Source organism: Geodermatophilus pulveris (assembly GCF_900188375.1).
GTDB lineage: Bacteria > Actinomycetota > Actinomycetes > Mycobacteriales > Geodermatophilaceae > Geodermatophilus > Geodermatophilus pulveris.
Window position 1 is genome coordinate 1 of record NZ_FZOO01000005.1, and the last position, 56,833, is coordinate 56,833.

The 56,833-nt window shown below is 75.7% G+C and carries 54 protein-coding genes, 1 pseudogene and 1 riboswitch (1 of these 56 cut by a window edge); of the genes and pseudogenes, 36 read left to right on the plus strand and 19 right to left on the minus strand.

Annotated features, from left to right (window positions below; translation table 11 throughout):
- Positions 1-269: 269 nt before the first annotated feature.
- Positions 270-893 carry an alpha-ketoglutarate-dependent dioxygenase AlkB gene (locus CHB98_RS11435; RefSeq protein WP_089305744.1) on the minus strand — a complete coding sequence of 208 codons (624 nt, stop codon included), beginning with the start codon at positions 891-893 and terminating at the stop codon, positions 270-272.
- A gap of 39 nt (positions 894-932) precedes the next feature.
- The gene (locus tag CHB98_RS11440; RefSeq protein WP_089305745.1) at positions 933-3,152 is read right to left on the minus strand and encodes a RecQ family ATP-dependent DNA helicase; all 2,220 of its coding nucleotides are present in this window, start codon (positions 3,150-3,152) and stop codon (positions 933-935) included.
- Between the two features lie 80 nt (positions 3,153-3,232).
- Here CHB98_RS11440 and CHB98_RS11445 point away from each other — a divergent pair, with 80 nt between their 5' ends.
- The 4 genes from CHB98_RS11445 to CHB98_RS22730 all read left to right on the plus strand — a co-directional run bounded on the left by CHB98_RS11445 (position 3,233) and on the right by CHB98_RS22730 (position 7,615).
- On the plus strand, positions 3,233-4,051 hold the full coding sequence (locus CHB98_RS11445) for a PHP domain-containing protein (RefSeq protein WP_245821092.1): 819 nt from the start codon (positions 3,233-3,235) through the stop codon (positions 4,049-4,051).
- A 40-nt stretch (positions 4,052-4,091) separates the two neighbouring features.
- A complete protein-coding gene (locus tag CHB98_RS11450; protein ID WP_089305746.1) occupies positions 4,092-5,120 on the plus strand; it encodes a carbamate kinase in 1,029 nt (342 codons plus the stop codon).
- A gap of 14 nt (positions 5,121-5,134) precedes the next feature.
- The gene (gene bar, locus CHB98_RS11455) at positions 5,135-6,238 is read left to right on the plus strand and encodes a barbiturase (RefSeq protein ID WP_089305747.1); all 1,104 of its coding nucleotides are present in this window, start codon (positions 5,135-5,137) and stop codon (positions 6,236-6,238) included.
- Positions 6,239-6,364: 126 nt separating this feature from the next.
- Positions 6,365-7,615 (plus strand): Cache 3/Cache 2 fusion domain-containing protein, encoded by a 1,251-nt coding sequence (locus tag CHB98_RS22730; protein ID WP_089305748.1) that lies wholly within the window; start codon positions 6,365-6,367, stop codon positions 7,613-7,615.
- Positions 7,616-7,628: 13 nt separating this feature from the next.
- Here the strand turns inward: CHB98_RS22730 and CHB98_RS11465 are convergent, their stop codons facing one another.
- Positions 7,629-8,147, minus strand: coding sequence for a GbsR/MarR family transcriptional regulator (locus CHB98_RS11465; protein ID WP_218822337.1), 519 nt, complete (start codon positions 8,145-8,147; stop codon positions 7,629-7,631).
- 74 nt (positions 8,148-8,221) lie between these two features.
- On the opposite strand from CHB98_RS11465, the gene CHB98_RS11470 reads away from it, so the two are divergent.
- Positions 8,222-9,142, plus strand: coding sequence for an ABC transporter ATP-binding protein (locus CHB98_RS11470; protein WP_089305749.1), 921 nt, complete (start codon positions 8,222-8,224; stop codon positions 9,140-9,142).
- Entirely contained in the window at positions 9,139-10,731 is a 1,593-nt protein-coding gene (locus CHB98_RS11475; RefSeq protein ID WP_218822338.1) for an ABC transporter permease, read from the plus strand. Before CHB98_RS11470 ends, CHB98_RS11475 begins: the two co-directional genes overlap by 4 nt.
- Before the next feature lie 6 nt (positions 10,732-10,737).
- Here the strand turns inward: CHB98_RS11475 and CHB98_RS11480 are convergent, their stop codons facing one another.
- Positions 10,738-11,025 (minus strand): Dabb family protein, encoded by a 288-nt coding sequence (locus CHB98_RS11480; protein ID WP_089305750.1) that lies wholly within the window; start codon positions 11,023-11,025, stop codon positions 10,738-10,740.
- Between the two features lie 74 nt (positions 11,026-11,099).
- Between CHB98_RS11480 and CHB98_RS11485 the strand changes: the two genes are divergently transcribed.
- Entirely contained in the window at positions 11,100-11,369 is a 270-nt protein-coding gene (locus CHB98_RS11485) for a bestrophin family protein (protein WP_281251864.1), read from the plus strand.
- 178 nt (positions 11,370-11,547) lie between these two features.
- The gene (locus tag CHB98_RS11490; RefSeq protein ID WP_089305752.1) at positions 11,548-13,452 is read left to right on the plus strand and encodes a hypothetical protein; all 1,905 of its coding nucleotides are present in this window, start codon (positions 11,548-11,550) and stop codon (positions 13,450-13,452) included.
- A 29-nt stretch (positions 13,453-13,481) separates the two neighbouring features.
- On the opposite strand, the gene CHB98_RS11495 is transcribed toward CHB98_RS11490, so the two are convergent.
- From CHB98_RS11495 to CHB98_RS22895, 3 genes are read right to left on the minus strand one after another with little or no spacing between them, the layout of a single operon-like run.
- On the minus strand, positions 13,482-14,885 hold the full coding sequence (locus CHB98_RS11495) for a YlbE family protein (RefSeq protein WP_089305753.1): 1,404 nt from the start codon (positions 14,883-14,885) through the stop codon (positions 13,482-13,484).
- Positions 14,882-16,492: an AllF/FdrA family protein gene (locus CHB98_RS11500; RefSeq protein WP_342744026.1), complete on the minus strand. Its 1,611-nt coding sequence runs from the start codon at positions 16,490-16,492 to the stop codon at positions 14,882-14,884. The genes CHB98_RS11495 and CHB98_RS11500 overlap by 4 nt, the downstream gene beginning before the upstream one ends.
- Positions 16,395-16,781, minus strand: coding sequence for a methyl-accepting chemotaxis protein (locus tag CHB98_RS22895; protein WP_143425073.1), 387 nt, complete (start codon positions 16,779-16,781; stop codon positions 16,395-16,397). Before CHB98_RS22895 ends, CHB98_RS11500 begins: the two co-directional genes overlap by 98 nt.
- 86 nt (positions 16,782-16,867) lie before the next feature.
- On the opposite strand from CHB98_RS22895, the gene CHB98_RS11510 reads away from it, so the two are divergent.
- From CHB98_RS11510 to CHB98_RS11530, 5 genes are read left to right on the plus strand one after another with little or no spacing between them, the layout of a single operon-like run.
- Positions 16,868-18,382, plus strand: coding sequence for a uracil-xanthine permease family protein (locus tag CHB98_RS11510; RefSeq protein WP_089305754.1), 1,515 nt, complete (start codon positions 16,868-16,870; stop codon positions 18,380-18,382).
- Positions 18,379-19,257, plus strand: a complete 879-nt coding sequence (locus CHB98_RS11515) for an FAD binding domain-containing protein (protein ID WP_089305755.1) — start codon at positions 18,379-18,381, stop codon at positions 19,255-19,257. The genes CHB98_RS11510 and CHB98_RS11515 overlap by 4 nt, the downstream gene beginning before the upstream one ends.
- On the plus strand, positions 19,254-19,778 hold the full coding sequence (locus CHB98_RS11520; RefSeq protein WP_089305756.1) for a (2Fe-2S)-binding protein: 525 nt from the start codon (positions 19,254-19,256) through the stop codon (positions 19,776-19,778). Before CHB98_RS11515 ends, CHB98_RS11520 begins: the two co-directional genes overlap by 4 nt.
- Positions 19,775-22,189 carry an aerobic carbon-monoxide dehydrogenase large subunit gene (cutA, locus tag CHB98_RS11525; protein ID WP_089305757.1) on the plus strand — a complete coding sequence of 805 codons (2,415 nt, stop codon included), beginning with the start codon at positions 19,775-19,777 and terminating at the stop codon, positions 22,187-22,189. Before CHB98_RS11520 ends, cutA begins: the two co-directional genes overlap by 4 nt.
- On the plus strand, positions 22,186-22,842 hold the full coding sequence (locus CHB98_RS11530) for an SRPBCC family protein (protein WP_089305758.1): 657 nt from the start codon (positions 22,186-22,188) through the stop codon (positions 22,840-22,842). Before cutA ends, CHB98_RS11530 begins: the two co-directional genes overlap by 4 nt.
- Before the next feature lie 38 nt (positions 22,843-22,880).
- Here CHB98_RS11530 and CHB98_RS11535 read toward each other — a convergent pair whose 3' ends face one another.
- The 5 genes from CHB98_RS11535 to CHB98_RS11555 all read right to left on the minus strand — a co-directional run bounded on the left by CHB98_RS11535 (position 22,881) and on the right by CHB98_RS11555 (position 27,956).
- Positions 22,881-25,094: a DUF6351 family protein gene (locus tag CHB98_RS11535; protein WP_089305759.1), complete on the minus strand. Its 2,214-nt coding sequence runs from the start codon at positions 25,092-25,094 to the stop codon at positions 22,881-22,883.
- Between the two features lie 119 nt (positions 25,095-25,213).
- The gene (locus tag CHB98_RS11540) at positions 25,214-26,143 is read right to left on the minus strand and encodes an oxidoreductase (protein ID WP_089305760.1); all 930 of its coding nucleotides are present in this window, start codon (positions 26,141-26,143) and stop codon (positions 25,214-25,216) included.
- Positions 26,144-26,155: 12 nt separating this feature from the next.
- On the minus strand, positions 26,156-26,542 hold the full coding sequence (locus CHB98_RS11545) for a type II toxin-antitoxin system VapC family toxin (protein WP_089305761.1): 387 nt from the start codon (positions 26,540-26,542) through the stop codon (positions 26,156-26,158).
- Positions 26,535-26,753, minus strand: a complete 219-nt coding sequence (locus tag CHB98_RS11550) for a type II toxin-antitoxin system CcdA family antitoxin (RefSeq protein WP_218822340.1) — start codon at positions 26,751-26,753, stop codon at positions 26,535-26,537. Before CHB98_RS11550 ends, CHB98_RS11545 begins: the two co-directional genes overlap by 8 nt.
- Before the next feature lie 87 nt (positions 26,754-26,840).
- The gene (locus tag CHB98_RS11555; protein WP_089305763.1) at positions 26,841-27,956 is read right to left on the minus strand and encodes a serine hydrolase domain-containing protein; all 1,116 of its coding nucleotides are present in this window, start codon (positions 27,954-27,956) and stop codon (positions 26,841-26,843) included.
- A 133-nt stretch (positions 27,957-28,089) separates the two neighbouring features.
- Between CHB98_RS11555 and CHB98_RS11560 the strand changes: the two genes are divergently transcribed.
- Both CHB98_RS11560 and CHB98_RS11565 read left to right on the plus strand, forming a co-directional pair.
- Positions 28,090-28,791 (plus strand): CHRD domain-containing protein, encoded by a 702-nt coding sequence (locus CHB98_RS11560; RefSeq protein ID WP_089305764.1) that lies wholly within the window; start codon positions 28,090-28,092, stop codon positions 28,789-28,791.
- Between the two features lie 107 nt (positions 28,792-28,898).
- A complete protein-coding gene (locus CHB98_RS11565) occupies positions 28,899-29,393 on the plus strand; it encodes a class F sortase (RefSeq protein ID WP_245821094.1) in 495 nt (164 codons plus the stop codon).
- A 13-nt stretch (positions 29,394-29,406) separates the two neighbouring features.
- On the opposite strand, the gene CHB98_RS11570 is transcribed toward CHB98_RS11565, so the two are convergent.
- From CHB98_RS11570 to CHB98_RS11580, 3 genes are all read right to left on the minus strand, one after another.
- Complete coding sequence (locus CHB98_RS11570; protein WP_245821095.1) at positions 29,407-30,495, minus strand: alkene reductase; 1,089 nt, start codon at positions 30,493-30,495, stop codon at positions 29,407-29,409.
- A 108-nt stretch (positions 30,496-30,603) separates the two neighbouring features.
- Positions 30,604-31,254 (minus strand): LuxR C-terminal-related transcriptional regulator, encoded by a 651-nt coding sequence (locus CHB98_RS11575; RefSeq protein ID WP_245821096.1) that lies wholly within the window; start codon positions 31,252-31,254, stop codon positions 30,604-30,606.
- Positions 31,255-31,555: 301 nt separating this feature from the next.
- A complete protein-coding gene (locus CHB98_RS11580) occupies positions 31,556-32,221 on the minus strand; it encodes a LuxR C-terminal-related transcriptional regulator (RefSeq protein ID WP_245821097.1) in 666 nt (221 codons plus the stop codon).
- A gap of 446 nt (positions 32,222-32,667) precedes the next feature.
- Between CHB98_RS11580 and CHB98_RS11585 the strand changes: the two genes are divergently transcribed.
- From CHB98_RS11585 to CHB98_RS11660, 16 genes are all read left to right on the plus strand, one after another.
- A complete protein-coding gene (locus tag CHB98_RS11585) occupies positions 32,668-32,994 on the plus strand; it encodes a TcmI family type II polyketide cyclase (RefSeq protein ID WP_089305769.1) in 327 nt (108 codons plus the stop codon).
- A gap of 28 nt (positions 32,995-33,022) precedes the next feature.
- A complete protein-coding gene (locus tag CHB98_RS11590) occupies positions 33,023-34,732 on the plus strand; it encodes an acetyl-CoA carboxylase carboxyltransferase subunit alpha (RefSeq protein ID WP_089305770.1) in 1,710 nt (569 codons plus the stop codon).
- Positions 34,729-35,250: an acetyl-CoA carboxylase biotin carboxyl carrier protein gene (gene accB, locus CHB98_RS11595; protein ID WP_245821098.1), complete on the plus strand. Its 522-nt coding sequence runs from the start codon at positions 34,729-34,731 to the stop codon at positions 35,248-35,250. The genes CHB98_RS11590 and accB overlap by 4 nt, the downstream gene beginning before the upstream one ends.
- Positions 35,247-36,767 carry an acetyl-CoA carboxylase biotin carboxylase subunit gene (locus CHB98_RS11600; protein WP_245821099.1) on the plus strand — a complete coding sequence of 507 codons (1,521 nt, stop codon included), beginning with the start codon at positions 35,247-35,249 and terminating at the stop codon, positions 36,765-36,767. Before accB ends, CHB98_RS11600 begins: the two co-directional genes overlap by 4 nt.
- Complete coding sequence (locus CHB98_RS11605; RefSeq protein WP_089305771.1) at positions 36,764-36,991, plus strand: acyl carrier protein; 228 nt, start codon at positions 36,764-36,766, stop codon at positions 36,989-36,991. The genes CHB98_RS11600 and CHB98_RS11605 overlap by 4 nt, the downstream gene beginning before the upstream one ends.
- A gap of 11 nt (positions 36,992-37,002) precedes the next feature.
- Positions 37,003-37,500: an SRPBCC family protein gene (locus CHB98_RS11610; protein WP_089305772.1), complete on the plus strand. Its 498-nt coding sequence runs from the start codon at positions 37,003-37,005 to the stop codon at positions 37,498-37,500.
- Positions 37,497-38,462, plus strand: a complete 966-nt coding sequence (locus CHB98_RS11615; protein ID WP_089305773.1) for an ACP S-malonyltransferase — start codon at positions 37,497-37,499, stop codon at positions 38,460-38,462. The genes CHB98_RS11610 and CHB98_RS11615 overlap by 4 nt, the downstream gene beginning before the upstream one ends.
- The gene (locus tag CHB98_RS11620) at positions 38,459-38,893 is read left to right on the plus strand and encodes a cupin domain-containing protein (RefSeq protein ID WP_089305774.1); all 435 of its coding nucleotides are present in this window, start codon (positions 38,459-38,461) and stop codon (positions 38,891-38,893) included. Before CHB98_RS11615 ends, CHB98_RS11620 begins: the two co-directional genes overlap by 4 nt.
- Positions 38,890-40,185 carry a beta-ketoacyl-[acyl-carrier-protein] synthase family protein gene (locus CHB98_RS11625; RefSeq protein ID WP_089305775.1) on the plus strand — a complete coding sequence of 432 codons (1,296 nt, stop codon included), beginning with the start codon at positions 38,890-38,892 and terminating at the stop codon, positions 40,183-40,185. The genes CHB98_RS11620 and CHB98_RS11625 overlap by 4 nt, the downstream gene beginning before the upstream one ends.
- Complete coding sequence (locus CHB98_RS11630; protein ID WP_089305776.1) at positions 40,182-41,525, plus strand: beta-ketoacyl synthase N-terminal-like domain-containing protein; 1,344 nt, start codon at positions 40,182-40,184, stop codon at positions 41,523-41,525. Before CHB98_RS11625 ends, CHB98_RS11630 begins: the two co-directional genes overlap by 4 nt.
- Positions 41,522-41,863: an antibiotic biosynthesis monooxygenase family protein gene (locus CHB98_RS11635; protein ID WP_245821100.1), complete on the plus strand. Its 342-nt coding sequence runs from the start codon at positions 41,522-41,524 to the stop codon at positions 41,861-41,863. Before CHB98_RS11630 ends, CHB98_RS11635 begins: the two co-directional genes overlap by 4 nt.
- Complete coding sequence (locus tag CHB98_RS22735) at positions 41,860-44,688, plus strand: FAD-dependent monooxygenase (protein ID WP_281251859.1); 2,829 nt, start codon at positions 41,860-41,862, stop codon at positions 44,686-44,688. Before CHB98_RS11635 ends, CHB98_RS22735 begins: the two co-directional genes overlap by 4 nt.
- Positions 44,689-44,716: 28 nt before the next feature.
- Positions 44,717-45,970 carry a cytochrome P450 family protein gene (locus CHB98_RS11645; protein ID WP_089305777.1) on the plus strand — a complete coding sequence of 418 codons (1,254 nt, stop codon included), beginning with the start codon at positions 44,717-44,719 and terminating at the stop codon, positions 45,968-45,970.
- 37 nt (positions 45,971-46,007) lie between these two features.
- Positions 46,008-46,718 carry a TcmI family type II polyketide cyclase gene (locus tag CHB98_RS11650; RefSeq protein ID WP_089305778.1) on the plus strand — a complete coding sequence of 237 codons (711 nt, stop codon included), beginning with the start codon at positions 46,008-46,010 and terminating at the stop codon, positions 46,716-46,718.
- The gene (locus CHB98_RS11655) at positions 46,715-47,146 is read left to right on the plus strand and encodes a VOC family protein (RefSeq protein ID WP_089305779.1); all 432 of its coding nucleotides are present in this window, start codon (positions 46,715-46,717) and stop codon (positions 47,144-47,146) included. The genes CHB98_RS11650 and CHB98_RS11655 overlap by 4 nt, the downstream gene beginning before the upstream one ends.
- A 469-nt stretch (positions 47,147-47,615) precedes the next feature.
- Positions 47,616-47,760: riboswitch (cyclic di-AMP (ydaO/yuaA leader) on the plus strand.
- A 264-nt stretch (positions 47,761-48,024) separates the two neighbouring features.
- Positions 48,025-48,597, plus strand: coding sequence for an aggregation-promoting factor C-terminal-like domain-containing protein (locus tag CHB98_RS11660; RefSeq protein WP_089305780.1), 573 nt, complete (start codon positions 48,025-48,027; stop codon positions 48,595-48,597).
- Positions 48,598-48,656: 59 nt separating this feature from the next.
- Here the strand turns inward: CHB98_RS11660 and CHB98_RS11665 are convergent.
- Together CHB98_RS11665 and CHB98_RS11670 are read right to left on the minus strand one after the other, a co-directional pair.
- Positions 48,657-49,223, minus strand: a pseudogene (locus CHB98_RS11665) (peroxiredoxin family protein); the annotation flags it as partial.
- A 142-nt stretch (positions 49,224-49,365) separates the two neighbouring features.
- Positions 49,366-50,355: an LLM class flavin-dependent oxidoreductase gene (locus tag CHB98_RS11670; RefSeq protein WP_089305782.1), complete on the minus strand. Its 990-nt coding sequence runs from the start codon at positions 50,353-50,355 to the stop codon at positions 49,366-49,368.
- 132 nt (positions 50,356-50,487) lie between these two features.
- Between CHB98_RS11670 and CHB98_RS11675 the strand changes: the two genes are divergently transcribed.
- Positions 50,488-51,705 (plus strand): sensor domain-containing phosphodiesterase, encoded by a 1,218-nt coding sequence (locus tag CHB98_RS11675; protein WP_089305783.1) that lies wholly within the window; start codon positions 50,488-50,490, stop codon positions 51,703-51,705.
- On the opposite strand, the gene CHB98_RS11680 is transcribed toward CHB98_RS11675, so the two are convergent.
- On the minus strand, positions 51,654-53,495 hold the full coding sequence (locus CHB98_RS11680; RefSeq protein ID WP_089305784.1) for an ABC transporter ATP-binding protein: 1,842 nt from the start codon (positions 53,493-53,495) through the stop codon (positions 51,654-51,656). The two genes, CHB98_RS11675 and CHB98_RS11680, sit on opposite strands and share 52 nt — an antisense overlap.
- A gap of 62 nt (positions 53,496-53,557) precedes the next feature.
- On the opposite strand from CHB98_RS11680, the gene CHB98_RS11685 reads away from it, so the two are divergent.
- From CHB98_RS11685 to CHB98_RS21630, 4 genes are all read left to right on the plus strand, one after another.
- Positions 53,558-53,974 (plus strand): MarR family winged helix-turn-helix transcriptional regulator, encoded by a 417-nt coding sequence (locus CHB98_RS11685; RefSeq protein ID WP_089305785.1) that lies wholly within the window; start codon positions 53,558-53,560, stop codon positions 53,972-53,974.
- 138 nt (positions 53,975-54,112) lie between these two features.
- The gene (locus CHB98_RS11690; protein WP_179224433.1) at positions 54,113-54,544 is read left to right on the plus strand and encodes a DUF1707 SHOCT-like domain-containing protein; all 432 of its coding nucleotides are present in this window, start codon (positions 54,113-54,115) and stop codon (positions 54,542-54,544) included.
- A gap of 1 nt (position 54,545) precedes the next feature.
- Entirely contained in the window at positions 54,546-55,631 is a 1,086-nt protein-coding gene (locus CHB98_RS11695; protein WP_089305787.1) for a DNA glycosylase AlkZ-like family protein, read from the plus strand.
- Between the two features lie 9 nt (positions 55,632-55,640).
- Positions 55,641-55,799, plus strand: a complete 159-nt coding sequence (locus CHB98_RS21630; protein WP_179224435.1) for a hypothetical protein — start codon at positions 55,641-55,643, stop codon at positions 55,797-55,799.
- A 172-nt stretch (positions 55,800-55,971) separates the two neighbouring features.
- Here the strand turns inward: CHB98_RS21630 and CHB98_RS11700 are convergent, their stop codons facing one another.
- Positions 55,972-56,833, minus strand: the end of a protein-coding gene (locus tag CHB98_RS11700; protein WP_089305788.1) for a gamma-glutamyltransferase family protein. It continues 950 nt past the right edge of the window; 862 of the gene's 1,812 nt are visible here — the last part of the coding sequence; its start codon lies beyond the right edge, outside the window; it ends in the stop codon at positions 55,972-55,974.

Genomic DNA, 56,833 nt, shown 5'->3' on the forward strand with positions numbered 1-56,833 from the left:
CGCTCTCGATCAATCAACCAAAGGAACCCACAAAGGGGTCAAATACTTGGCACTGACTTTCGGCACGCTGTTGAGTTCTCAAAGAGCGGACGCGCTCGTACCCCGGCCTTTCGGCCTTCGTTCGAGGCGGTGTCCCCACTGTACACCGGGCTCCGCAGCAGTCGGACCTCGGGGGTTCGACCGGCGGTGGACCGGGCTGGCCGCCCGCCCCGTTCTCGCTCGGTGCAGAGAGCACCGTACACCCCCCACGGGCCCCTCTGCAGGGGGTCTCAGGCCACGCCGCGGGGACGGAACTGCACGCTGACCCGCGGGCCGACGGGGCGGGCCGTCTTCGGGATGCAGTGCTCCCACGTGCGCTGGCAGGAGCCGCCCATGACGACGAGGTCCCCGTGGCCCAGCGGGAAGCGCAGGCTCTCCCCGCCACCGACCTGACGCAGCAGCAGGGGGCGCGGCGACCCGAAGGACACGATGGCCACCACGGTGTCGGCGCTGCGGCCGCGGCCGAGCCGGTCGCCGTGCCAGGCCACGCTGTCCCGGCCGTCGCGGTACAGGCACATGCCGGCGCTGACGAACGGCTCGCCGAGTTCCGGGCCGTAGTGCGCGTCGAGCGCCTCGCGCGCCCGGGTGAGCAGCGGGTGCGGCAGCGGTTCGCCCGCGCCGTACCACCGCAGCAGCCGCGGGACGGCGACCTCGCGCTCGTACATCTGCCGCCGGTCGGCCCGCCAGCCGATGTCCCCGAGCAGCACCTCGAGCACCTGGTCGGAGCCGGCGACCCAGCCGGGCAGGTGGTCGACCCAGGCGCCGCGGCCCAGCCGGTGCCGGGTGACCGCGAGGGGACCCAGCGCCGCCTCCTCGGCGACGTCCCACATGGAGGGCTGGTGTGCGAGCGGCATGGCCGGAGGCTACGCCTGGTCGAACGTGTGTACGAGACCCTAGGCGGTGAGGGCGAGCGCGAAGGGCAGCACCCGGGAGGCGCCGGCCAGCCGGAGCTCGCGGCCGGCGACGGTCATCGTCCAGCGGGAGTCGGCGAGGTCGTCGACGAGCAGCACCGGCACCGGCCCGAGCTCGGTCAGCCGCCCCCGGAGCTCCGGCCCGACGACGACGCGCTGCCACACCCCCGCCAGCCGGAAGGCGCTGTTCCCGCCGGGCTGGCCGGTCGGCCCACCATGGGCCAGGGACAGCTCGCCCAGGTAGGGCAGCCGTCCGAGCCCGGCCAGCCCCTGCGCCAGACCGGTGACCAGCCGGGGACGCCGACGCGAGGGGACGGCGACCACCGCGGCGGGCCGCTCGGCCCAGTCCCAGGCGCCGAGCACCCGCGCGCAGGCCCGCAGCAGCTCCTCGTCCGGCGGGACGTCGGAGGGCGCCCGGCGGACGGGCACCTCGAAGGCGGCGTCCGGGTCCTCCTCCAGCCCCGGTGCCTCCAGGTCGACCACGCCGCCCACGCCGTCGTCCCCGAGCAGGGTGCGCAGCCGCTGGCCCCAGCCGAGGTCGGTGAGCCGGGCGACGGCGCGACCGGGGTCGAGCTGCTCGCCGGCAGCGATCTTGCCCTTGACCTCGACGCCGAGCCGGTCGGCGCCGGTCGGCCACTGGGCCCGCGGGGCGAGCTCCACGCCGGGGCGGTCGAGCGCGGCCGAGGCCGCCGCGGCGGCGCCCTCGGGGACGTCGCCGGAGTACCAGGGGCCGGCGCAGACGTCGCAGCGGCCGCAGGGTGCGGCGGTCGGGTCGTCGAGGGCCTCCTGCAGGAAGGCCATCCGGCACCGGGCCTCCTCGACCGGCCGGGCGTAGGCGATCATCGCCCGCTGCTCGGCCTCGCGGGTCTGCGTCACCCGGGCGTACCGGTCGGCGTCGTAGACCCACGGCCGGCCGGTGGAGCGCCAGCCGCCCTGCACCCGCTCGACCGCGCCGTCGACGGCCAGCACCTTGAGCAGCAGCTCCAGCCGGGAGCGGCGGACGTCGGCGACCGTCTCCAGCCGGGCCACCGACCAGGCGCGGCCGTCGGCCATCGCGGCGAGGACGGCGGCGGCGTGGTCCTCCCGCGGCATGGAGGAGGTGGCGAACCACTGCCAGATGGCGAGGTCCTCCGGGCCGGGCAGCAGCAGCACGTCGGCGTGCGCGACGGCGCGCCCGGCGCGGCCGACCTGCTGGTAGTAGCTGACCGGCGAGGACGGCGCCCCGAGGTGGACGACGAAGCCGAGGTCGGGCTTGTCGAACCCCATGCCCAGGGCGGAGGTCGCGACCAGCGCCTTGACCCGGTTGTCCCGCAGCGCCTCCTCGGCGTCCTTGCGATCGGCGTCGTCGAGCCGGCCGGTGTAGGCGCGCACCTCGTGGCCGGCGTCCCGCAGCAGGGACGCCGTCTCCTCGGCCGCCGCGACGGTGAGCGTGTAGACGATGCCGCTGCCCGGCAGGTCGCCGACGTGGGCCGCCAGCCAGGCCAGCCGGGCCCGGTCGGTGGGCAGCCGCAGCACCCCCAGGCGCAGCGAGTCGCGGGCCAGGGGCCCGCGCACCGTCGTCACCCCCACGCCGCCCGCACCGAGCTGCTCGGCGACGTCGGCGACCACCCGCTCGTTGGCGGTCGCGGTGGTGGCCAGCACCGGCGTGCCGGCCGGCAGGGTGCCGAGCAGGTCGCGGATGCGGCGGTAGTCGGGGCGGAAGTCGTGGCCCCAGTCGGAGACGCAGTGCGCCTCGTCGACGACGAGCAGGCCGCAGCGGGCCACCAGCCCGGGCAGCTGCTCCTCGCGGAAGCGCGGGTTGGTCAGCCGCTCCGGGGAGACCAGCAGGACGTCGACCTCGTCGGCGGCCAGCGCCGCGGCCACGTCGTCCCACTCGGTCGCGTTCGCGCTGGAGATCTCCACGGCGCGGATGCCGGCGCGGGCGGCGGCGGCCACCTGGTCGCGCATCAGCGCGAGCAGCGGGCTGACCAGCAGCGTGGGGCCGGCGCCCCGGCGGCGCAGCAGCGCGGTGGAGACGAAGTAGACCGCCGACTTGCCCCACCCGGTGCGCTGCACGACCAGCGCCCGCTCGGCGCGCTCGACCAGCGCCGCGACGGCGACGTCCTGGCCCTCCCGGAACACCGCGTCCGGCCGGCCGGTCAGCTCGCGGAGGACCCCGAGGGCCTCGGCGGCGACGTCGGCGGACGGGGCGGCGGTCGTCATGGCCCCGACACTAGGCAGCCCGGGAGACAGGACCGGTCGGCGCGCGCATGCTGGGGACGATGCGGGAGGATCCACAGGCGATGCGACCACCGGACAACCACGTGCACACCAGGTGGTCCTGGGACACGTCCGACTCCTCCACGATGCAGCGCGCGTGCGAGCGGGCGGTGGCCCGGGGCCTGCCCGCCATCGCCTTCACCGAGCACCTGGACTTCACGACCTGGACGCCGGAGGACCGCGCCACGGCCGACGGGCTGGTCGACCGGCACGCCTCCCGGCACCTGCCCATCGACGTCGACGGCTACTTCGCCGAGCTGGAGGAGTGCCGCGGGCGCTTCCCGGAGCTGCGGATCTGGTCCGGGGTGGAGACCGGCGAGCCGCACCTGTTCGCCGCCAGCGTCGCCGCGCACCTGCGCGACTCCCCCGTCGACCGGGTGCTCGGCTCGCTGCACTCGCTGAGCCAGGACGGCCGGCTCTACGGCGTGGGCCGGTTGCTCTACCCCGACCCCGACACGACGATGCGCCGCTACCTGGCCGAGGTCGTCGACATGGTGGAGGGCAGTGACGTCTTCGAGGTGCTCGCGCACGTCGACTTCCCGCGCCGCTACTGGCCCGGCGGCAGCGACCGGTACGCGGAGAAGGACTACGAGGAGGAGTACCGGGCGGTGTTCCGCGCGCTCGCCGGCACCGGCCGGGCGCTGGAGGTGAACACGACCAGCCCGCTGGCCTCGGTCGACCAGGTCCGCTGGTTCCACGAGGAGGGCGGCCAGGCGGTCAGCTTCGGCAGCGACGCCCACCAGCCGGCCGTCGTCGGCCAGCACTTCGACCTCGCGGTGGACGTCGTCGAGGCGGCCGGGTTCCGGCCCGGGCGGGACGCCTTCGACTTCTGGCGCCGCTGAGGGCCCCGGCGCCGAGGGACCACCGGCTACGGTCGGCCCGGTGATCTCCGGCCGCGTCGTGATCGCCCTCGGGGGCAACGCGATGACCGGCCCGGACGGCTCGGCCACCCCCGGCGCGCAGCGCGACGCCATCGCCGTGGCCTGCCGGCACGTCGCGGCCGTCGTGGCCACCGGCGCGCAGGTGGTGCTCACCCACGGCAACGGGCCGCAGGTGGGCAACCTGCTGGTGAAGAACGAGCTGGCCGCCCACGAGGTCCCGCCCGTGCCGCTGGACTGGTGCGTGGCCCAGACGCAGGCGACGATCGGCTTCACCGTGGCCGACGAGCTCGACGCCGCGCTGGCCGCCCGCGGGCTGCCGCAGCGCACCGCCGCCCTGGTCACCCGCACCCTGGTGGACGCCGACGACCCGCACTTCGCCGAGCCGTCCAAGCCGATCGGCCGCCACCTGCCGCGGGAGGCGGCCGAGCGGTCCATGGCCCACGGCCAGGTGTGGGAGGACCGCGGCGAGCGCGGCTGGCGGCGGGTCGTCGCCTCGCCCGAACCGCGTGGCGTCGTCGACGTGCCGGCGGTGCACGCGCTGCTGGCGGCCGGGTTCGTCGTCGTCTGCGCCGGCGGGGGCGGCGTCCCGGTGGTGGACGACGGCCCTGTCCCCGGGGGACGGGCGCTGCGCGGCGTCGAGGCCGTCGTCGACAAGGACCTCACCGCCGCGCTGCTGGCCCGCGAGCTGCACGCCGGCACGCTGGTGATCGCCACCGCCGTGCCGAACGTGGTGCTCGGCTTCGGGACGCCGGCCGCCCGGCCGCTGGGCCGGGTCACCCCGGCCGAGCTGCGGGTGCACGCCGCGGCCGGGGAGTTCGCCCGCGGCTCGATGGGCCCCAAGGTGGAGGCCGCGCTCCGCTTCGTCGAGTCGTCCGGGCCCGGCCACCCCGCGCGGGCCGTCGTCACGTCCCTCGAGCACATCGCCGACGCCGTCACCCGGGACGACGTCGGCACCGTCCTGCAGAAGGACCCTGCTGCCCCCCACCGCTCGCAGCCTCGCGGCGGGCACCTGCAGCAGGGCCACTCGTGAGAGAAGAGGAACCAGTGCCCGCACCGATCGAGGTCCGCAAGATCCCGCTGCACAACGTCAGCGACGCCTCCGAGCTGGCGAGGCTCGTCGACGACGGCGTCATGGCCGCCGACCGGGTCGTCGCCGTCATCGGCAAGACCGAGGGCAACGGCGGGGTCAACGACTACACGCGGATCATCGCCGACCGGGCCTTCCGCGAGGTGCTGCTCGAGTTGGGCACGCGGTCCAAGGAGGAGGTCGGGGAGATCCCGATCGTGTGGTCCGGTGGCACGGACGGCGTCATCAGCCCGCACGCGACGGTCTTCGCCACGCTCCCCGAGGACGCCGTCGAGCCGACCGACGAGCCGCGGCTGACCGTCGGCCACGCGATGAGCGACGTCGTCCTGCCCGAGGACATCGGCCGCCTCGCCATGGTGGAGAAGGTCGCCGCGGGCGTGCGCCGGGCGATGCAGCAGGCCGGCATCACCGACCCGGCCGACGTGCACTACGTGCAGACCAAGACGCCGCTGCTGACCATCGAGACCATCCGTGACGCGAAGAGCCGCGGCCGGGACACCTACTACGACGAGCCGCACGGCTCGATGGACCTGTCCAACGGGACGACGGCGCTCGGCGTCGCGGTGGGCCTCGGCGAGATCGAGATGCCGCGGCAGGAGCAGGTGATGCGCGACCTGTCGCTCTACAGTGCGGTCGCGTCCTGCTCGTCGGGCGTGGAGCTGGACCGGGCGCAGATCGTCGTCGTCGGCAACGCCCGCGGGCACGGCGGGGCCTACCGGATCGGCCACTCGGTGATGCGGGACGCCCTCGACCAGGACGGCATCTGGGCCGCCATCCGCGACGCCGGCCTCGACCTGCCGGAGCGCCCGCACCCCAGCGACCTCGGCGACCGGCTGCTCAACGTCTTCCTCAAGTGCGAGGCCGACCCGACCGGCTACGTGCGCGGCCGGCGCAACGCGATGCTCGACGACTCCGACGTCTCGTGGCACCGGCAGATCAAGGCGACGGTGGGCGGGGTGGCCGCCTCGGTGACCGGCGACCCGGCGGTGTTCGTGTCGGTGGCCGCGGTGCACCAGGGGCCGTCGGGGGGTGGGCCGGTGGCGGCCATCGTGCGCGCGTGACCACTGCCGGTCGCCACGGCGGGTGCGGCGCGCCTCACGCCGGGTGACCGGCGGCGACCTACCGTGAGCGCGCACCGCCGAGTCCGCGGCCGGTGCCCACCCACCGGGTCGGCCGAGGAGGCACGCATGCGCAGGTCGTCCGTCCAGGAGGCCGTCGTGCCCGGGCCCCGGCCGGCGCCGCGGCCGGCTCCCCGACCGACCGGGAGCCCGGCGCGCCGGCGGCTCGGCCGCGAGGGCGGGGCCGAGGACGCCGCGCAGCGGGCCGGGGTGCTCGCCCAGGCCAGCCGGGAGGTCTCCGAGACCTCGCAGCAGGCCGCGGAGTCCCTCACGGAGCTCCGGTCCGCGATCGGCGACATCGCGGAGTGCACGACGCGCGCCTCGACCGTCGCCGCGGAGGCCGTCCGCGACGCGCAGGCCGTGGACGAGCGGATCGCCGCGCTGCAGGGGGCGACCGAGGCGATCAGCGAGATCGTCCGGCTGCTGGCGGCCATCAGCCAGCAGAGCCGGTTCCTGGCGCTCAACGCCTACGTCGAGGCCGCCCGCGCCGGGGAGGTCGGCCGCGGCTTCGCCGTGGTCGCCGACGAGGTCAAGCAGCTCGCCGAGCGCACCGCCCGGGCCGCCGGCGACATCGGCGCCCAGGTCGAGGCGGTGCACCGGGAGACCCGCTCGGCGGTCGACGTGGTCTCGCGGATCAGCACGACGCTGGGCTCCATCGCCGCGGCGCAGGACACCGTGGCGGCGGCCGTGGAGCAGCAGCGGGCGGCCACCGACCGCGTCGTCGACAGCGTGGAGCGGGCCGCCGGGGGGTCGGCGCGGATCAGCGAGGCGGTCGCCGCCCTGGCCCAGGAGCAGCGCGAGACCTACGTCCGGCGGGCACTCGCCGTCGCCGGGGACCTGCTGGAGGAGGCCGGCGGGGTGGCCCTCGGCGAGGGCCGCCGCCGGGTGACCGTCCGCGACCAGGTCACCGGCGCCGCGCGCGAGGTCGACCTGCCCGACCTGCTGCTCGGCGGCGTGCCGGTGACCCGGGACGACGACCCGCGCCGGCCCGCACCGCTGGTCGACGAGGTGGTCGAGCTGGTGGGGGGCAGCTGCACGCTGTTCCAGCGGCTGGACGGCGACGGCGGCATGGTGCGCGCGGCCACCACCGTGCGCACCGCGCAGGGACGGCGCAACGTGGGCACCGCCATCCCGCCGCGCAGCCCCGACGGCAGCCCCAACCCGGTGCTGGCCGCCGTCCTGGCCGGGCGGACCTACACCGGCCAGGCGACCGTCGCCGACCGCCCGTTCTTCACCGCCTACGAGGGCCTGCACTCCCCCGACGGCGAGCTGGTCGGGATGCTCTACGTCGGGCTGCCGCTGGACGCGCTGCCCGGCTGAGGCCCCGCTGGCATCAGCCGGTCGACGCGGGCCGGCGCCCGGCCGCCAGCCGGTCGCGCTCGGCCGGCCAGCGGCGGACCGCCCCGTCGATCTCCGCCCGCAGGAACGCCATGAAGTCGCGGGTCTCGGCCAGCCGGCGACCCCCCGGCCGGTCGAGGCCGAGGAGGTCCACGCCCCCGGTCACCGCGTCCTCGAAGCGCTGCAGCGTGGCGAGCTCAGCGGCCATGAAGCGCGACCACAGGTCGCGGTCGTCGAGCACGTAGAGGTCGCTGCGCGTGCCCGGTTCCCGCTCGCGGACCAGCAGGCCGAACTGGACGAGCTGGCGCACCGCGCCGCTGATCGCGGCCGGGCTGACGTCCAGGCCGCGGGCGAGCTCACCGGCGGTGTACCGGTCGGCGTCGTCGGCCAGCGCGTAGGCGAACACCCGTGCCGGCATCGGCGCCATCCCCGCCTCGCGGAGCACCAGGGCGAAGCGCTCCACGAAGCGCAGCAGGGCCATCCGGTCGTCGTCCCCGGCCGCCGCGGTGCCCACCGCCCCACGGTATCCGACTGATCGGGGTATCAACACACTTCACACATGTGTGAAGGATCTGTAGGCTGTCCGCCGTGACCACAGCGATCTCGGTGTCGGGTCTCGTCAAGGGCTTCGGGAGCGTCCACGCCCTCGACGGCCTGGACCTGGAGGTGGCGACCGGGGAGGTGCACGGCTTCCTCGGCCCCAACGGCGCGGGCAAGTCCACGGCCATCCGGGTGCTGCTCGGGCTGCTGCGCGCCGACTCCGGGCGGGTCCGGCTGCTGGGCGGTGACCCCTGGGCGGACGCGGTGGCGCTGCACCGCCGGTTGGCCTACGTCCCGGGTGACGTGACGCTGTGGCCGCAGGTCACCGGCGGCGAGGCCATCGACCTGCTCGGCAGGCTGCAGGGCGGGCTGGACCCCGCCCGCCGGGCCGAGCTGCTCGAGCGCTTCGACCTCGACCCCCGGAAGAGGGCCCGCACCTACTCGAAGGGCAACCGGCAGAAGGTCGCGCTGGTGGCCGCCCTGGCCTCCGACGTGGAGCTGTACGTGCTCGACGAGCCGACCTCCGGGCTCGACCCGCTGATGGAGGCGACGTTCCAGGACGAGGTGCGGCGGCTGCGCGCCGAGGGCCGCACCGTGCTGCTGTCCAGCCACGTCCTGGCCGAGGTCGAGGCGCTGTGCGACCGGGTCAGCATCGTCCGGCACGGCCGCGCCGTGCAGAGCGGCAGCCTGACCGAACTGCGCCACCTCACCCGGACCTCCATGGTCGTCGAGACAGCCCGCCCGGTCAGTGGGTTGGCCGGGCTCCCCGGCGTCCACGACCTGTCGGTGGACGGCGGGCGGGTGCGCCTCGACGTCGACGGCGACGCCCTGGACGCCGTCGTCCGGCACCTGGCCGGGGCCGGCGTCCGGTCGCTGACCAGCACGCCGCCCACGCTGGAGGAGCTGTTCCTGCGGCACTACGGCGAGGACCTGCACGAGGAGCAGACCCCTGCGGCGGTGCGGTCGTGACCGGCCGCCTGCCGTCAGTGACCGGGACCGGCACGCTGCTGCGGTTCGCGCTGCGCTGCGACCGGGTCCGGTTGCCGGTCTGGGTCGCGGCCGGCGCGCTGCTCGTGACCGTCCAGTCGGTGTCGAGCCAGGCGCTGTACGACACCCCCGCGGACCTCGCCGCCTACGCGGCCTCGGTCGGCAGCAACGCCGCGGCCGTCGCACTGGCCGGGCCGCCGGTGGGCCTGGACACCGTGGCCGGGGCGGTGGCGTTCGAGATCTCGTCGTTCGTGGTCGTGGTGGCAGCGCTGATGGCGGTGTCCACGATCGGCCGACACACCCGTGCCGACGAGGAGGCCGGCCGCACGGAGCTGGTCCGTGCCACCCGGGTGGGCCGGCACGCTCCCCTGCTGACGGCCGTGCTCACCGCTGCGATCGCCTGCACCGCCACCGCGGTGGCCATCGGGGCCGCGGCCACCGCCACCGGGCTGCCGGCCGGCGGCTCGTTCCTGCTCGGCGCCTCCGTCGGCGCCGCCGGCCTGGTGTTCGCCGGCGTGACGGCACTCGCCGCACAGGTGACCGGCTCGCCCCGCGCCACCCAGGGCGTCGCCGGCGCGGCCGTCGCCGCCGCCGTCGTGCTGCGGGCGGTCGGGGACGTCGAGGGCAACGGGCTGGTGTGGGCCTCGCCCATCGGCTGGGCCCAGGCCACCCACCCGTACTCCGGCGACCGGTGGTGGCCGCTGCTGCTGTGCCTGGCCGCGACCGGCGCCCTCGCCGCCCTGGCCGGGGCACTCCTGGACCGCCGCGACCTGGGCGCCGGCCTGGTCGCCCCCCGGCCGGGACCGCCGGCCGCCTCCCGCGCGCTGACCTCGCCGCTCGGCCTCGCCCTGCGGCTGCAGCGCGGCGCACTGGCGGCCTGGACGGTCGGGCTGACGCTGCTCGGCCTGGTCTACGGGAGCCTGGCCGGGTCGGTGGAGACGCTGTTCGTGGACCCCCAGGCGCGCGCGTTGCTGCCGGACGCCGCCAGCCTGACCGACGCCTTCCTCGCCACCACGCTGGCCACCACGGCTCTCCTCGCCGCCGCCTACGCGGTGTCGGCGGTGCTGCGCGCCCGCACCGAGGAGTCCGAGGGGCGCGCCGAGCCGGTGCTGGCCGCCGCGGTCGGCCGGCCGGCCTGGCTGGGCGGCCACGCCACCGTCGCGCTGGCCGGCCCGGCCGTGGTGCTGCTGGCCTCGGGCGCGGCCACCGGCGCCGTCCGGGCCGTCGCGACCGGTGACGGCGGCGAGTTCGGCCGGCTCCTCGCCGCGGCGCTGACCCACCTGCCCGCCGTGTGGGTGGTGGCGGCGGTGGCCCTGGCGCTGTTCGGGCTGGTGCCGCGGGCCGCCGTCCTGGCCTGGGCCGCGGTCGGCTACGTCGCCGTGACCACGCTGTTCGCCGGCCCCTCCGGCTGGCCGGCCTGGGTCGACGACGCCTCGCCGTTCGCCTGGACCCCGGCGGTGCCGATCGAGGCGTGGCGGGCCACCCCGCTGGTCGCGCTGTCCGTCGTCGCCGCGGGCCTGCTCGCCGTGGGCCTCGCCGGGTTCCGCCGGCGCGACCTGGTCACCGGCTGACCGGCCTCACACCGGGAACTGGACCCGCGCGATCTCCTCGCACACGGGGTCGAACAACTCCCGCCGGATGCGGTTGTGCTCGGCCTCGGCGTCGTAGGCCCGGTAGGCCTCGGCGTCGACGAAGTCGCTGGTGATGGCGAAGCTCCAGGCGCCGGCGCGCAGGCCGGCGTCCAGGCCGACCCGCACGTCGACCAGCCCCTCGACGGGCAGGGCGACGATGGCGTCGAGCGCCTCCTGGACCCGGGCGGGGTCGGTGCCCGGGCGCACCCGGCCGACGACGACGTTGCGGATCACCGGGACAGTGTGCCGCCCCCGGGTGCGGGGGGCACCGGCAACCGGCCGTTCCGTGCACCCGCGTCGGGCGGCTGCTGGCCGAGGCCGCCCAGGTGTTCGGCGTCATCCTGCCCTTCGCCGTGGTCAACGACCTGGGCTGGGCCGCGCCGATCGGCTCGGGGCTGGTCGGGCTGATGTCCCTGCCGGCGGTGCAGATCGGCGACGACCTGGCCGAGCCGTTCGCCGACGCCGTCCACGACGTCCCGGTGACCGCGCTGTCGCGCACCATCGAGGTCGACCTGGTGGAGGTCATCGGGGCCGAGCCGCCCAGCGCGGTGCGCCCGGTCGACCGCGTGCTCTGGTAGCCGTCCCGGCCGCTCAGCGCGAGTGGCGCCGGACGGCCGGCGGTCGCGTGTGATGGGGTTGGCACTCTCCGTGACGGCGCTCGCCCCTGCACGCTGGCGGCCTCGGGTGGCATCACCGCCGGCACCACGGGGGTCCCACAGGTCGTACCGTGCCGGCCGCACCATCCGTGGAGGCGTCATGGACGACGGATCCGAGGGCCGGGCGGCGAGCAACGGCTCGGCCACGACTCGCACCACGACAGCGCCCGCCGCCGATCCGCCGGAGCTGGAGTGGGCGGCCGACCCGATCAAGCTGGCGCTGGACGGGAGCGCGCTGGCGCGAGGAGGCCGCGTCCCGGAGCCGTTCTGCATCGAGGTCGGCCGACGCCTGCTCCTGGCCCAACTCGAGTTCAGCCGCTGGGTGCTGCGCCGGGTGGAGACGGTCTCCTTCGGCGAGGGCCGCAGCGTGCTGCGCCGGACGACGATCGAGCTGCGCGTGCCGGACGAGGCTCCGGTGTTCGTCATCGAGCAGCCCGACGGGAAGACGGAGAGCTGTTGGCTGGTCCCGCTGACGGTGATGAAGCGCCGGACCCTGGTCGACTTCCACCTCGCGAAGGAGGACGGGACCCCGATCACCCCGCTGGGCCTGCGGTTGAACCAGCAACTGGACGAGTCGATGCTGCTCGCGGCCGCCGCGACGCTGGACCCCCCCGGCGAGGAGGTCCGTCAGTTCGCCGAGCAGGTCGTGGCCGGCGACCGCGAGGTCGTCGAGGCGGCGATCAGGCGCTACGAGGAGGCGCGGTGGGGCAGACAACTGGCGAGGCTGCGCCACCACGCGCTGTTCGTGATGACCCTCGACCGGCTGCGGTACAACTTCACCCAGTACGTGTTGCTCCCGCAGGGCAGCGGTCGGCACCGGCTGCTCAGCATGTCCTTCGTCGAGCCCGTCGCCTGGCGGTACCAGCACCCCGCCCTCACCAGGGAGAGCGACGGCCGGTGGCTCTACGAGCCGATGAAGCCGGCCCCGTGGAACCTCGGGCACCTGGCCTCCGAGCTGGGGCTGGTGCCGACCCGCGTCCGGCTGCAGATCCCCGCCGCCGAGCACGCGGCCAGCTACCACCTCGAGGTCGAGGCTCCCCCCGGCGTGCGCATCGTCGCCGCGACCCTCCTCGCCGGCCGTCCGCACGAGCCGGAGCACGAGGACGGCCGGCAGAGGTTCACCCTCGACTCGCAGCGCGGGGACTCGCTCACCGTCGGCCTGCACGGGGTGGAGGTGCCGCAGAACTCGCTGTGCCGGGCCCACCTGGAACTCCGCGTGCAACGCATGGGGTGGCTCACCACGCTGCTCAGCGTCACGGTCGCCGTCATGCTGGTGCTCGGCACGCTGGCCGGGCACGTGCTCTGGCAGGAGGCCCCTGACCCGGACCAGGACACCAACGCGGTCGTCCTGCTGATCGCCACCTCCGCGGCGGCGGCGGCGTTCCTCTCCCAGCGCGACTTCACCGGGGTCGCGGCCCGGCTGATCGTCGGCATGCGGGCCGTGGGCGCCGCCTCCATGGCGCTCCCGGTCGTGGCCGCCGGGGTCCTCACCTACGAGGACGTCACCCGCCCCGAGGCGCTGCAGCTGCTGCAGCTGCCCGAGCCCGCGTCGACCTCCACGAAGGCGTTCATCTCGTTCCTCGCCCTCGCCTCCGCGGCACTGTGCGCCCTGGTCGCCGTCACCTGGTTCCGCACCCGCGGCGCCGAGAAGGACGTGGTCACCTCGCCGTGGGACCAGTCCCGGCAGGCCCGGCCCGATCGGGACGAGGAGGCGCGCGTCAAGGAGCTCAGCTACGGGGAGGCGCTGAAGGAGTACGGCTTCCGGGAACCGGCCGTCGGGGTGCGCTCCTCGGAGGGCTGGCACCACGTCTACCGGTGGCTGGACCCGGACTTCGAGCAGGCCAGCGAGGACCTGGGGCAACCGTCGGACGACCGCGGGATCGTCCGCCGGTACCCGTGCGTGCACCAGTCGGGCTGCCCGCGCGTGGGGACCGACGCCTGCGCGGCCCGGGTGCGCGCCCGGCAGCCGGACCCCGAGGCCACCGCGGCGCCGGGCCGGGACTGAGCCCGGGGCTCCCCCGCCGCGCCGGACGGTCAACCGGCCGCGCGGGCCTCCTGCGCGAGCGCGGCCAGCGCGGCGTCGAAGCACTCCCGCGGCGGCTGCACCAGGCCGGCGCCCACCTGGCCGGTCCCGGCCACCCGGCCGGCCATGCCGGTGTTGATCTGCGGCAGCCAGCCGGTGCGCGCGACGGCGAGCACGTCGATGCCGGTCGGCGCGCCGCGGAAGCCGAGGACGGGCACCTGCATGGCCGGGTTCTCGGCCAGCGTCAGCTGGTACATCCGCTCGGTGGTGGCCAGCGCGTCGGGCACGGTGCCGCCGACGAACCGGACGATCGCCGGTGCCGCGGCCATGCAGAAGCCGCCGACGCCGTAGGTCTCCATGATCGCGGAGTCGCCGATGTCGGGGTTGGCGTCGTCGGGGCCGTAGTCGCCGAGGAACAGCCCGACCGGGGTGTTGGCCGGGCCGGTGAACCAGCGGTCGCCGGTGCCCGCAGTGCGGATGCCGAACTCGGTCCCGTTGCGGGACATCACGGTGACCATCGTCGAGCCGGGCACCTGCCCGGCGGCGTCCAGGGCGAGCTTCGCCGTCGGCATGCCGAGGTTGAGGAAGAAGTGCTCGTTGCCGCCGATGAACCGCAGCACCGCCGCGATCTCGGACGACGGCGCGTCCACCTCCACGACCGCCGGGGACAGCTCGCGCAGCGTCATCAGCGAGCCGGCGCGGTTGCGGTTGTGCCCCTCGTCGCCCATCTGCAGCATCTGCGCGAGCACCGCCTTGACGTCCAGCGGCTCGGGCATCGACCGCACGGCGGCCTGCAGCACCGGCCCCAGGACGTCGCGCATCCAGCGCAGCCGGTCGAGCACGTCGGCGCCGAAGGCACCCATCCGCAGCACCTTGCCCAGGCCCTCGTTGAGGTTGCAGAACGCCTGCCCGCCGGTGACCGGGTCCTGCAGGCACCACAGCCACATGGACGGCGAGGTCACCCCCGCCATCGGGCCGACCGTGCGGTGGTGGTGGCACGGGTCGAGGGCGACCCCGCCCGCGGCCAGCAGCCGCTCGGCCTCCTCGACGGTCGACGCCCAGCCCTCGAACAGGCAGGCGCCGACCAGGGCGCCGCGCAGCGGGCCGGACGCGTCGTCCCACCCGATCGGCGGGCCGGCGTGCAGCAGGGTCCGGTCGGGCAGCCCGAGCACCTCGCGCGCCGGGCGGACGTCGACCAGGTGCGACCCGGCGGCCATCACCCGCTCCACGGCGGTGCGGTTGGCGGCGGCCCGGCGCCGGTCGAGGGCGAGCGCGGCGAGGTCGGCGGGGTCCGCCGACGGCGGCGGGCGCCAGTCGACGTCGTGCACGTCGGCGCCCTGGGCGCGCAGCGCGGCGGAGAAGACGTCGACACCGGCGGCGACGACCGCCGGCGTCCCGGAGAGCAGGTCCCTCACCGCGCGGCTCCCAGCAGGTCCAGCGCGTGCCGGGTGGCCCGCGCGTTGGAGGCGTGCACCGCGGCGCCGGCCGCGGCGAGCGCGTCGGCCTGGCGTGACCAGCCCTGCGGGTCGGCCTCGGTGCCGACCAGCGCGACGACGGCGGGCAGGCCGGCCGCGCGCAGCGCCGGGGCGAGCGTCGCGGCCGGATCGGGGTCGGCGCCGTGGCCGAGGACGACGTCCAGGAGCACCACCGCGGGCTCCCCGGACGCCACGACCCGGGCCAGGGCCTCCAGCCGCAGCGTGGGGTCGATCATCGGGTGCGCCCGGCCCACGGTGAGCGCGTCGTCGCCGAAGTCGACCACCACGTGTCCCGGGGCGGACAGGTCCGTGCCGAGGTCGAGCTCCGGGCGCAGCGGGGTGTTGGAGCGGACGTCGCCGAGCAGGGGCGCGGCCAGCAGCATCGCCTCGTCGGCGAGGGTGCCGCCGGCGTAGAGGCCCTTGAGGACGGCGCCGGGCGAGGCCGGGCGGGTCGTGCCCCGGGACGGCCACGGCGGCACCGCGACGCCCAGGTCGGCGAGCAGCGCCTCGACGGCGGCGGTGAGGTCGGGGGTGTCCGGGGACAGCGCCGCCGACCGGACGGGCACCGACAGCCGGCCGGCGGCCTCGGCCACCCGGGCCGCGACCGCCGGCGCCGGCGGCTTGGACACCAGCAGCACGTGCTCGGTGGCCGGGTCGGCGTCCAGCAGGGCCAGCGCGTCGAGGGTGGCCAGCCCGCCGACGGCCTCGGACAGGTCCCGGCCGCCGACGCCGAGCAGGTGCGAGACGCCGACGCCGGCCGCGTCGAGCAGGCAGGACACCTGCTGGGCGCCGGTGCCGGACGCCGCGACCACCCCGACCGGGCCGCGCCGGACCACGTTGGCGAAGCCGAGCGCGAGGCCGGCGACGATCGCCGTCCCGCAGTCCGGGCCCATGACCAGCACCCCGGCCTCGTGCGCGGCCCGCTTGAGCGCCACCTCGTGCTCGACGGGCACGCCGTCGGAGAAGACCAGCACGCTGCGGCCGGCGGCGACCGCGTCGGCCGCCTCGGCGACCGCGTACGGCCCGGGGACGCTCACCACGGCCAGCACCGGTCCGCCGTCGAGGGCGTCGAGGCCGGTGCCGACCGTGCGCGGCGGCACGGCCTGCGCGGGGCCGGCGGTGCGCCCGCGGGCGGCCAGCGCGGTGTCGACGGCGGCGACCGCGGCGGCCAGCGCGGCGTCGTCCGCGGCGGCGACCGCGACGAGCAGCTGGTCGGGCGAGGCGCCGCCGTCCGGGGCCAGGCCCATGCCGGCGGCCAGCTCCAGGTTCAGCGGCGTGGCCATGGCGACGAGCACCGCGGTGACCCCGTCCCGGGCGGCGACCTCCCGGCTGACCTGCATCAACCGGACGGAGTCGGCGTACACGCCGCCGCGCAGGGAGACGTGCCGGACGCCGGTCGTGGTCACCCGGCCGACCGTACCGGCGCGGCCGGGCCCGGCGCCCGGGCGCTCACCGGGCCTGGCGGACTCCACGGCGGAGGTGCTGCCGTCGATGGTGACGGTCATGCCCGAGGAGCTGCCGGCCGCCTCCACCACGGTGCGGTCCATCTCCGCGGTGGTCGCGGTCTGCTCCTCCACCCACTGGGTACAGTCGGCCTGGACGGCGTGATCGGCCCGGAGGTCTCCGTGGTGGCCCGGGCGGTCTCCTGGCGAGCTCCTCGACCTCGTCGGCGACGACGGCGGAGCCCTCGCCCGCCTCACCGGCGCGGGCGGCCCCGATGGTGGCGTCGAGCGCCAGCAGGTCGGTCCGCTCGGCGATCGCCGTGGTCGTCCCGACCACGCTGGGGGTCTGCAGCGAGGCTCCACCGGCTCCCGCGCCGCGACGACGACTTAGCACTGAGGTACTTCCGTCCCGTCTCCCGGGCGTGCCACATTGGCGCGCCTGGGGCGGGCACGGCCCCCGGGGCGGTCGAGGAGGCGGGCATGGCGTTCGGCTGGAAGCTCTACGGGGACGGCAGGACCCCGCCGCTGGGCGAGGCGGTGGCCCCCGACGAGCGGCTGTCCTGGCCGCGGACGGCCGGCATCGGCGCCCAGCACGTCGTCGCCATGTTCGGCGCCACGTTCGTCTTCCCGATCATCATGGGGCTGGACGCCAACCTCGCGATCATGATGAGCGGCGTCGCGACGGTCATCTTCCTGCTCGTCGTCAAGAACCGGGTGCCGAGCTACCTGGGCACCAGCGCGGCGTTCGTCGGCGGCGTGGCGGCCATCCGCGCCAACGGCGGCGACTCCGGCGACGTCGTCGGCGCCCTCCTGGTCGCCGGCGTGGTGCTGGCGCTGGTCGGCCTGCTCATCCACGTCGCCGGCCTCGGCGTCATCAACACGGTGCTCCCGCCCGCCGTCACCGGCGCGGTGGTCATGCTCATCGGCTTCAACCTGGCCCCGGTGGCGGCCACCACGTACTGGCCGCAGGACCAGTGGGTGGCCCTGGCCACGATGACCTTCGTCATCGTCGCCTCGCTGGCCCTGCGGGGCTTCCTCGCCCGCATCTCCATCCTGCTCGGGCTGGTCTTCGGGTACCTGCTGTCGGTCCTCCTCGACGTGGGCGCCGGGCCGATCACCTCGCCGGGCCCGACGGGCGAGGTGTCCACCCGCGACCGGATCAGCTTCGACTCCGTCGCCGCCGCGGACTGGTTCGGCCTGCCCACCTTCACCACCCCGTCGTTCTCCCTGAACTACAGCCTGCTGGTCATCCCGGCCGTCATCGCCCTGGTCGCGGAGAACGTCGGCCACGTCAAGGCGGTCGCGGAGATGACCAAGCGCGACCTGGACCCGGTGATGGGCCGCGCCGTGATGGCCGACGGCGTGGCCACCGTCGTCGCCACGTCGGTCGGCGGGTCCCCCACCACCACCTACGCCGAGAACATCGGGGTCATGGCCGCGACCCGCGTCTACTCGACGGCGGCCTACTACGTGGCGGCGGTCGTCGCGATCCTGCTCGGGCTCATCCCCAAGTTCGGCGCCCTGATCAACATCGTGCCGGGCGGGGTGCTCGGCGGGATCACCGTCGTCCTCTACGGGATGATCGGCCTGCTCGGCGCCAAGATCTGGAAGGAGAACCGGGTCGACTTCGCCAACCCCATCAACCTGGTGCCGCTGGCCGCCGGGATCATCATCGGGATCGGCAACGTCACCCTGGTCTTCAGCGACGAGTACGTGCTCAACGGCATCGCGCTCGGGTCGATCGTCGCCGTGCTGGCCTGGCACCTGGCCCGGGCGCTGGCCCCGGCGGACATGAAGGCGGCGCTGCTGCGCGAGGGCCCGCACCCCGCGGCGGGCACCACCTTCGGCCATGACCACGGGGATGCGGCCCACGGGGATGCGGCCCACGGGGATGCGGCGCACGGCGAGGCGGCCGACCCGTCGTCGGTCGACGAGGTGGGCCGCCCGGGTGTCACCGGCGGGCGGACGCCGGGAGAGGGCACGCTGCCCCGGTGAAGCCCGCCCCCTTCCGGTACGCCGACCCCGGCTCGGTCGCCGAGGCGCTCGAGGTCCTCGCTGGCGAGGAGGGGGCCAAGGTGCTCGCCGGCGGCCAGTCGCTGCTCCCCCTGCTGTCCATGCGGCTCGCGGCGCCCGCGGTGCTGGTCGACCTGAACCGGGTCCCGGGCCTGGACGCCGTCGAGGTGACCGAGGACGGCGTGCGGGTCGGGGCGCTGGTCCGACACGCCGAGCTGCTGGCCCACGCCGGGGCCGCGCGGGTGCAGCCGCTGCTGACCCGGGCGACGGCGAACGTCGCCCACCCGGCCATCCGCAACCGGGGGACGACGGTCGGCTCGATCGCGCACGCCGACCCCTCCGGGGAGATGACCGCGGTGCTCGCCCTGACCGGCGGATCGGTGACCGTGGCCGAGCCGTCCGGGGAGCGCACCGTCGGCTGGCGGGACCTGTTCGTCGGCCCGCTGGAGACCTCGCTGCCGGCCGCCGCCGTGGTCACCGCCGCCGCCTTCCCCGCGCTGCCGCCGCGGTCGGGCACCGCCTTCGCCGAGGTGTCCCGCCGCCGGGGCGACTACGCGGTGTGCGGCGCGGGCGTCGTCGTCACCCTGGACGGGGACCGCCGCGTCGCCGCCGCCCGCGCCTCCTACGTGTCCGTGGGGCCGGTGCCGGCGGTCCACGACCTCACCGGGGCCGTGGCCGGCTCCCCGGTGGAGGACGCCGACTGGGCCGCCGCCGGCGCGCTGGCCCGCACGCTGGTCGACCCGGACGGCGACCTGCACGCCAGCGCGGACTACCGCCGCCTGCTGGTCGGGGTGCTGACCGAGCGGACGCTGGCCTCCGCGGCCGCCGAGGCCGCCGCGAAGGCGACCGCCGCGTGAGCACCTCCGCGGACGCCGAGCGGACCGTCCGGCTCACCGTGAACGGCGTCCCGCGCGAGGCCACCGTGCCGGTCCGCCGCGTGCTGGCCGACGCGCTGCGCGACGACCTCGGGCTGACCGGCACGCACGTCGGCTGCGCGCACGGCGTCTGCGGCTCGTGCACCGTGCTGGTCGACGGCGACCCCGTGCGCTCCTGCCTGGTGCTCGCCGTCCAGGTCGACGGGGCGGCGGTGACCACGGTCGAGGGGCTGGCCCGCGACGATGGGCGGGGCGGGCAGGTGCTGCACCCGGTGCAGGAGGCCTTCCGCGAGTGCCACGCGCTGCAGTGCGGCTTCTGCACCCCCGGCTTCCTGGTCACCATCGCCGCCGGGCTGGAGGCGCGGGACGCCTCGACGGAGATCACCGACGAGGAGGTCGAGGACCTCGTGGGCGGCAACCTCTGCCGGTGCACCGGCTACGCGAACATCAAGAAGGCCGTGCGGCACGCGGCGGCGACGATGCGGGAGGGGGGACGGCCGTGACGACGAAGCTGTTCGGCGAGCCGGTCCGCCGGCGGGAGGACGCCCGGCTGGTCACCGGCCGCGGCCGCTACCTCGACGACATCGGCGCCGGCGCGCTGGCCGCCGCGTTCGTGCGCAGCCCGCACGCGCACGCCCGCGTGCTGGACGTCGACGTGGACGCCGCGCTCGACGTCGAGGGCCTGGTCGCGATCTACACCTACGAGGACCTCACCGGCCCGCTGGCCGAGCCGCTGCCGGTGCTCATCCCGCACCCGCAGCTGCACGCCCCGCGGACCGGCCACCCCCTGGCCAACGGCGAGGTCAACCACGTCGGCGAGCCGGTGGTCATGGTGGTCGCCACCGACCGCTACGTCGCCGAGGACGCCGCCGAGCGGATCGCCGTCACCTACGAGGAGCTGCCCGCCGTCGTCGGGGTGGACGCCGCCCGCGAGGCGCGGGCGAGCGTGCACGCGGAGATCCCGGACAACGTCGCCGCCGTCCACCACCAGGAGACCGGGGACGTCGAGGAGGCGTTGCGCGGCTCGAGCCGGACGCTGTCGTTCACCCAGTACGTCGAGCGCAGCGCGTGCATGCCGCTGGAGGGCAAGGGCGTGCACGCCCGCTGGGACGCCGACGACTCCTCGCTGCGGGTGCACACCAGCACCCAGGCCTCCACCTCGGTGCGCGCGGCGATCGCGGCGAAGCTGCAACTCCCGCTGGACCAGGTGGAGGTGGTCGCCCCGGACGTCGGCGGCGGCTTCGGCGTCAAGATCGTGCACCCGTGGCCGGAGGAGCTGCTGGTGCCGATGGCCGCCATCGCGCTGGGCCGCGAGGTGAAGTGGACCGAGGACCGCCGCGAGCACTTCATCTCCAGCGCCCACGAGCGCCAGCAGCGGCAGGAGATCCGCGTCGGGTTCGACGACGACGGCCGGCTCACCGCGCTGGACGTGCACATCTGGCACGACAACGGCGCCTACACGCCCTACGGGATCATCGTGCCGATCGTGACCGCGACCCAGTTGGTCGGCCCGTACGTGGTCCCGACCTACCGGGTGCGGGTGGAGAGCGTCTACACGAACACGGTCATCGTCACCCCGTACCGCGGGGCGGGGCGCCCGCAGGGCTGCTTCGCGATGGAGCGGACGATGGACCGCATCGCCGACGCCCTCGGCCTGGACCGGGCCGTCGTCCGCGAGCGCAACCTCATCCGGCCCGACCAGTTCCCCTACGACCACCACCTCACGTTCCAGGACGGCCGGCCGGTCATCTACGACTCCGGCGACTACCCAGGGCTCCTCGGGAAGCTGACGGCGCTGGTCGGCTGGTCCGCGGCCGGGGAGCTGCGCGCCGCGGCCGCGGAGCGCGGGAAGCTGCTCGGCATCGGGATGGCGCTGTACGTGGAGGGCACCGGCCCCGGCCCGTACGAGGGCGGGCACGTGCAGGTGCTGGGCAGCGGCAAGGTGCTGGTGTCGACCGGGCTGACCTCGCAGGGCCAGGGGCACGAGACGGTGTTCGCCCAGATCGTGGCCTCCGAGCTCGGCGTGCCGATCGACGACGTCGAGGTGACCACCGGCGACACCCGCCGCTTCGGCTACGCGGTGGGCACCTTCGCCTCAAGGGCGGCGGTGATGAGCGGCAACGCGGTGGCGCTGGCCGCCCGCGGGGTGCGGGAGAAGGCGCTGCGGATCGCCGCGGAGGTGCTGGAGGCCGAGCCGGACGACCTGGAGATCGAGGACGGACTGGTGCAGGTGCGCGGCACGCCGGGGACGTCGATCCCGCTGCGCACCGTCGCGGTGCTGTCCAACCCGCTGCGCTACGCCTTCGACGAGGCCGCGAAGCAGGCCACCCAGTTCGCCACGCACGACGACTCGAAGCCGCCGGTGGCCCCGGGGGACGCGCCGGGCCTGGAGCACCGCGAGTACTTCTCCCCGCTGCGCTCGACGTTCGCCTCCGGCGCGCACGCGGCGGTCGTGGAGGTCGACCCGCAGACGTGGGAGATCGACGTCGTCACGTACGCGGTGGTGCACGACTGCGGCAACGTGGTGAACCCGATGATCGTCGAGGGGCAGGTGCACGGCGGCGTGGCACAGGGCGTGGGCGGGGCGCTGTACGAGCGGATGGCCTACGACGCCGACGGGCAGCTGCAGAACGCCTCGTTCATGGACTTCCTCATGCCCTACGCCTCCGAGGTGCCCGACGTCGTGATCGACCACCAGCAGACGCCCTCGCCGCTCAACCCGCTGGGCATCAAGGGCGCGGGCGAGGCCGGCGTCATCCCGGGGTCGGCGGCGCTGGCGTCGGCGATCGAGGACGCGGTGGGGAGGCGGATCACCTCGATGCCGATCTCCCCCACCGAGCTGTACGACCTGGTGCGGGACCCCGGCGCGGAGCGGACGGCGGCGTCCGCCCGCCGGGCGGGGGCCCCGGCGTGAGGTTCGAGGGCTCCGCGGTGCTGCACGCCGACCCCGAGCGGGTGTGGGCGGTGATCACCGACCCGGAGGTGCTCGCGCGCACCATCCCCGGGTGCCGGTCGCTGGAGGCGGTGGGCGCGGACTCCTACCGGCTGGACGTGTCGGCGGGGGTGGGCGCGATCCGCGGGACCTACGCCGGAGAGGTGCACCTCACCGACCAGCAGCGGCCGACGTCCTACGTGATGCACGCGTCCGGCGCCGGGGCCCCGGGGCAGGTGCGGGCGACGGTGCGGATCGAGCTGGCGCCGTCCGAGGACTCCTCGACCGTGCTGACCTGGACGGCCGACGCCGTGGTGGGCGGCCCGGTGGCCGGCGTGGGCCAGCGGATGATCAGCGGCGTGGCCAAGCGGACGGCCGCGCAGTTCTTCACCGCGGTGGACACCGAGCTGACCGGCACCGTCGTGCCGATCGACGCCGCCCCGTCGGCCGTCGCGGCGAGCCGCTCCGACGCCGCGACGCCGGCAGCCCGGCCACGGGTCTTCGCCGGCCGGGCCGGCGTCCCCGCGGGAACGCCCGGCGACCTGCGCACCCTCGCGCTGGGCGCCGCCGGCGGCAGCCTGCTCACCCTGGTCGGCGTCGCCGTCGGCTGGCTGCTGGGCCGCCGACGGGGCTGACGGACCACCCGGGGGTGCGCGGCAGCCGGCGGCCCGGCTTACGCCACCGGCTCGTGGAAGGTCCACTCACCCGGGGCGTCGAAGAAGGCCCAGGTGCCCTGGCGGCCCGTCTCGTCCACCCCGGGCCGCGTGTAGTCGCACACGCCGGTCGGGAAGACGTCCCGCAGCTGCGCCCACTGCCCGTCGGTCATCTCCGGGTAGTCGCCCTGGGACGGCTCCCGCAGCTGGCAGGTGACGACGTCGCTCGCGAGCGGCCCGCCCGCCACGATCCGCGGCGAGGCGAACGACGGGTACAGCCGGTTGCAGCGGGTGTCGCCCCGGTACACCTGCTCCTCGACGATCTTCGTGCCGTCGGGTGCGAAGCAGGCCTCGACGAGGTCGGCCGGCTTGGCGGCGACCACCACGTCGTGCCGGTCGTCCCCGCTGCCCACCGTCGCCTGCACGGCGAGGATCCAGCGGTCCATCTGCTCCAGGGCCGACACGAGCACCGGGCTGTCGGGGCTGAACAGGCCCAGGGTGTCGTCCTCGACCAGCATCACCTGGTTGTCGGCGTCGCCGTTGGCCTCGATCAGCCGCTCGCGGGTGGAGAACGAGTGGTAGCGCATGTGGATGTCACCGACCGGCAGGTCGTCGGTGTACGCCCGGTAGTCGATGATCGGGACGTCGGCGAGGCCGCCCCCGTCGAGCATGCGGCCGGTCTCGTAGGCCGCCCGCCGCGCCAGCGGGTCGGCGCTCATCCGGTCGGCGACCACGCCGGCGTCGGTGTCCAGCCCGCCGATGCGGTCGTTGAGGTCGAGGAACTGGTCGATGCCGATCGTCCCGTCCGCGAGCGCCTGCAGGCCGTACTGCACGCCCACGTTGTCCAGCGGCCGCCGGGCCGAGCCGGTCCGCGGATCGACACCGTAGGCGTTGCGGGTGTGGTCCCACACGGTCGCCCGGGCGCCGTCCGGGTTGCTCTGCGGGTCGTAGCGCTCCTCCTGCGGCACCGACGGGTCGAACTCGGCCTGGGGGTCCAGCCGCTGGGCGCCGGTGCTCTGGTTCGCGATGGCGGCGTGCACGCCGAAGCCGGCGACCGCGAGCTCCTGGGCCTCGTCCATCGCAGCCGGGGCGGTGACGGTGGAGTAGTGGTGGAGCAGGCGGGCGTCGGCGAGCTTCTGGGACGTGGCGAACCCGACGTCGGGGAAGCTGCAGCCCACGACCATGCCGTCGAGGAGCCCCGGGTAGGCGTCGACGGCCTGGTGGGCCTGGTACGAGCCGCCCGAGCAGCCCCAGCCCATGGTGTAGGTGGGCACACCGTGGGTCTCGATGAACTCCTCGCGCGTCGTGCTCAGCGTCTCCGAGGTCAGCAGGTCGCTGCAGTTGTTGCCGAAGACGTTGAGCGAGTTGGAGGCCACGGCGAACCCGCGGGAGAGCATGGGGTCGACCAGCACGCCACCGGTGGCGGCACCCTGCCGGTACCACCCGCCGCGGCACCCGCCACCGAGGGTGTGGACGAGGCGGTCGTTCCAGGCCCGGTTGCGCGCGAAGGGGCTGGGGTCGACCCCCTCGCCGGGGTCGTGCAGGACCGCGAACTCGTACACGCCGCGGTTGACCGTGCCCGTCTCCACGCGGACCACGTACGGGGTCACGACCCCCTCCAGCGTCGTGGTGGTCGCCACGTCGGCGGGCAGGGCCGCGGGGTCGGCCAGCGGCTGGAAGGTCCCCGCGGTGGTGCGGTACACGTACTCGACGCGGGGGGTGACCGAGCAGTCCTCGTCGAGCGGCTCACCGAGCACCTGGCCGGTCACCGTGGCGAACTCCGCCGTCTCGCAGACGAACGGTTCCTCCTGGGGACCGGAGAACACCGGCCCCGTCCCCGGGTGGGCCGTGACGTCCACGGCGCCGGTGCCGGCGCCCCGGGCGGAGGCGCGGATCGTGTGCCCGCCGGGCGTGAGGCCGTCGACGAGTCCGAGCAGACCGCCGTCGGTGGGGCGCAGGTCGCCGGAGACGTCCTCCCCGTCGACGGACACCCGGACCCGCTCGGGCCGCACGCCCGGGGGGAGGTCCACCCGGACGAGCGCGTCGCCCCCGCTCACGGCGTCCGGACGGCTGGAGACCACGGAGACCCGCAGCTCCCGGCTCTCCGCAGCCGGCACGTCCCCGGGCCGGTCCGGCGGGCGCTCACCGGCCACCGCCGTCGACACCCCGAGCGGCAGGACCACCGCGGAGACCGCGGCGACGACGAGCGCCCGGCTGGAGTGGGGGCTGCGCATGGCGGGCCTCTTCTCTCGACGACCCCCACGGCGGGGTGCTGCGGGCAGACGACCACAGTCCGCTCACCCGGGCCAACCGGGCGCAGTCATCCGGCGGGAGGTGGGGGCCCGGCCGCGGCTCAGGCCCTGCGCACGTCCACCGGGAGGCCGGTCTCGCGCTCGGAGACCCGCCACAGGGTGTCGATCTGCTCCTGCAGGCCGGGCCGGCGCAGGACGGACCGCCGCACCGCCGGGCCGTGCGAGCCGTACCGCGGCGCGTAGAGCTCCCCGCCGCGGGCCCGCGGGTCGGTCGCGGCCCGCAGCTGCGGCCGGGCGCCCTCGAACGGCGACATGCCCGACCGCGCGGTCAGCACCGCGAAGGCCGCGCCCACCCAGCCGGCGCCACCCGCCCGCACCGCCCGCGCCTGCAGGTCGGTGTCGGTCAGCCCCGGGTGCGCGAGCAGGCTGATCGCCGGCACGCCGGCCGCGGCGAACCGCCGCTGCAGGCCCAGCCCGAAGTGCAGGTTGGCCAGCTTCGACCGCGCGTACGCCGCCCACGGCCCGTAGCCGCGCCGCAGGTGCACGTCGACCGGGTCCAGCCGCCGGGCCCGGTGCCGCGCCGTGCTGGTCACCGTCACCACGCGCGCGGCGGGTGCCCTCAGCAGCGCCGGCAGCAGGTGCGCGGTCAGCGCCCAGTGCCCCAGGTGGTTGACCCCGAACTGCGTCTCGAAGCCGTCGGCGGTCGTCCCCCGCGGCAGCGCCATCACCCCGGCGTTGTTGACCAGGAGGTCGACGCGCCCGTGCCGGGCCAGCACGGCCCGCGCCGCGGCGGCCACCGACGACAGGTCGCCGAGGTCCAGCCGCACCACCTCGACCGACGCCGAGGAGTGGGCGGCCCGCAGCCGCGCCTCCGCAGCGGCCGTCCTGCCCGGGTCACGGGCGGCCACCACCACGTGCGCACCGGCACGCACCAGCGCCAGCGCCGTCTGCAGGCCGAGCCCGCCGTTCGCGCCGGTCACCACCGCCGTCCGGCCGGTCAGGTCCGGGACGTCCCGCTCGGTCCACACCATGCCGCGGCCTGGCTACGCCGTCACGACGTCGACCATGGGGAGGGCCCGCAGCCGACGATCCGTCGTCACGAGCACCGCGGTCCGGACCGCCGCCAGTTCCACGTAGAGCGCATCCACGAGCCGGAGCTGCTGGCGTCGGGCCCAGGCGCCGGCCAGCAGGTCCGACACCGAGTGGCGTTCCAGCGGCGCGTCAGCGACACGGGCGAGCAACCGGGTGACCGTGTCGTCGTCCAGGCTCCCGGCACGGTGCAGCCGCCCGAGAGCCGAGAGCACCTCGGCATCGACGTGGGCTGGTGCGTGCAGCTCATGGCCGGCCAGTCGTGCGCGCACGGCGGCGCCCAGGGAGTCCTGCAGGAGCAGGTCCACGAGGGCGGAGGCGTCGAGGACCACCTCAGCCATGTCGCGTCGCAGGTTCGTCCCGCGCCGCGTCGAGCGCTGCGAGCGCGTCGTCGTGCGACACCGGCGACGCGGCAGGCTGGAGCGTCGCCAACCAGGCGTCCGTCGTCCGTCCGGCGAGGTGACGCCTGATGGCGTCCTGCGTCAACGACGACAGGTTGATCCCGGCCGTCCGCACCGCCGCGGCGAGGTCGTCGGGGAGGTAGATGTTCACCCGAGGCATACACACACGATACACACACAACCGTCGGGCACGACCTCCACCGTCGTACCCGGCGTTCCCGCGGGAACGCCGGAGTGATCACAGCGAGGCGTAGACCGCCCGGACGTAGGCCTCGCTGCGGTCCGAGCCGAGGACGCCGGGCGCCATCCGGTTCATCAGGTAGCTGATCGTCAGCCGGCGGTCCAGGTCCATGACGACCAGCGACCCGCCCCAGCCGCCCCAGAAGAAGGTGCGGCCCGCGGGCACGTACGGCACCAGCGGCGAGCCCAAGCAGTAGCCGACGCCGAACCGGAACGGCGCGCCGAGCACCAGGTCCACCCCGTCGGACTGCTGCTCGAAGACCGTCTCGACCGTCCGCGGGGACAGCAGCCCCCCGCCGCCGAGGCTGAGCGTCCGCATCACCTGCAGCAGTCCGCGGGCGTTGGTGTGCCCGTTGAGCGCACCCAGGTCGGCGCGGCGCCACTCCGGTGAGTTGGCCGCCGCGGCCGAGGCGAGCGGCGCGGTGAACGTCCGGTACGCCACCGACTCCGGGTCCAGCTCGCGCGGGTCACCCGAGGGCGGCGGCGGGACGACCGGGGCGATGCGGTCCCAGTCCTCCTCGCGGGCGCCGATCTGGTAGTCCGCGCCCAGCGGCCCGGCGACCTCCTCGGCCACGAACTGCTTGAGGGTGCGCCCGGTGATCCGCCGGACGACCTCGCCGACCAGGTGCCCCTGGTTGTTGGCGTGGTAGCCCGACGCCGTCCCCGGCTCCCACCACGGCCGCTGCCAGGCCAGCCGCTCGGTGGCGCTCTCCCAGTCGTACATGTCGCGGATCGAGAAGGGCGGGTCCCAGCCGGAGACGCCCGACGTGTGCGACAGGAGGTGGCGCACCTCGACGTCCCGCTTGCCCTTCGCGGAGAACTCCGGCCAGTAGTCGCCGACCGGCGCGTGCACGTCGAGCTCCCCGCGGTCGACCAGCAGCAGCGCGGCCAGCGCGAGCACGCACTTCGTCGTCGACCAGCCGTTGACGATGGTGTCCGCGGTCCAGGGCGTCGTCCGCTCGGTGTCGCGGTACCCACCCCACAGGTCGACGACGGTCTCCCCGTCCAGGTCGACGGCGACCGACGCGCCCAGCTCGTCGCCGTCCAGCGCCAGCGCCAGCGCCTCCCGCACGCCGGCGAAGCGGTCGTCGCAGCTGCCGTGCACCTCGGCCATCAGGCCCTCCCCTCCCCGGCGCGGCCCCGGACGCCGCGTGCCCCGATGAGACCACGGGGCCCCGGCGGTGAACGCCCGCGACGCGGGCTCCGTAGACCCGGGTGACCTGCACGACCCCGAGTCAGGAGCTCCCATGTCCCGTACGACGCTCGTCCGCACCGCCGTGGTCGCCGGAGCCGCCGGGGCACTCGCCCTCACCGGCGCAGGCACCGCCGCCGCCGAGACCGAGGTCCCCGAGCCGGCCTCCTTCACCAGCGCCTTCACCGCGATGGCCACCCCGGACATGGTCGTCGACCCCGACGGGGCGGCGGCCCCGGGCGAGCCCGGTGCCACGGGCACGTTCACCTACCGGATCAACTCCGACACCGAGGTGATCTGCTACGACATCCGGCTCGACGGCGTGACCCCGCCGTATCAGAGCCCCGCCAAGACGGCGACGCACATCCACGAGGCCCCGGCCGGCCGCCCCGGCCCGCCGCGCATCGCGCTGCCCAACCCCGAGGACGACGGCAGCGGCCGGCTGGTGAGCGAGGGCTGCCTGCAGGGCCCGTTCACCACCGGGGTGGCTCCCAACGGCACGGACACCGGTGACGGCTTCACCCTCGACCAGATCGAGGCCGACCCGTCGGCCTTCTTCACCGACACGCACACCTCGGCGTACGTCGCCGGCGCGGTGCGCGGCCAGCTCACGGCCGTGCCGGTGGGCGGCGTGGCGACCGGTGCCGGCGGCACCGCGGACGACGACGGCGCGCCGGCCGGGCTGGCCGCGCTGGCCGGGGCCGCCGTCCTCGGCACCGCCGGTGCGGTGGCGCTGCGCCGGACCCGCCGGCAGTGACCGGTCGCGGGCCCCTGCGCACGCTCGCCGCGACCGCGGGGGCGCTCGTCGCCCTCTCCGGGTGCGCGGGCGCGGCGCAGGGGTCCGCGGCGCCAGAGCCGCCGCCCGTGACCCCGGCGGCGGCCGGCGCAGCCCCCGTCGTCGCCGACCCGCGGAGCAGTCCGGAGCCGACGGCGGTCGCCGTCCCGGCCATCGGTGTCTCCTCGCCGCTGCTCGCCCTCGGCGTGGCCGCGGACGGCTCCGCCGAGGTGCCGGAGGAGTACGAGCGGGCCGGGTGGTTCGACGGCGGCGGCCGGCCCGGGGCCCGCGGCCCGACCGTGCTGCTCGGCCACGTCGACTCCACCGACGGCCCCGCCGTCTTCTTCGACCTGCGCGAGCTGCGCCCCGGCGACCTCGTCGAGGTGACCGTCGCCGACGGCACCGTGGCCCGGTACGCCGTCGCCGGCACCGAGCGCTTCGCCAAGGACGCCTTCCCGACGGCAGCGGTCTTCGGCGCGACGGCCGACGACGTGCTGCGGCTGGTCACCTGCAGCGGCGAGTTCGACCGCGGCGCCCGCAGCTACACCGACAACCTGGTCGTCACCGCGCAGCGCGTGGGGTGACCACCGTGGTGCCTCAGCCGGCGCGCAGGGTCGGGTAGTCGGTGTAGCCCTCGGCGCCCGGCGCGTAAAACAGGTGTGCCCTCGGCTCGTTCTCGGGCTGCTCGCCGGCCCACCGCTCCACCAGGTCGGGGTTGGCGATGGCGGCCCGGCCCACGGCGACGGCGTCGGCGTGCGCGGCGTCGATCAGCCGCACCGCCTCCTCGCGGGTGGTCACCGAGCCGAAGCCGCTGTTGGCGACCAGCGGCCCGCCGAAGCGCTCGCGCAGCTCCTGCACCAGCTCGCCGGCCGGCTCGGCGTGCAGCACCGACAGGTAGGCCAGGCCCAGCGGGCGCAGGTGGTCCAGCAGCGCGCCGTAGGTGGCGCGGACGTCGTCCCGGTCGGTCTCGTAGGCGTCCTGGATGTCGTGCTCGGGGGAGATCCGCAGGCCGACCCGGCCGGCACCGACGGCCGCGGCCACCGCCGTCACCACCTGGACGACGAACCGCGCCCGGTTGGCCGGTGAGCCGCCGTACTCGTCGGCGCGCCGGTTGGACGCCGGGGACAGGAACTCGTGCAGCAGGTAGCCGTTGGCGCCGTGGATCTCCACGCCGTCCATCCCGGCGTCGACCGCGCGCTTGGCCGCGGAGACGAAGTCCTGCAGCGTCTGGCGCGCCTCGTCGACGGTCAGCGCGTGCGGCACCGGGTAGGGCTGCTTGCCCCGCGACGTGCGGCCTTCGCCGTCGATGGCGAGGGCGCTGGGTGCCACGACCCGGCGCCCGCCGTTGACGTCGGGGTGGGTGACCCGGCCGCCGTGCATGACCTGCATGACGATCCGGCCGCCCCGGGCGTGCACGGCGTCGGCCACCCGCCGCCAGCCGGCGGCCTGCTCGCCGGTGACGATGCCCGGCTGGCCGACGAACGCCTGACCCTCGCGGCTGGGGTAGGTGCCCTCGGTGACGATCAGCCCGAGGCCGGCACGCTGCCGGTAGTGCTCGACGACGAGGTCGCCGGGCACGCCGGACTCGCCGGAACGCATCCGGGTGAGCGGGGCCATGACGACGCGGTTGGCGAGCTCGAGGTCGCCCAGGATGACAGGGGAGAACAGGTCCACGCCCTGTTCCATCGCGGTGAGGGGCTAGACCATTCCGGCCCACCCCCGTCACCCCGCTCACAGGCAGGACGTCCCTGCCCGCACCGCTCGCAGCTCGCGGCCGGCCCCTGCAGGGGGCCGCTAGGCGGCCGGCGACCGCTCCCGGGTCACCAGGATCGCCAGCTCCGTGCGCGACCGGATGCCCAGCCGGCGCATCGACGCGGTGAGGTGGCTCTTGACCGTGGCCAGGCTGAGGAACAGCCGGCCGGCGATCTCTTCGTTGCTCAGCCCCTGGGCCACCAGCTCGGCGACCTCCCGCTGGCGGTCGGTCAGCCGGTCGAGCGGGCTCAGCACGGGGGCGGACACGGTCAGCGGGTCAGCGGTCAGGTGGCGCACCAGGTGGCTGGTGGCCGCCGGGTCCAGCGCCGCCCCGTTGCGGGCGAGCGCCCGCACGCCGTCCACCAGCCGCTGGGCACCCGACCGACGGGGCAGGAACCCGCGGACCCCCGCCCGGAGCATCTCCACCAGCTCGGGCTCGGAGTCCGTCTCGGGCTCGGCGAGCACGAGCACCGCGGTGTTGCGCTCACACAGCTCGCGCAGCAGCGGCAGGGCGTCGCCGGCGACCAGGCCCTGCCGGACGACGACGACCACGCTGCCCTCCCCCTCGGCGGCCTCCAGGGCCTCGGGCAGGTGCGTGGTCTCGGCGACCACCGCCATGTCGGGTTCGGCCTCCAGCACCACCCGCAGGCCGATGCGGAACACCTCGCGGTCCTCGCAGAGCAGCACGGTCACCAACGTCGTCGGCGTCCGGCAGGCGTGCGGCCGGAGCGGGACCGGCCCGCTTCGGCGAGGTGCGGGCACGGCTGTCGCCGTGCCGTGGTGCGTCGTCGATGTCATGTGTGTTCGTGCGGGTGTGCTGACCTCGTACTGGTCCATGTCGTCCCCCTGCAACCGGCCCGCGTGAACCGGCACCGTCGACACGTGCCCGTCTCCTTCAGGCTGTAGTGACTCTAGCGTCACATTGGTGGTTGGCGCCCAGCAGGCTCCCAGAGAATTCCCAGGGACGTAACCACTCCCTGCGCGGCGGACCGGCTCAGTGGCCCGCCGGCCGGGCCCGGCCGTCGCCCGGCCGGGTGCTCCGGTGCACGTGGATCGCCAGCTGGGTCCGGTCGCGCAGGCCCAGCCGGCGCAGCGCCACCGTGATGTGCCCCTTGACCGTGGGCCGGCTGACCTCCAACCGGGCCGCGATCTCCGCGTTGGTCAGTCCCTCGGCCACGAGCGCGGCCACCGCCTGCTGCCGGGCGGTCAGCGCGCCGTGCGGCGGCTGGTGGCCGTTGCCGTCGGACGACCGCGGACCGCGGTCCAGGCGGTGCAGCAGCTCCCCGGTGACGCTGGCGTCGAGGACGGTCTCGCCCCGCGCCACCGCCCGCACGCACTCGACCAGCCGCTCCGGGCTGACCGTCGTGTGCACGTAGCCGCGCGCGCCCGCCCGCAGCACCTCCACCAGGTCGCTGCCGGCGCCGGCCTCGCCCAGCAGCACCACCCGGACCCCCATGGCGGTCAGCTCCCGCACGAGGTCCTGCAGCACCGGGCCCTGGCCGTCGAGCCCGACCAGGGTGACGTCGGGACGGACGGCGGCGGCCAGCGACAGCGCCTCCCCGACACCTCCGGCCTCGGCCACGACGGACAGGCCGGGGATGCGGCGCAGCACGGTGCGCAGACCGTGCCGCAGGACCTCGTGGTCGTCGCAGATCAGCACCCGGACCGGTGGACAGGAGCCGGAACCCACCGGGCCGTGGCCCGTGTCATCCGGTTCGTCCATGGACCTGCTCCGCTCCTGACCCGGCCTCGGAGGTCACCGGGTCGTCCCGGAAGCTAGGCCCCCACCCGTCCCACCCGCCACACCCGTCTGCAAGGCACCGCGCCGGTGACCGGCGAGTTCATACCCGGGTAGGGGTCCGGTCCGCTCCGCGGCGGGGGGTCCTCCGCCCTCCGACCCGGGTGGACCCTCCTGCGGCAGGGGATGGATGCGCCCTCCGGTGGTGATGCCTGCCACCCCCGACGGTCGGGGCGCAGACCCCCCCGTCCCCGTGGACGTGCCCCCCGGATCGGACCTGCGGCCGATGCCCGGACCCGCCCCGCCGCCCTAGCGTCGGTGTCACCCCCCGAGCCCCCTCCGGGCCGCAGCGACGCTGGGAGTCCCCCGTGCACCAGACCATGATCATCGCCAAGATGGCGCCGACCGACGCGGATGCCGTCGCCGCCGTCTTCGGCCGCTACGACGCCACCTCCATGCCCCACCAGATCGGGGTCCGGCAGCGGTCGCTGTACCGCTTCCACGAGCTGTACGTGCACCTCATCGACTTCGACCGGCCCGCCGACGAGGCCATGAAGATCGCCCAGGCGCTGCCCGAGTTCCGCACCCACAGCGAGGACCTGCGGCCCTACATCGAGGCCTACGACCCCAACTGGCGTTCCCCGCGGGACGCGATGGCCAGCCGCTTCTACCACTGGACGTCGTCCGCGGAATGAGCGAGCTCCGGACGACTGGGAGGCCGTCATGACACGTTCCCCGGTGACCACGGCTGCGGCCGTCCCCGCCGGCCCCGAGCAGGCCGGCTGGGTGTGCTGCCCCGACTGCGGGTGGCTGCTGTACCGCAAGCGCCTGGACCGCAACCTGCACGTCTGCCCCGAGTGCGACCACCACCTGCGGCTGTCCGCGCGGGCCCGCATCGTCCTGCTCGCCGACCCGGGCAGCTTCAGCGAGGTCGCGTTCCAGCCCGGCGCGCCGGACCCGCTGACCTTCACCGACCTGCGCGAGTACCCCGAGCGGCTGGCCGAGGCCGAGCGCCGCTCCGGGGAGACCGAGGCCGTCGTGGTCGGCATCGCCCGCATCGGCGGCGCCGAGACGGTGGTCGCGGTCATGGACTTCGCCTTCCTCGGCGGCAGCATGGGCGTCGAGGTGGGCCGCCGGGTGAGCGGTGCCGCGGAGCTGGCCCTGGAGCGCGGGCTGCCCCTGGTCACCGTGTGCGCCAGCGGCGGTGCCCGCATGCAGGAGGGCGTGTTCTCCCTCTTCCAGATGGCCCGGGTCAGCCAGGCGTTCGGCCGGCTGCGCGAGGCCGGCCTGCTGTCGGTCTGCGTGCTCACCGACCCCACCTACGGCGGCGTGTCGGCGTCCTTCGCCACCCTCGCGTCGGTCCTGGTCGGCGAGCGCGGCGCGCACGTCGGCTTCGCCGGCCCCCGCGTGGTCCAGGAGACCATCCGCGCCGAGCTGCCCGCCGACTTCCAGACCGCCGAGTTCCTCCTCGCCCACGGCCTGGTCGACCGGGTGGAGACCCGCGCCGACCTGCGCCCGCTGCTCATCCGGCTGCTCGCCCTGCACGGCGCCGGCGCCACGCTCGAGGCGGCCACCGCCCGGGACGCCGGGGACACCGCGCCCGACGCGGGGGACGCCGACCCGTGGGACGTCGTCCAGAAGGCGCGCGACGTGGACCGGCCGACGACGCTGGACTACCTGCACACCGCCTTCGACGACTTCGTCGAGCTGCACGGCGACCGGGCCTTCGCCGACGACGCCGCCGTGGTCGGCGGGGTCGCCTCCATCGGCGGGCGCACCGTCGTGGTCATCGGCCAGGAGAAGGGGCACACGGTCCGCGAGCGGGTGGCCCGCAACTTCGGCATGCCGCACCCGGAGGGCTACCGCAAGGCGATGCGGCTGCTCGACCACGCCGAGATCTTCGGGCTGCCGGTCGTGACCCTCGTCGACACCCCCGGGGCGCACCCGGGCCCGGAGGCCGAGCAGCGCGGCCAGTCGCACGCGATCGCCGAGACGATCATGCGCAGCAGCCGGCTGCGGGTCCCGGTCGTCGCCGTGGTCACCGGCGAGGGCGGCAGCGGCGGCGCGCTGGCGCTGTGCACCTCCGACCGGCTGCTGGTGCTGGAGAACGCCTACCTGTCGGTGATCAGCCCCGAGGGCTGCGCGGCCATCCTGTGGCGGACGGCGGTGGCCGCACCGACCGCCGCCCGCGCGATGCGGCTGGGCGCGGCCCACCTGCGGGAGTCCGGCATCGCCACCTCGGTGGTGCCCGAGCCTCCGGGGGGCGCGCACACCGACCCCGGCGAGGCGGCCCGCCTGCTGCGCGCGGCCCTGATCCGCGAGCTCGAGGACGTCTGCCGGCTGGACGTGGCGACCCTGCTGGACACCCGCTCCCGGCGGCTGGACCGCATCGGCGGGGACAGCGGCCGGGTCCTGCAGCCGGTGGAGGGGTGACCGTGTCCCCGAGCGAGCTCTCCCCGCGGATGAGCGCCACTCCCGCCCCGGAGCCGGCCGACGAGGCCCGCGCCCTGCGCGAGGAGGTCGTGAAGCTGGCCTACAGCCTGCCCGGCGGGCTGCGCCGGCTGACCGTGCGCGACGGCGACCGGGCCATCGAGGTCGAGTGGGCCGCCGAGGTCGCGGGAACCGCGGCACCCCCGGCGGCGCCAGGGACCACCACGGCCCGGGACCTCCCCGAGGCGGCACCGGACGCGGACGAGGGGACGACCGCCGTCCGTTCCCCCCTCGTCGGCACCTTCTACGCCGCGCCCTCCCCCGGTGCGGACCCGTTCGTCCGCGTCGGTGACGAGGTCGAGCCCGGCCAGACCGTCGGGATCGTCGAGGCGATGAAGCTGATGAACCCGATCCTGGCCGACGAGGCGGGGGTGGTGGCCGACGTCCTCGTCGGTGACGCCGAGTCCGTCGAGTACGACCAGGTCATCATGCGGCTGAGGCCGTCGGGGCGGGCCCGGTGATCGGCCGCCTGCTCATCGCCAACCGCGGTGAGATCGCCGTCCGGGTCGCCCGCGCCTGCCGCGAGCTCGGCATCGAGGTCGTCGCCGTCTACTCGACCCCCGACCGGCACTCCGCGGTGGTCGACCTGGCCGACGAGGCCGTGCACATCGGGCCGGCCGCCGCGCGGCGCAGCTACCTGCACGTGGCCAACGTCGTCGAGGCGGCGTTGCGCACCGGGGCGGACGCGATCCACCCGGGGTACGGCTTCCTCTCGGAGGACCCGGACTTCGCCGAGATCTGCGCCGCCGAGGGGCTGACCTTCGTCGGCCCGCCGCCGGCGGTGATGCAGCAGATGGGCAACAAGGCGACCGCGCGCCGGCTCATGGCCGAGGCGGGGCTGCCCCTGCTGCCCGGTGTCGTCGAGCCGGTGGGCACCGTCGACGAGGCGCGCTCCATCGCCGCCCGGATCGGCTACCCGGTGATCATCAAGGCGGCCGCCGGCGGCGGCGGGCGCGGGATGACCGTGGTCCGCGACCCCGCCGACCTGGCCGAGGCGTTCACCAGCACCCGGGCCACCGCCCGTGCGGTGTTCCGTGACCCGGCCGTCTACGTCGAGCGGCACCTCGCCGGCGCGCGGCACGTGGAGGTGCAGGTCCTCTGCGACACGCACGGCAACGGCGTGTCCCTGGGCGAGCGGGACTGCTCGCTGCAGCGGCGGCACCAGAAGCTGCTGGAGGAGGGGCCGGCCGGCCACCTCACCCCCGAGCAGCGCGCCGAGCTGGGCCGGCTGGCCGTCCACGGCGCCCTGTCGGTCGGCTACACCGGCGCCGGGACGATGGAGTTCCTCGTCGACGGCTCCGGGTCGGCGTACTTCATGGAGATGAACGCCCGGATCCAGGTCGAGCACCCGGTCACCGAGCTGCTCACCGGCGTGGACCTGGTCCGGGAGCAGATCCTGGTCGCCGCCGGCCGGCGCCTGCAGCTGCGCCAGGAGGACGTCGTCCCGCGGGGCGCGGCCATCGAGTGCCGGATCAACGCCGAGGACCCCACCCGCGGGTTCGCCCCGGCGCCCGGCCGACTCGACGTGCTGCAGGTGCCCGACGGCCCCTGGACCCGCTTCGACACCGGCTACCGGCAGGGCGACACGGTCAGCCCGGACTACGACTCGCTGCTCGGCAAGCTCGTCGTCTGGGCCCCCGACCGGGAGCAGGCCATCCGCCGGATGGACCGCGCCCTGGCCGAGCTGCGGGTCGAGGGCCCCGGGGTGCACACCACCGTCGCCCTGCACCGGGCCCTGCTGCGCGACCCCGACGTCACCGCCGACCGGCACGACGTGCAGTTCCTCGACCGCGCGCTGCCCGGCGTGCTCGCCCGGGCCGCCGCGCTCGCCGACGCCCCGGCCGCCGGCCTCCCCGCCGCCGCCCGCGGCTCGCTGTCCCTCGTCCAGACCCCGGCCACGGACCCGCGGCCGGAGAACACCACACCGGAAGGACCCGAACCGTGCCCGACACGACCTTCACTCTCAGCGACCTCATGAGCCTGCTCTCGGAGAAGGCGGGGCTGCCCGCGACGGCGCACACGACCGACCCGGACGCCCGCTTCGCCGACATCGGCCTGGACTCGCTGGCCTTCCTGTCCATGCAGACCGAGCTGCAGGACCGCTTCGGCACCGAGATGCCCGACGACAGCCCGGACAACTACACCCTCGGTCAGATCGTGGAGCGGGTCGACGCCGCCCAGCGCTCGGCCGGCATGGCCTGAAGGAGGACGACGTGAGCAGCACCCTGGAGCCCGGCACCGAGACCGCCGGGCACACGGAGAACTCGATCTACATCGACGCCGACATCGACCACGTCTGGCGGATGACCAACGACCTGCCGAGCTGGCCGGACCTGTTCACCGAGTACGCCGAGGTGGAGATCCTGGCCTCGACCGACACCTGGTTCCGGTTCCGGCTCAAGATGCACCCCGACGAGAGCGGCCGGGTGTGGAGCTGGGTGTCCGAGCGCGAGCTCGACGAGGCCGCGCGCGAGGTCCGCGCCCGCCGCGTGGAGCCGGGGCCCTTCGAGTTCATGGACATCCGGTGGAACTACGAGCCCGAGGGCTCCGGCACCCGGATGCGCTGGGTCCAGGACTTCCGGATGCGCCCGGAGGCCCCCATCGACACCGAGGGCATGACCAAGCGGATCAACGCCAACAGCAAGATCCAGATGGAGGTCATCAAGGGGAAGGTGGAGGCGGCGGCCGCGGCCGGGGAGCCGGCGACGTGAGCGGGGGCCCGCCCGCCGTCGCCGTCGTCCTGGCCGGCGAGGCGGGCGTCCGTGCCGGCGCGGTCGACGCCTGGCTCGGTGACGAGGCCGCGCGGCAGGTGGTCGACGAGGCCTCCGCCGTCGTCGGCCGCGACGTCGCGACCTGGTGGCGGGACCCGCTGGCGCTCAGCTGCGACACCACGGCGGCGCACGTCGAGGTCGTCGTCAGCGGCGTCGCCGGCTACCGCAGCCTGGTGGCGCGCGGCCTGCGGCCGGTCGTCGTCGCCGGCCACGGGGTGGGCGAGTACGCCGCCCTCGTGGCCACCGGCGCCCTGCCGCTGGACCAGGCCGTCGAGCTGGTCCACTGGCGCGCCGAGCTGCTGTCGCTGTCCCCTCGCCCGTCCTGCGCGGGGATGGCCGCCGTCGTCGGCCCCGGCGCCGCCGAGGTCGCCCGCGCGGTCGTCGTCGACGTCGGCGCCACCGGCACCCTGGCGGTCGCCTCCGTCGACGGCCCGGCCCAGGTGGTGCTCGCCGGCGGCTGCGACGAGCTGGCCCGGGCGCGGGAGGCGGTGCTCGCCGCCGGCCTGGACATGGTCCGGCTGCCCGGGCGCACCGCCTGCCACAGCCCGCTCGTGGCGACGACCGCCCGGCACCTCGCCGCCGCGCTCGCCGACCTCGAGTGGTCCGAGCCCGACGTGCCGGTCGTGCCCAACGCCGACGGCCGGCCCACCCGCGACCCGCAGCAGCTGGCCCAGTGCCTGCGGGCGCACCTGACCTCGACGGTGCAGTGGGAGGCGACCTCCCGCGCGCTGGTCGAGGCCGGGGCGACGGCGGTCGTCGAGGTCGCCGCCGTCCCCGTCCTCGGACCCCTGGTCCGCCAGGTCCACCCCGACCTCCCGGTGCACCTCGCCGCCGGGCCCGGGACCCCGATCCCCACGGAGCACGCCACCGCGGTGCCCGTCCCCACCGGAGGAGAGTCATGACCACCATCCAGCACGCACCGTCGGCGAAGGTGCGCTGCGGCCCGACCGTGCACCGGGCCGACACGCCCCCCAACCGGCGCCGGGGCGGCGACATCCGCGTCCTGCTGTCGCCGGCCAGCGTCGGCTCCACCGCCGGCTTCATGGGCACCCTCACCCTGGAGCCCGGCGAGGTCGTCACCGAGCACTGGCACCCGTACTCCGAGGAGTTCCTCTACTGCCAGGAGGGCGACGTCCTGGTCACCCTGGACGGCGAGGAGCGGCGGCTGACCTCCGAGTCCGCCGTGCACATCCCGATCGGCGTGAAGCACCGCATCGTCAACGACTCCGCGACCACGGCCACCTTCGTGTTCCTCTGCGGCCCGCTGGCCCCGCGGCCGGAGCTCGGCCACGTCGACACCGAGCCGTCGCCGGGCTCGATGGGTGTGCAGTGAGCACCGGTCGACGGCGGGTGGTCATCACCGGGATCGGGGTGGTGGCGCCGGGGTCCATGGGCCGTGAGGGCTTCTGGGACATGATCACCGCCGGCCGGACGGCGACCCGCCGGATCACCTTCTTCGACCCGGCCCGCTTCCGGTCGCAGGTGGCCGCCGAGGTCGACTTCGACGGCCGCAAGCACGGGCTCACCGCCCAGGAGGTGCACCGCAACGACCGCTTCGTGCAGTTCGCGATGGTGGCCGCCGACGAGGCGGTCGCCGACAGCGGGCTGCGCATGGGCGTCGGCGGCGCCCCGGACGCCCCCGAGCCCGAGCGGGTCGGCGTCACCATCGGCAGCGCGGTCGGGGCCACCACCCGGCTGGAGGACGAGTACGTCGACGTCAGCGACGCCGGCAAGCACTGGCTGGTCGACCCGCGCTACGCCTCGCGGTTCCTGCACCAGGCGCTCGTGCCCAGCTGCGCGGCGACCGAGGTGGCCGTGCGCTTCCGGGCGCAGGGCCCGGGGACGGTCGTGTCCACCGGCTGCACGTCGGGCATCGACGCGGTCGGCTACGGCAGCCAGCTGATCGAGGACGGCGACGCCGACGTGGTGATCGCCGGGGCCAGCGACGCGCCCATCTCCCCCATCTCGATGGCCTGCTTCGACACCATCCGGGCGACCACGGGCAACAACGCCGACCCGGAGCACGCCTCCAAGCCCTTCGACGCCCGCCGCGACGGCTTCGTCATGGGCGAGGGGTCGGCGGTCATGGTGCTGGAGGAGCTGGAGCACGCCCAGCGCCGCGGCGCGGAGATCTACTGCGAGGTCACCGGCTACGCCAACCGCTGCAACGCCTTCCACATGACCGGGCTGCGCCCGGACGGCGTGGAGATGTCCGAGGCGCTGGACCAGGCGCTGGCCCAGGGGCGGATCGACGGCAGCGAGGTCGGCTACGTCAACGCCCACGGCTCGGGCACCAAGCAGAACGACCGCCACGAGACCGCCGCGGTCAAGCTCAGCCTCGGCGCGGCCGCCTACAAGGTGCCCATGAGCTCGCTGAAGTCGATGGTCGGCCACTCCCTGGGCGCCATCGGCTCCATCGAGATCGCCGCCACGGCGCTGGCCGTGCAGCGGCAGGTCGTCCCCCCGACGGCCAACTACGAGGTGCCCGACCCCGAGTGCGACCTGGACTACGTGCCCAAGACCGCCCGGGACCACAAGGTCGACGTCGCCGTCTCGGTCGGCAGCGGCTTCGGCGGTTTCCAGTCGGCCATCGTCCTGGCCAAGCCCGATCGGAGGCCCGCATGACCGACTCCACCGTGATCAGCGAGGAGGGCGTGGTCACCGAGGTGGTCGGCCCCGCCCGGGACACCGCCCCGCGGGGCCGGACGATCACCGCCCCCCGGCACGGCACCACCCGGCTGCTGGTCACCGGCATCGGCGTCGTCGCGCCCACCGGCATCGGCGTCGAGGAGCACTGGCAGGCCCTGCTGCGCGGGGAGCTGGCGGTGCGCCCCATCGAGGGCTTCGACGCCAGCCAGTACGGGGTCACCGTCGCCGGGCAGGTCCGCGGCTTCGACGCCGAGCAGTACATCGCGCCCCAGCTCAAGGTGCAGACCGACCGGTGGTCGTGGATGTCGCTCGCCGCGGCCACGCTGGCCGCCGAGGACGCCGGGTACATCCCGCCGGAGGAGGCCTACGCCACCTCGGTGTTCCTCGCCGCGGGCTCCGGCGGCAACGAGTTCAGCCAGCACGAGATCCAGCGGCTGTGGTCCAGGGGCCCGCGGTCGGTGGGCGCCTACCAGTCCATCGCCTGGTTCTACGCGGCCAGCACCGGCCAGGTGTCCATCCGCGACGGCTACAAGGGCCCCTCCGGCGTGGTCGTCAGCGAGGGCGCCGGCGGGCTGGACAGCATCGGCTGGGCGCGGCGGGTCGCCCGCCGCGGCACCCCCGCGGTGCTGGTGGGCGGCACGGAGGCCGGCGTCACGCCGTACGCGCTGCTGTGCCAGGTCACCAGCGGGCGGCTGTCCACCGCGCCGCGTCCGGAGGACGCCTACAAGCCCTTCGACCGGCGGGCCAACGGCCAGGCCATCGGCGAGGGCGGGGCGATCCTGCTGCTGGAGGAGGCCGACGCCGCGGCCGGCCGCGGCGCCCAGCGCATCTGGGGCGAGGTCGTCGGCTACGCCGCCACCCACGACGCCCACCACCACGAGGACCCCGCACCGGACGCCGCCCAGTACACGCGGGCCATCCGGCTGGCGCTGGCCGACGCCGACGTGGCGCCCGGCGAGGTGGGCATGGTCGTCGCCGACGGCGCGGGCATCCCCGAGCTCGACGCGCTCGAGGCGTCCGCGATCACCGCGGTGTTCGGCGAGCGCGGCGTGCCGGTGACGGCCCCGTCGAGCTGGACCGGGCGGCTGATGGCCGGCGGGTCGGCGCTCAACGTGGCGACCGCCCTGCTGGCGATGCGTGACGGGCTGGTGCCGCCCACCGGCAACGTCGAGGAGCCGGTGGAGGAGTACGGGCTGGACCTGGTGCGCGAGACGCGGCAGCAGGAGCTGGACGTCGTCGTCGTCCTCGCCCGCGGCTTCGGCGGCTTCAACAGCGCCCTGGTGCTGCGCCGGCACCGCCCGGAGGTGGGGGCGTGACCGAGCCGGGGACCGCGGTGCGCACGATCCTGCGGATGCGCACCCGGGAGGGCTGCGAGGCGGAGTTCGAGGCGGCCTGGCGCCGGGCCGCCGAGGAGATCAGCCGGGTCCCCGGCAACCGGCAGCAGGAGCTGATCCGGGACGCCGACGACCCGCGCACGTTCCTCATCACCAGCGACTGGACCGACCGGGCCGCGGTCGACGCGTTCGGCCGCAGCAGCGCCCGGGAGACCCTCACCGAGGCGCTGCGCGACCTGCGCGAGGACGCGGCCCGCAACACCTACGAGGTGCTGGCGGTCGTCCCGGGCGGGCAGGGCCCGGAGGAGGGGACGTCGTGACGGTGCCCGGGGGCGGCGGCCGGGCGGCCGTGCGGACGATGCTGCGGATGCAGGCCCGCGAGGGCTGCGAGGCGCAGTTCGAGGCCGCCTGGCACCGGGCCGCCGCCGAGATCAGCCGGGTGCCCGGCAACGTGCGTCAGGAGCTGATGCGCGACGAGGGCGACCCGCGCTGGTTCGCCATCGTCAGCGACTGGACCGACCGGGCGTCGGTGGACGCCTTCGGGCGCAGCGCCGCCCGCGAGGCGCTCACCGAGTCGCTGCGCGACCTGCGCGAGGACGCCACCCGATCGACGTTCACCGTGCTGGCCACGGTCGACGCCGCCGAGCAGCCCCGGCCGGTCCGCATCGACTTCTCCACCAGCGTCAAGCCCGGGGAGCAGGAGGCCTTCGAGCGGGCCTACCGGACGGTCACCGAGCGGATCGGGGACGCCCGCGGGTACGTGCGGGAGGAGCTGCTGCGCGACGCCGCCGGCCTGCGGTACCACATCTTCGCGGAGTGGGAGTCCGAGGACGACTTCGTGCAGTGGGTCGAGGACCCCTCCCACATGGCGGCCGGCGCCCCGCTGGCCCGGTGGCACTCCGTGGAGTTCCGCCGCGAGGTGCTGGAGATCCGCCGGCGCCCGGACGCCGACACCGACTTCCCGTCCCTGGCCTCGCCCGGCGGGGACGTCGAGGTGGACCGGGTGCGCATCGACACCGCCGTCGCCGTCGAGCCCTGGGAGGCCGAGGCCTTCGAGCTGGCCTACCTCGCCGCCGCGCAGCTGGCCCGCAGCGTCCCCGGGCACGCCCGCGAGGAGCTGCTGCGCGAGCCCGACGGGCGGCGCTACCACGTCGTCGCCGAGTGGGACTCCGAGCAGCAGTTCACCGACTGGGCGGCCGAGCCGGCGAACTGGTCGGCGGGGCCGCTGGGCCGCTGGCTGGCGCGCGGTGAGGACCGCCGGGTGTTCGCGCTGCGCGTGCGGCCGGTGCCCCCGTCGGTCGCCGCAGCCGCCGCGTCGGCCGCACCGCCGCCCCCGCTCGTCCCCGAGGGCGTGCCCGCCACCCCCGAGCCGGACCTGGAGCTGGTGGCCGGGCAGCCGGTGACGGTGCCCAGCGCCAGCGTCCAGGAGTTCGTGGGCAAGCCGGAGGACACGCCCGCCACGGCAACGGTGGTCCTCGACGCCGCGGACGTCGCCGCGCGGCCCGGCCGGCCGGCCGAGGTGCTCGTCGTCGGCGCCGGGCCCGCGGGCCTCACCCACGCCATCGAGCTGGCCCGCCGCGGCGTCGCCGTCCGCGTCGTGGACAAGCGGCCCCAGGCGTCCACCCAGGCGGACAAGGCGATCGGCATCCACTGCCGGACGATGGAGATCTGGGAGGACCAGGGCATCGTCACCGAGGCGATGGACGCCGGCATCTGGCTGCACGGGCAGACGGTGTTCGTCAACGGCGTGCAGACCCACCAGGTCGACTGGTCCGGCCTCGACGAGCTGCCCTACGCCCACCTGGGGCTGCCGCAGTACGACACCGAGCGCCTCCTCACCGGGCGGCTGGCCTCGCTCGGCGTCCAAGTGGAGCGCGGCGTCGAGCTGGCCGCCTTCGGCCAGGACGACGAGGGCGTCACCGCGCAGCTGAGGCACGCGTCCGGGGAGGTGGAGACCACCCGCGCGCAGTACCTGGTCGGCTGCGACGGCGCGCACAGCGCCGTCCGCGCCGGGCTGGGCCTGCAGTTCGAGGGCGGGCTGTCGATGTTCCCGCAGCTGTTCATGCTCGGGGACGTCGACGTCGACTGGGACCTGCCGGCCGGCCACCTGGTCCGCTTCGTGCGCATCGAGAACGAGGACGACTTCACCGGGATGCTCGTCTGCGTCCCGCTCAAGGGCCGCAACCGCTACCGGATCGCCACGCTGGCGCCGCAGAAGTGGCAGGACGCGGTCGGCACCGGCGTCGTCCCGGCGGGGTTCTGGCAGGAGTACGAGCCGCCCACGCTGGCCGACGTGCAGGCCGCGATCGACGACCAGGGCCCGCCCGGGACGACGGCCAGCAACCTGCGCTGGTCGTCGATCTTCCGGATCAAGCACGGCATCGTCGACCGCTACCGCGAGGGGCGGGTCTTCGTCGCCGGCGACGCGGCGCACCTGCACCCGCCGGCCGGCGGGCAGGGCATGAACACCGGCATCCAGGACGCCTGGAACCTCGGCTGGAAGCTCGCCCTCACCGTCCGCGGGCTGGCCGCCCCCGGGCTGCTGGACAGCTACGAGGCCGAGCGCCGCCCGGCCGGGAAGATGATCGTGGACCGGGCGGTGTCCATCGCGTTCACCGACGAGATGGACATGGAGGACGAGAAGGCCCAGTTCCTGCTCGAGATGCAGATGACCATGAACTACGCCGGCAGCCCGCTGGTCGGGGAGACGCCCGGCTTCACCGCCGGCCCCGAGCCCGGCCACCGGGCGCCGGACGTGCAGGGCCTGCGGCGCTTCGGCGTGGCCCACCCGCTGCGGCTGTTCGACCTGACCCGCGGCACCCGGTCCACGCTGCTCCTGCACGCCGACGCCGACGTGTCCGAGGAGCAGCTGCTCGCCCTGGAGAAGCTGGCCGTGGGCGTGCGCCAGTACAGCCGCGGCGAGGTCGACCCCTACCTGGTGGCCGACCCCGACGCGCGCGTGCCGCTGCTGGTCGACCTGCCGGTGGTCCGTGACGCGGACCGGTCCTTCGCCGTCGCCTACGGCACCGCCGGTGCCGCGACGGCCGCCTACCTGGTCCGCCCCGACGGGCACGTCGGCTTCCGCACCCGGCCGGTGAGCGAGGCCGCGCTGATGGACCACCTCGCCGGCGTCTTCGCCCAGTGACCCCCCTCCCCGACCCCCTGGAGACGACATGACCCAGACCGCACCGCCCGCGAGCGACGACGTCGTCCCCGGCGCGGAGATCTACACCCCCGAGTTCCGGGCCGACCCCTACCCCGTCTACGCCCGGCTGCGCGCCGAGCGCCCCGTGGTCAAGGTGCGCACGCCGCGGTTCGACTCCTTCCTGGTCACCCGCTACGAGGACGCCCGGCAGGCGCTGTCGGACGCGCGGCTGTCCAAGGACCTGTACCGCGCCGGCGACACCTACCTGGCGGTGTTCGGCGAGAAGGCGCGGCAGATCAACACCAACATGCTCAACTCCGACCCGCCCGAGCACAGCCGGCTGCGGCGGCTGGTGACTCAGGCGTTCACCCCGCGGCGGATCGAGGCCATGCGCCCCCGGGTGGAGGAGATCGTCGAGGGCCTGCTCGACCGGATGGCCCCCACGGGGCGGTGCGAGTTCGTCGACGAGTTCGCCCTGCGGCTGCCGCTGGCCGTCATCGGCGACCTGCTCGGCATCCCCGAGTCCGACCACGAGGAGATCCTGGCCGGCACGCAGGTCATCCGGACCGTCGGCACCGGCGGGCGCAGCCCCCAGGAGGACCGGGCGGCCATCGGTCAGGCCCAGGAGCGGCTGCACGCCTACTTCACCGGCCTGGTGGCGGCCAAGCGCGCCCGGCCCGGCGAGGACCTGGTCAGCGCGCTGATCACCGCCCGCGACGGCGACGGCCGGCTCTCGGAGGCCGAGCTGGTCTCCACCTGCTTCCTGCTGCTGTTCGCCGGCTACCAGACGACCTCGGACTTCCTCGGCAACGCCATCGTGGCGCTGCTGACCCACCCCGAGGAGATGGCCGAGCTGCTGGCCGACCTCGACCGGGTGCCCGACGCGGTGGAGGAGCTGCTGCGCTTCGACGGCTCGGTGCCGGTCTCCAGCTTCCGGTTCGCCACCGAGGACCTGCAGATCGGTGGCGTCACCGTCCCCGCGGGGTCGATCGTCACGATCGTGCTCAGCTCGGCCAACCACGACCCGGCCCTCGTCGACGACCCGGACGCCCTGGACCTCAGCCGCGGCGACACCCCGCACATGGCCTTCGGCCACGGCGTCCACTACTGCCTGGGCACCGCCCTGGCCCGGCTGGAGGCGACGACGGCGCTGCGGCGGATCCTCGTCCGCCTGCCCGACCTGCAGCTCGACGTCCCCGTCGAGGACCTGCAGTGGCTGCCGGCCGCCTCGGCCTTCCGCGGGCTGCTCGAGCTCCCGCTCCGCTACACCCCCACCCCCTGACCCGGCACCCGTCCCTTCCACCCGCAGAGGAGCAGTCATGACCTGGCGCCCGTTCCGCAATGTGATCGTCTGCCACATGGTCCCCGGCAGCGAGGACAAGGTCGGCCCCGTCTTCGGCCAGTTCGACCCGACCACCCGGCCGCAGGACCTCGGCGTCGTCGGCCGGATGCTGCTGTCGTACGAGGACCTCTACATCCACGTCATCGAGCGCAAGGAGGACCCGGAGATCTCCGGCCAGCGCCGGGGGCTCCCGGCGTTCCAGCAGATCGCCGAGGCCATCGCCCCGTACGTGACGCCGTACCCGAGCTACTGGCAGAACCCGTCGCACTCGGTGGCCAAGCAGTTCTACGAGTGGCTGCCCGAGGGCGACGTGCCCGAGGACCGGGAGCTGACCGTCATCGTGCAGCGGATGAAGCCGGGCTCGGAGGCCGACATCGCCCGGGTGTTCGCCGAGTCCGACGCCACCGGCCTGCCGACCGAGACCGGCGTGACCGGCCGCTGGCTGTACGGGATCGAGGACTGCTTCGTGCACCTGCTCGAGCAGGACGCGGCGAAGGCGGCCGCCGTCCGGGCCGACCACGAGTCGAACGCGCCGGCACCGGCGTTCATCAAGGTCATGGAGGCCCTGCGCCCGTACGTCAGCCCGTACCGGCCGGAGACCTGGCAGAGCCCCAAGGACTCGGTCGCGCACGTGTTCTACCGCTGGCAGGCCGAGGACTGGCATCCCGAGCTCGAGGCCGCCCGATGAGCCTGCGCGGGTTCAACGCGCTCATGTTCCTGGTGGACGACGTGGCCGCGGCCACCGAGTGGTACACCGAGTTCCTGGGCGCCCCGCCGGTGTTCACCCGCCCCGGGCGGGGCGGGCGGACGATCTACGCCAAGTTCGCCGTCGGGGAGGACCAGCACGAGCTTGCCCTGGCGGACAGCAGTCGCGCCCCGGAGGGCCGGCCCGCCGGGCCTGGCGGCGCGGTCGTGCACTGGTCGGTCGACGACGTGGAGGCGACGCTGGCCCGCCTCACGTCGATGGGCGCCCGGGAGTACGTGCCGGTCACCCCGCACGGCCCGTTCGTGACGGCGATCGTCGTCGACCCGTTCGGCAACCTGCTCGGCCTGCACGGGGTCCTCGCCACCCCGCACTACAGCGACGAGGACCTCGCGCCCGCGCGGACCAGCTGACCGCCGCCGACCGGCCCGGGGTGCCCCCCGGGCCGGTCGCCGGGCTCGGTCAGGACGGCCGGACGCCCAGCGTGGCGTCCGGGCCCGTGTACCGGAGGGGCTGCTCCTGCGCGGCCACCTCGTCGATCCGCGCGGCCTGCGGGGCCCGGCCACCACCCCCGCCCGGACGTCGTCTCCCGCACGCCGGAGGGTCTCCCGCCCACCCTGCTGCTGCCCGCCACCCCGCGCCACGCGCCCGACCCGCTCACCCGCGCCTACGAGGACGTCGCCCTCGCCGTCGCGGCCGAGGCAGCACGGTCACCGGCCCGGTCCGTCGCGGACGGTGAGGCGGTGAGCGCGCATCCGGGCGTGTCGTCGGCCTGTCGGCCGACGGACTCGACAGGTCTGGGCCCAGCGATTGTCACGGATTGGTCACGGCCCTACGTTCTGGGCGTCCGGCAGGTCGTCCGCTCCCGCCCGGGGGGCGCCGTGCCGGATGCCGCCGAGTCGCACACGCGAGCCGGGGACCCACCTGTACCACCGGGGTGAGTCCCGCTCCCGGACACCCGGGAGCGGGTAGGGCACTCCCAGCCCGAACCCGTCAGCTGACCTGGTAGGCGGCCAGGGGAGAACGGAGCACCACTGCGCGCGGGCCCTCAGCGCCCGCGCCCCCAGGTCCGGGACCGTCGCGCTCCCGCCTGCCCTCACACCAGGACCCCGCCGTCGCACGGCACCCCGCAGCCGGATCGAGCCCGACGTCCGGCCGGTGCCGCGCGCCCGGCCGCCGATCCCTGCCCGTCCGGCCTCGAGCCACGACTCCCCCGTCCGACCCGCTACCCCGCGCCGTCGGCCGTCGACGCGCGCGTCCACGCGAACCGCACCCCCAGGAGAACTGCCCGATGCACGCACGCAGCAGCACCCGCCGCGCCCTGCACCTGCTCACCGCCGCGGGCGCCATGACCGTCGCGCTGACCTTCACCGGCCAGGCTGTCGCCCAGGCCGCCCCGGGCGACTCCGGCCCAGGTTGGAACGGTGACCGGTCCGACGGGGACCGGCAGCGGTGGGACCGCGACGACGCGGCCGACGCCGCGGCGCCCGCCGCCGAGGCCCCCGCTCCGGCACCCGCCCCGGCACCCGCCCCCGCCCCCGCACCTGCTCCCGCACCGGCCCCCGCCGCCACGGGGGAGCAGGCCTACAAGGACTACGCCGCCGGCCAGGTCGGCGACGCCGCCCAGTTCGACTGCCTCGACGCGCTGTGGGAGGCGGAGAGCGGCTGGAACCCGAACGCGCAGAACCCGACCAGCACGGCCTACGGGATCGCCCAGTTCCTCGACTCGACCTGGGCGGGCACCGGCATCGCCAAGACGTCGGACCCGTACCGGCAGATCGACGCCGGCCTGGTCTACATCGAGAACCGCTACGGCAGCCCCTGCGCGGCCTGGTCCTTCCACGAGGCCAACAACTGGTACTGAGCACCGGCCGCTGACCGGCCGCCCGTGCCCCGACCCGGGGCACGGGCGGCCGGCGGCGGCTACTGCCGGCCGGGCGGGTGCTCGGCGCGCCAGGCGTCGAAGGCGTCCAGGAAGGACGTCGCCATCGCCGTCTCCTGCTGCACCTCGTGGCGGTCCCGCTCGTCCACCATCCGGCCGGCCAGCGCCGTGGTGTTCATCTTGATCGCCCGGAAGTAGGAGATGAACCGCTCCGGGGTGAAGGCCCGCTCGGACGGCTCCGGGCGCACCCCCTCGGGGCGCCACGGCGCCGGGTCCGGCAGGGCGGGCAGCCCCAGCCCCTCCAGAGCGGCGAGCACCGGCTCGTCGTCCGGCCGGTCGGTGAAGTCCCGCGACAGCTCGCGGAACACCTCCCGCCCGTCCGGGGCGAGGGCCAGCACCACCGGCCGGAAGATCGACGCATCGTCGTCCCACGCCGCCAGCGGGCGGGCCAGCCGGGTGCCGTCGGGGTCGCTCACCCAGCGGAACGGCAGGTGCCAGGTCTCGTCCATCGCCAGCTGGACCTCCGGCGGGTCGACCGAGGCGAGCACGACCTCCGTGCCGGCTGCGCTCAGCCGGGGCAGCTCCTGGGCCAGGCGGACCGCCTGGGCGCAGCAGTAGGGCTACCAGTCGCCCCGGAGGCCGACCAGGAGGAGGGCGGCACGATCGTCGGTGCGCAGGGCCAGCAGGTCGGAGGTGTCCATCTCCCGACCGTAGGCAGGCCGCCCGCCGTCCGCAGGGCGAGCCGGGTCCTCAGGCGGGGACGGCGGCCATCCCCTCCGCGGTGAGCTCCACCGACCGCAGCCGGCCCTCCACGCCCGGGACCTGGTGGGCCACGATCAGCTCGTCGGCGCCGGCCTCCGCCGCGAAGGCGGTGAGGTGGTCCCGCACCTCGCCTGCGGTGCCGACGGCGGTGTGGGTCAGCATGGTGTCCACGTGCGCCCCGGCGCCGCCGTCGAGCAGCAGCTGCGCCTCGTCGTCCGACAGCGGGCGGCCGCGGCCGAACAGGCCCACCGCCAGCCGGCGACGGGCGGCGGCGAACGCCTCCTGCGCGGCCTCGCGGGTGTCGGCGGCCACCGCGTTGACGCCGGCCAGCACGTACGGGCGGTCCAGCTGCGCCGACGGCCGGAACTCGCGCCGGTAGGCCTCCACCGCCGGGCGCAGCATGGCCGGCGCGAAGTGCGAGGCGAACGCGTAGGGCAGGCCCAGCGCGGCGGCCAGCGTCGCTCCGAACGTCGAGGACCCGAGGATGTACAGCGGGACGTGCGAGCCCCGGCCGGGGACCGCGTGGACGCCGGGCACCCGCGTCTCGCCGGTGAGGTAGCCCTGCAGCTCCTGCACGTCCTGCGGGAAGCGGTCCGCCGAGCGCGGGTCGCGGCGCAGCGCGTACATCGTGTTCTGGTCCGAGCCCGGCGCCCGGCCCAGGCCCAGGTCGATCCGGCCCGGGTGGGCGGCCTCCAGGGTGCCGAACTGCTCGGCGACGGTCAGCGGCGAGTGGTTGGGCAGCATGACGCCGCCGGCGCCGAGCCGGATCGTCGAGGTGTGCGCGCCGACGTGCGCGATGAGCACGCTGGTCGCCGAGGAGGCGATCGTCGGCATGTTGTGGTGCTCGGCGTACCAGACCCGGCGGTAGCCGCTGGCCTCCGCCCGGCGGGCCAGCGCGACGCTGGCGGCGATGCTGTCGGCGGGCGTCTGGCCCCGCGAGATGGGCGCCAGGTCGAGGACGGACAACGGGATGGGCACGGGCACGACCTCTCTGCTGGTGTCACCGGGGCAACCACGTCCGGCCCGGTGTCCTTCCCCCTGGCGGGTGAGGCGGGCTCCAGTCCCGGGCCCGGCCGCTCGATGACCGTCGAGGACGAGAGGAGGCCGCCCGTGCGCACGGAGCGAACGGCTGCCGAGCAGCAGATCGCCGACCTGCTGGGGACGGCGAGGAGGTCGCTGGACCTGAGCGTCGCCTTCCTCAGCCGGCTGGACGGCACGACCCAGCACCTGGAGGTGGTGGAGTCCTCCGTGCCGTTCATCCGGGACGGCGCGACCCAGCGGCAGGACACCTCGTTCTGCCAGGCGATCCTCGACGGCCGGCTGCCCACCGTCATCCCCGACGTGAAGCGGGAGCCGGTGGCGATGGCGCTGCCCGCGGCGCGCATCCCGCGCATCCGCAGCTACGTCTCCGCTCCTGTGACGCTCAGCGACGGCAGCCTGTACGGCACCTTCTGCGCGTTCGGCTTCACCTCCGACAAGGAGCTCGGCAAGCGCGACGAGGCCCTCATGCAGGTCCTCGCCTCCGCGGCCGCGGTCGTCGTCGAGCCCGAGGTCCGCGCCCAGGAGCGGCGCACCGAGATCGAGGACCGGCTCGGTCGGGTCGCCGCCGAAGGCGGCCCCCTCGTCGTCCTGCAGCCCATCGTCGACCTCGCCACCGGCCGCCGCGTGGGCGCCGAGGCGCTGTCCCGCTTCCCGGCCGACTGGGAACGCACGCCCGACGTCGTCTTCGCCGAGGCGCACAGCATCGGGCTGGGCCACGAGCTGGAGCTGCAGGCCCTCGCCGGCGCCGCCGCGCACCTGGACCGGGTCGACGGCTACGTCGCCATGAACGTCTCCCCCGCCACGCTGCTCACCCCCGGGTGCACGCGGCTGCTGGGCGCCCTGCCGCTGGACCGGGTCGTGCTCGAGCTCACCGAGCACGACGCGGTGGAGGACTACGACGCGCTCGCGGCCGTCCTCACGCCGTTCCGGGCCGCCGGGCTGCGGCTGGCGATCGACGACGTCGGCGCGGGCTTCTCCTCGCTGCGGCACATCGTGACCACCGCCCCCGACGTCATCAAGCTCGACCGCAGCATCGCCAGCGGCGTCGCCACCGACCGGGTGCTGGCCGCGCTGGTGGGCTCGATGGTCGCCTTCGCCCACGGCTCGGGCGCCCGGGTCGTCGCCGAGGGCGTGGAGACGGCGGCGGACGCCGCCGCGCTGGGTGCCCTGGGTGTCGACCTCGGCCAGGGCTGGTTCTTCGGCCGGCCCGGCCCGCCCGAGGCGCTCGGGCCGGTTCACGCGGCCAGCGCGGGCTCCCGGTCGCCGGCGGCCACCAGCGCGGCGTAGCGGCCGCCCCGGGCGACCAGCTCGGCGTGCGTGCCGCTCTCCACGACCCGGCCGGCGTCCAGGACGGCGATCCGGTCGGCGTGCCGCACGGTGGACAGCCGGTGGGCGATGGTGATCGTCGTCCGGCCCCGGGCGGCCTCGTCCAGCGCGGCCTGCACCGCCCGCTCGGTGCCGGTGTCCAGCGCGCTGGTGGCCTCGTCGAGCACGAGCACCCGCGGGTCGCGCAGCAGCGTGCGGGCGATCGCCAGCCGCTGCTTCTCCCCGCCGGAGAACCGGTGCCCGCGGGCGCCGACGACGGTGTCGTAGCCGTCGGGCAGGGCCGCGACCACGTCGTGCACCTGCGCGCGGCGGGCGGCGTCCTCGATCTCGGCGTCGGTCGCGCCGGGCCGCGCGTGCCGCAGGTTCTCCCGCACGGTGGTGTGCAGCAGGTAGGTCTCCTGCGAGACCACGCCGACCACCCGCGACAGCGTGTCCAGCGACAGGTCGCGCAGGTCGACGCCGTCCACGGTGACCCGGCCGGCGGTGGGGTCGGCCAGCCGGGCGACCAGCGAGGCCAGCGTGCTCTTGCCCGAGCCGGTGCGGCCGACCAGCGCCAGCGTCGCCCCGGCGGGGACGGCGAGGTCGACGCCGTCCAGCGCCGGCCGGTGCCCGTCGGGGTAGGTGAACGAGACACCCTCCAGGAGCACGTCGCCGCGGACGCCGGCCGGGTCCAGCGGCACCGGGTCGGCCGGGTCGTCCACCTCCACGGGCAGGTCGAGGTACTCGAACACCCGGCTGAACAGCGCCATCGAGGCGGTCACCTGCACGCCGACGTCCAGCAGGCCCATGAGCGGGCGGAACAGCGTGCCCTGCAGCGCGGTGAAGGCGACCAGCGTGCCGATGGTCATGCCGCCGGAGGTCGCCGGCAGCCCCGCGGCGAGGTAGATCAGCGCCGGGATGCCGGCGAAGACGATGCTCATCGTGGCCATCCGCCAGCGGCCGGCGAGCTGGGCGCGCACCTCCAGGCCGACCAGGTCCTGCGAGGTGTCGGCGAACCGCCGCGACTGGGCCGGCCCGGCGCCGAGGGTCTTGCCGAGCAGCACGCCGCTGACGGACAACCCCTCCTCGACCTGGGCGTGCAGGTCGGCCAGGTGCCGCTGGCGCTGCGCGGTGACCGCGCGGCGCATCCGGGCCACCCTGCGGGTCAGCAGCACCGCGGGCGGCAGGACGACCAGCGAGAGCAGCGACAGCCGCCAGGACAGCGCGACCATCGCCGCGATCGTGCCGACGACGGTGGTCGCGTTCGAGGCCAGCGACGTGGCCGTGGAGGTCACCACCGACTGCATGCCGGAGATGTCGTGGGTGAGCCGCGACTGCACCTCCCCGCCCCGCGTGCGGGTGAAGAAGCCCAGCGACTGGCGCTGCAGGTGGCCGAACACGGAGGTCCGCAGGCCGTGCATGACCCGCTGGCCGACGGTCGTGGACAGCCAGGTCTGCACCACGCCGAGGACGGCGGTGGTCGCGGTGACGGCGAGCATGCCGAGGACGGCCCACACCAGCAGCCGCACGTCCTGCCGCGGCAGCGCCTCGTCGATGACCAGCCGGACGAGGAACGGCGTCGCCAGCGCCACCACGGAGGAGACGACGATGAGCGCGACCACCACGGCGACCTGCCGGCGGAAGGGCCCGAACAGCGCGGTCACCCGGCGCAGCGCCACGGGGTGGCGCTCGAGCTGGGCGCGGTCGGCCGGGTCGGCCCGCTGTCCTGAGCGGCCGCTGCCCGGTCCCCTGGTGTCGCCGATGCCGACCACCTCCTGGTCCTGAGGTTACCTCACGGTGAGGCAGCCGCACGGTCGCGGCTACGATCCCCGGCATGCCGGACGACCCCGAGGCCCTGGGCGAGCTGCTCGTGCGGGTCGCCCGCGGGCAGCGCCGGCGGTGGCGGGAGGCGCTGGCACCGTGGGAGCTGTCCCCGCATCACGCCCGGGGGCTGCGGGTGGTCACCGACCGGGCCGGCACCCGGCTGTCCGACCTCGCCGAGGCGCTGCACATCGCGCCGCGCTCGGCCACCGAGGTCGCCGACGCGCTGCAGGCCCGCGGCCTGGTCCAGCGGGCGCCGGACCCCACCGACCGGCGCGCCGTGGTGCTGACCGCGACCGACGAGGGCCGCCGGGTGCAGGCGGAGATCGCCGGGGCCCGGGCGGCCGACACCCGGGACCTGTTCGCCCGCCTGGACGCCGCCGACCGCGCGACGCTGGCCCGCATCCTGCGCACCCTCGCCGACGACTGACGGAGGACCACTCGTCCCCCCACGCCTCGCGGGCTCGGCGCGGGTCCCTGACGAGTGGCCGCCCCCGGTGCGGCTCCGCTGCACCCGTCCGCGCGAGGCACCTCCCGCGGCGCCCGGCCGTGCGCCACGATCGGAGACGTGATCGAGCCGTTGCACCCCGACCAGCTGCGCGTGTCCGACCCGGAGCGGGCCGCCGTGCAGGAGAGGCTCCGCCGCGCCGTCGGGGCCGGCCAGCTGGACCTGGACGAGTTCGACACCCGGGTGCGGTCGGTGTGGGCGTCGCGCACCCGCGGCGAGCTGGCCCGGGTCACCCGGGACCTGCCCGAGCCGCCGCCGGACCCTCCGCCCCCGCCGCCGCCGGGCCGCCGGTTCTCCGACGACGACGCCGGCACCACGATGCGGGTGCTGGCGATCGTCTGGGCGAGCATCGCCACGGTCAACCTCGTGGTCTGGGGACTGGTCTCGGTCACCGCCGACGGGGACGTGTACCCGTGGCCGATCTGGCTGTCGGTCCCCGGGGCGGTGCTGCTCGTCCTCTACGCCGCCGGCGTCGGCCGGCCGCGGCGCTGAGGTGACCGCGGCCCTGACCCGCCGGCAGGTGCTCGACCTGCGGGTGCAGGCCCAGCAGATCGGCCGCGCCGCCGGCGGCCCGGCCGACACCGCCGTGCTCGACCTCGGGGTGCAGGACACCGGGCCGGACGGCGGGCGCTGGGCGCTCGCGCTGCGCGGGGTGGACGCCCGCGACGGCGCGGGGCTGGTCACCGTGTGGACGATCCGCGGCGCCCCGCACCTGTACCGGCGGGCCGACCTCCCCGGGGTCGCCGCGGCCGCCGCGCCGTTCTCCGAGGCCGACGCGACCAAGCGCGTCTTCGACGCGGCCAGGCCGCTCACGGCGGCCGGGATCGGCACGCTCGAGGCGCTGGACACCGTGGCCGCGACCATGCGGTCGGTCGTCACCGCCCCGATGGTGAAGGGGGAGGTGTCCGGGCGGCTGACCGCGCTGCTGCCCGCCCCCTACCTGCGCCACTGCCGCCCGTGCGGCGCCACCCACGTCTACGAGCAGCCCTTCCGGCTGGCCGCGCTGCCCGCCGGGCTCGAGCTGGAGCCGGGGACCTCGCCCCCGGTGCTGCGCCCGGTGCCCGGCCTCGCGCCGGCGGCCGAGGTGCCCCCGCACCTGGACGTCGTCCGCGGGTACCTGCGGCTGCTCGGCCCGGCGACCCCGGCGCTGGTGGCCGGCTACCTCGACGCGCCGGTGAGGGACGTGCGGGCCCGCTGGCCGCGGGACGCCGTCGAGGTGACGGTGGACGGCGAGCGGCGCTGGCTGCTGGCCGGGGACGCCGCCCGGCTGCCCGACGTCCCGACGGCGCGCGGCGTGCACCTGCTCGGGCCCTTCGACCTGTTCCTGCAGGCCCGCGACCGGCCGCTCCTGGTCCCCGACCCCGCGCGCGCCCGGACCCTGTGGCCGGTGCTCGGCCGGCCCGGCGCGGTGCTGGCCGACGGCGAGGTCGCCGGCACCTGGCGGCCCCGCCGGGCCGGCGCGTCGCTGACCGTCACCGCCGAGCTGTGGGCGCCGGTCGCCCGGGACGCGATCGAGGCGGCCGCGGAGCGACTGGCCGCCTCCCGCGGGGTACCGCTGCGGCACCTGCACACCGACTGAGGAGATCCCGTGACCGGTCCCGACGACGCCTTCCTGGCGCCCGACGACGCCCTGCTCGACCCCGACGAGGAGCCCACCGGGCCCGACGACGTCGACCGCCCGAGACCCTCCGGCTCCGCCGTCGAGGACGCCGGCCGCTCCGGGACCGACGCGGAGGAGACCGGGTAGCCCCTCAGCGCCCGGCGGCTCCGCCTCAGCGCCCGGCGGCTCCGCCTCAGCGCCCGGCGGCTCCGCCTCAGCGCCCGGCGGCTCCGCCTCAGCGCCCGGCGGCTCCGCCTCAGCGCCCGGCGGCTCCGCCTCAGCGCCCGGCGGCTCCGCCTCAGCGCCCGGCGGCTCCGCCTCAGCGCCCGGCGGCGTAGCCCTGCATGCCGCGCGGGTTGGCCCCCGCGCGGAGCAGGCCGCTGTCCGGGTCCCGGGACACCGCCGACAGCCGGCCCAGCGACCAGGCGTCGGAGACGGTGACCTCGTGCCCGCGGCGGCGCAGCTCGGCGATCGTCGCGTCGCCGAGCCGGGACTCCACGACCACCTCGCCGGGCGTGGCCTCCCGCGGGTAGAACGACGACGGGAAGCTGGTGGTGTGCCAGGCCGGCGCGTCGATGGCCGCCTGCAGGTCCAGCCCGCCGACGGTGTGGGCCAGCCAGAAGCACAGCTGCCACTGCTCCTGCTGGTCCCCGCCCGGGGTGCCGAAGGCGAGGGTCGGCACCCCGCCGCGCAGCGCCAGCGACGGGGTGAGCGTGGTGCGCGGGCGCCGGCCGGGCGCCAGGGAGTTGGGCAGCCCGGGCTCCAGCCAGAACATCTGCGCCCGGGTGCCCAGGGCGAAGCCCAGCGACGGGATCACCGGCGAGCTCTGCAGCCAGCCGCCCGAGGGCGTGGCCGAGACCAGGTTGCCCCACCGGTCGACGACGTCGACGTGGCAGGTGTCGCCGCGCGTGGTGCCCCGGGTGTCCACGGTCGGCTCACCCACCCCGGCGAGGGTCTGCGCCGACGGGCGCCCCCGCGACGATGCCTCCGTGACGAAACGCGGCAGCACCGGCGGGCGCCCGCCGGGTGAGCCCGGGCGCAGCTCCCGGTCGGCCCGCTCGCCGACCAGCGCCCGCCGCTGGTCGGCGTAGCCCGCCGACAGCAGGTCGTCGACCGGGACGCCGGCCGCGTCGCCGTACCAGGCCTCCCGGTCGGCCATCGCCAGCTTGACCGCCTCGACG

What these genes read in the sequence shown, in the direction of transcription:
- CHB98_RS11435 (WP_089305744.1), bottom strand. Translation starts at nt 893, where the DNA reads ATGCCGCTCGCACACCAGCCCTCCATGTGGGACGTCGCCGAGGAGGCG.
- CHB98_RS11440 (WP_089305745.1), bottom strand. Translation starts at nt 3,152, where the DNA reads ATGACGACCGCCGCCCCGTCCGCCGACGTCGCCGCCGAGGCCCTCGGG.
- CHB98_RS11445 (WP_245821092.1), top strand. Translation starts at nt 3,233, where the DNA reads ATGCGACCACCGGACAACCACGTGCACACCAGGTGGTCCTGGGACACG.
- CHB98_RS22730 (WP_089305748.1), top strand. Translation starts at nt 6,365, where the DNA reads ATGCGCAGGTCGTCCGTCCAGGAGGCCGTCGTGCCCGGGCCCCGGCCG.
- CHB98_RS11490 (WP_089305752.1), top strand. Translation starts at nt 11,548, where the DNA reads ATGGACGACGGATCCGAGGGCCGGGCGGCGAGCAACGGCTCGGCCACG.
- CHB98_RS11500 (WP_342744026.1), bottom strand. Translation starts at nt 16,492, where the DNA reads ATGGACCGCACCGTGGTGGAGGCGGCCGGCAGCTCCTCGGGCATGACC.
- CHB98_RS11510 (WP_089305754.1), top strand. Translation starts at nt 16,868, where the DNA reads ATGGCGTTCGGCTGGAAGCTCTACGGGGACGGCAGGACCCCGCCGCTG.
- CHB98_RS11535 (WP_089305759.1), bottom strand. Translation starts at nt 25,094, where the DNA reads ATGCGCAGCCCCCACTCCAGCCGGGCGCTCGTCGTCGCCGCGGTCTCC.
- CHB98_RS11540 (WP_089305760.1), bottom strand. Translation starts at nt 26,143, where the DNA reads ATGGTGTGGACCGAGCGGGACGTCCCGGACCTGACCGGCCGGACGGCG.
- CHB98_RS11545 (WP_089305761.1), bottom strand. Translation starts at nt 26,542, where the DNA reads ATGGCTGAGGTGGTCCTCGACGCCTCCGCCCTCGTGGACCTGCTCCTG.
- CHB98_RS11555 (WP_089305763.1), bottom strand. Translation starts at nt 27,956, where the DNA reads ATGGCCGAGGTGCACGGCAGCTGCGACGACCGCTTCGCCGGCGTGCGG.
- CHB98_RS11560 (WP_089305764.1), top strand. Translation starts at nt 28,090, where the DNA reads ATGTCCCGTACGACGCTCGTCCGCACCGCCGTGGTCGCCGGAGCCGCC.
- CHB98_RS11570 (WP_245821095.1), bottom strand. Translation starts at nt 30,495, where the DNA reads ATGGAACAGGGCGTGGACCTGTTCTCCCCTGTCATCCTGGGCGACCTC.
- CHB98_RS11590 (WP_089305770.1), top strand. Translation starts at nt 33,023, where the DNA reads ATGACACGTTCCCCGGTGACCACGGCTGCGGCCGTCCCCGCCGGCCCC.
- CHB98_RS11605 (WP_089305771.1), top strand. Translation starts at nt 36,764, where the DNA reads ATGAGCCTGCTCTCGGAGAAGGCGGGGCTGCCCGCGACGGCGCACACG.
- CHB98_RS11620 (WP_089305774.1), top strand. Translation starts at nt 38,459, where the DNA reads ATGACCACCATCCAGCACGCACCGTCGGCGAAGGTGCGCTGCGGCCCG.
- CHB98_RS11630 (WP_089305776.1), top strand. Translation starts at nt 40,182, where the DNA reads ATGACCGACTCCACCGTGATCAGCGAGGAGGGCGTGGTCACCGAGGTG.
- CHB98_RS11645 (WP_089305777.1), top strand. Translation starts at nt 44,717, where the DNA reads ATGACCCAGACCGCACCGCCCGCGAGCGACGACGTCGTCCCCGGCGCG.
- CHB98_RS11650 (WP_089305778.1), top strand. Translation starts at nt 46,008, where the DNA reads ATGACCTGGCGCCCGTTCCGCAATGTGATCGTCTGCCACATGGTCCCC.
- CHB98_RS11655 (WP_089305779.1), top strand. Translation starts at nt 46,715, where the DNA reads ATGAGCCTGCGCGGGTTCAACGCGCTCATGTTCCTGGTGGACGACGTG.
- CHB98_RS11660 (WP_089305780.1), top strand. Translation starts at nt 48,025, where the DNA reads ATGCACGCACGCAGCAGCACCCGCCGCGCCCTGCACCTGCTCACCGCC.
- CHB98_RS11685 (WP_089305785.1), top strand. Translation starts at nt 53,558, where the DNA reads ATGCCGGACGACCCCGAGGCCCTGGGCGAGCTGCTCGTGCGGGTCGCC.